Origin of the sequence: Streptomyces chumphonensis (genome assembly GCF_014779715.1) — a bacterium.
GTDB classification, from domain to species: Bacteria; Actinomycetota; Actinomycetes; order Streptomycetales; family Streptomycetaceae; genus Streptomyces; species Streptomyces chumphonensis.
Genome location: NZ_JACXYU010000015.1, coordinates 55800 through 110479, shown reverse-complemented (window position 1 = coordinate 110479; position 54680 = coordinate 55800). Strand labels below are relative to the sequence as shown.

Genomic DNA, 54680 nt, shown 5'->3' with positions numbered 1-54680 from the left:
GGGTGCCGGTGGACTGGGGGCAGCAGCTCTTCGCCCGGCTGGAGGTGCCGAACGCGGCGGTGGACGGGGACGGCGCGGCCGGGTTCGTGTCGGACGCCTTCTCGCTCCGGTTGTACAACCCGGCGCGCGCGGCCCTGTCCGACAGCGACTTCGAGACGTACTCGGGTGAGCAGGCCGCGATGAGCCTGGCCGGCGGCGCGGTCGACTACGGCAACCGCTTCGCCGACGAGGGCCGGGGCCGCAGCATCGCGGGCTGGCACTACCTCCAGGTGACCTTCCACCGGGACATGGCCGCCCACTTCCCCGACGGTGCCGACGTCACGCTGCGGGTGACCGTCGACGGTGCGGCGCGGGAGGCGCCCGCGTACGTGAGCGACGCGTTGCCGGCCGGTTTCGGGGTCACGGACGAGGACCGGGAGGCGGCCGAGCAGGGCCTGACGGCGGCCGAGGCGGTGGCCCGGCGGGACGGCGGGCTGCGGCTGCTGGCCTACGGGGCCTTCGGCACCGGCACCGCGCTGCTCCTCGGCCTCGGCGCGTGGTGGCTGGTCGGCCGACGGCGGCCGGTCGCGCCCGGCGCGCCGCCGGTGGGCGCCGGGCAGGGCTACGGCTACCCGCCGCAGGGTTACGGTCCGCCCGGCACGCGCTGAGCGGGACGTCCGGCACCGGGCCCGGGCCCTCAGGCCCTCAGGACTGCGTCAGCGCCCAGACGCCCACGGCGAAGCACAGCAGCGCGAGGGCCAGCACCGGGACCGCCACCACGACGGGGGGTCCCCCGCGCCGCGCGGGGGTCGCGCTCCCCCCGGCCGGACCGAAGGGCTCCGCCGGGTGGGCCCCGGGTGCCGGGAAGGCGGCGGCGGGGAGCAGCGGCGTCGGGCTGGGGGTGCCGGTGACGGGGGCGGACGGCCTCGGCTCCGGGTGCGGGGCCGGGGGCCGGACGGGTGTGGGCGGGGCCAGGTGGAAGCTGCCGGTCGTCGACGCTTCGGCCGACGGGAGGGGCGGTGCCGCGGGCTCGTGCGCGGCACCGGGCGAGGCGGGGGTGCGGGGGCCGTCGGGGCCGTAGCCCTGCGGCAGGGGGCCGATCTGGTCGAGGACCTCCACGGTGTCGATGGTCCTGCCCAGCGGCAGGGTGACCCCCGCGTCCAGCAGCTCCAGCGCTCCGGCGAGGGCCTTGCGGGCTCCGGTGGCGGTGCGGAAGCGGGCGTGCGGGTCGGGCTGGAGGAGCCCGCCGAGGACCTGCCACAGCGGCTCGGGCACTGGGTCGGGGGCGTCGGGCACCCCGTGCTCGTAGGCCGTGAGCAGGGCCTGGGAGTCCGGCTTGCGGCCGGTCAGCAGGTAGAGGCCGACGAGGCCGACGGCGTAGAGGTCGGCGGGGAAGTCCGGCTCGGCGCCCAGCATCTGCTCGGGGGCGAAGTAGCCGGGGGTGCCGACGACGTAGGCGGTGTCGGTGAGCCGGGGCTCGCCTTTGCGCATGGCGATGCCGAAGTCGGACAGCCGCAGGTGGGGGCGGCCGGTGCCGGTGGCGTCGAGGAGGATGTTGGCGGGTTTGATGTCGCGGTGGACGACGTCCTCGGCGTGCACGGCGGTGAGGCCGGCGAGCAGCTGGTCCAGCAGGCCGCACACCAGGCGGGGCGGCAACGCGCCGTAGTCGCCGATGAGATGGGCGAGGGAGCCGCCGCGCACGAGGTCCATGGCGAACATGACCTGGTCGTCGTCGGCGGCCCAGCTCGTGGGGGCGAGGACGTGCGGGTGGTCGATGCGCAGGGCCTGTTCCCGCACGAAGCGCAACAGGGCGTGGGCGTCGCTCTGCTGGAGGACCTTCGCCGCCACGTACCGCTTCCGGCGGTGGTCCCACGCCCGCCAGACGGCGCCGGCACCGCCCCGGCCGATCGGGTCCACCAGTTCGTACCGGCCAGCGAAGACCTCGCCCATCGTGCCGTGCCGCCCTCTCGACTCCCGCGCTCAGCCCTGGTGGGCCTCGTAGTGCCTGACCGCGTCCGAGGTCTTGCCCGCCCCGTACACCTTGAGGAACTCTGCCAGCTCGGGGTGGGTTCCTGCGAGGGTCTGGGAGGCCTCCAGGATCTCCTGGGCGTCGGAGATGGCCCGCAGCAGGGACTGGATCTCGCGGACGGCGCGTTTGACGGTGTTCTGCTGACCCGACGTGGTGGTGCCGGCCGCGCCGCCCAGCACGCTCTGCCCGGCGGAGCGGCGGACCTCCTCCATGCGGCGGGTGGCGTCGGCGGCGCTGACCTGCCCGCTCGCCACCTCCCCCGCCAGTTCCTGCAGCGCCTGGACGCGCTGGACGACGGCCGGGTTGCCGATCTTGGCCCGCTGTCCGCTCATGAGCTGCGAGAGCATCGGGGCCGACAGGCCGAGCACGGTGGCCAGCCGCGCCTGGTTGAGGCCCAGGTCGTCGATCAGCCGTCGGAACAGCGTGCCCAGCGGCTCGCCGTACCAAGCGCTCTGCAGCTCCCGGGCCTTGGCCGTGGGGTCCTGCTGTGCTGCTTCCATGAGTCTCCCCTGTGTCTCCCCTGTCCGCTTCGCGCCAGCGAACTTGCGGTGCATCCTACGGAGCCGTGCCCTCCGGGGCGATACCCGGTCGGAATCGGACGGCCGGAGCGGGTACTCTGGTGGCCGACGGGGCCTTAGCTCAGTTGGTAGAGCGCTGTCTTTGCATGGCAGATGTCAGGGGTTCGACTCCCCTAGGCTCCACTCGGTCGAAGCCCTCCGAGCTGCGGGAACGCGGTGCCGGGGGGCTTTGTCGTGGGCGCCGGGCCGTCGCTGCCGAACTCATCTCCCCCTGTCCGCGCGGGAGTTCCGAGATCGGCCCGGTGCGATGTCCACCGGGGCGCGCAGCGCGCCCTGTGCGACGCGCGCACGGGCTGCGGCTGGTCGTCGTCCGTCCGGCAGACCCGGCGGCGGACGGCCGGGGGCGGCTGCGCCGCGACGAGGCGGCCGACCTGGCGGCGCTGGAGGCGATCCCGGCCCCCGGCCGGGACGGTGAGCGGACGGCACCGCCCACGTCTGACCACCGGGGCCCTGGGGGGCGAGGGCCCGGGGTCACCCGGGTGGGCGGTCCGGGAGGCGGGGCTCCGGGGCCCGTGGGAGCCTCGAACGGAAGCGATGGCCGCCGTCCGTGCCCGTGGACCCTCGGGGGCGGAGGCGCCTGGACCCGCCTCGCCGGAGCGCAGTGGTATGGATGGTGACAGCTCGTTCCTCTCCTCACCGGAGTCGGCGGAGCCGCGCGAGAACGCGTACCTGGTGTTCGACGAGGAGGGGGTCGTCACCGGGTGGAGCCCGCCGGTGGGCCCGCTGCTCGGGTACCCGGCGGCGCGGCTGCGGACGCTGCGGGCCCGGGACCTGGTCGACGACGCCGTGGCGGCGCGGCTGCTCGCGCGCGGGGACGGTGAGACGGACCCGGCGCCCGTCCCCGTCCGGTGCGCGGACGGGGCCCGCGTGGAGCTGGTGCTGCGACCGCACCGCATCCGGGTCGGGGCGGACGCCTGGCAGTCGCTGGTGGAGCTGGAGGATCCGGAGCTGGTGCGCCGTCGCTACTTCCGCGACGCCGTGCTCCGCGGCCTGTTCGCCAGGTCGCCGTTCATCATCGACGTGTTCGACGACCGGCTCCGCTTCCTCGCCCAGAACCACTCGCAGATCCGTCCGCACGGTTCGGCGTCCCGGGTGGTCGGGCTCACCATGCGGGAGGCGGCTCCGGGGGGCCACCTGGACTACGACGCCTTCGAGGAGCGTCAGCGGCGCGTGCTGGAGACCGGGGAGCCGCAGATCGCGGGGGAGATCCGGGGACGGCTGCCGGGCGAGCACGACCGGGAGGTCGTCTACTCGGAGACGATCGCACCGCTGCGCGACGTCTCGGGCGCGGTGATCGCGCTGCTCCACCTGGTGCTGGACACCACGGACCGCGTCCATGCCCGCGAGCGCCTCGCGCTGGTGAACGAGGCCAGCGGGAAGATGGGCACGACCCTGGACGTCACGCGGACCGCGCGGGAGATCGCCGAGGCCGTCGTGCCGGGCTTCGCCGACCTGGCGTGCGTCGATCTGCTGGACCCCGGGGACGGGACGGAGGAGGCCCGGCTCACCCGTCGGGCTGCCGCCGGAAGCGCCGGGGCGCCCGGCACGTCGCTGCCGCTCCCGCCGCTCCCGCTGGCGCTGGGGGTCCTGCGTGACGGTGGGCCGCTGCTCCTGACGGGTGAGCGACTGGCCGCCGAGCTGGCCTCGACGGGCCGTGCCGCGGGGGAGGGCGGGCCGCACTCGTGGCTGCTGGTGCCGATGCGGGCCCGGGGCGAGTCGCTGGGCGTCGTGGGCTTCGCCCGGTCGCGCTGGTCGCCGCTCTTCGAGCCGGACGACGTCCTGCTGGCGGAGGAGCTGGCGGCGCGGGCGGGGGCCAGTGTGGACAACGCGGTGCGGTACTCGCAGGAGCGGGCCACGGCGCTGGCGTTGCAGCGGAGCCTGCTCCCCCAGCGCTTCCCGGACGTGATGACGCTGGAGTCGGCCTCGCGCTACCTGCCGTCGTCGGGGCAGCCGATGCCGGGCGGCGCGTGGTTCGACGTGCTGCGGCTCTCCAGCGCCCGCATCGGCCTGGTGGTGGGCAGCGCGCCCGGCACGGGGCTGGCCTCGGCCGTCACCATGGGCCGGGTCCGTACGGCCGTGCGGACCCTCGCGGACCTCGACCTGCCGCCGGACGAGCTGCTCTCGCAGCTGGACGACCAGGTGCGGCGGCAGCAGGAGGAGCTGGCCGAGGGGGCCAGCAGCGCGACGGGGACGACCTGCGTGTACGCGGTGATCGACCCGGTGGCCAGGAGCTGCACGCTGGCCACCGCCGGGCACCCGGCGCCCGTGCTGGTGCCGCACGGCGGGGCGCCCGGACGGGTCGACGTGCCGTCGGCGCCGGCTCTCGGAACCGGGGCGCCGCTGTTCGAGAGCCGGACGCTGCCCCTGGACGAGGGCGACGTCCTGCTGCTGCACACCGGCCCGGCCCCGGAGCGGACGGCTCCGGACGTGTGGGTCGACGCGGTCGGTGCCTGCCTCGACGGGCACGGGCACGGGCACGGGCCGTCACCGGAGGTCGGCGGCGACGGCGGTGACGGCCCGGAGCTCCCACTCGACGCCCTGTGCGACGGCGTGCTGGCCCGCCTCGGGCCGTCGGAGCTCGGCACGGACCTGGCGCTGCTCTCGGTGCGTGCGCACCCGCTGCCCGAGGACCGGCACGCCGCCTGGGAGCTGCCCGTCGATCCGCGTTCGGTGGGTCGTGCCCGCGAGCTGACGGCCGCGCAGCTGACCGCGTGGTCGATGGAGGAGCTCGTTCCGACCACGGAACTGCTGGTCAGCGAGCTGGTGACCAACGCCGTCCGCTACGGCTCCCCGCCGCTGCGCCTGCAGCTGATCTGGGGGCGGACCCTCGTCTGCGAGGTGTGGGACGGCAGCAGCACCGCCCCCCACGTGCGGCGGGCCCTCGACACGGACGAGGGCGGGCGCGGGCTCTTCATGGTCGCCCAGCTCGCCGAGTTGTGGGGGACGCGGTACGGGCCGCGCGGGAAGGTCATCTGGGCGGAGGAGGCCCTGTGACGGTCCCCGGCGGCCCCCGCCCGCGGTGTCAGGGCGTGCCGACGGGGGGTGCCGGTGCGGGACACGCGACGTCGCCGGGGCGCACGCTGAGGTCGAGGCGCGGTGTGGTGAGGAGGCCGGGGATCTGGATGTCCTGGACGGTGCCGGTGATGCCGTCGAACTTCGCGTAGCCGGCCTGGATGCCGAACCGGTGCTCGGGTGCGCCCAGCGGGTTGTCGACGGGGTTCCCCGCCTCGTCGTCGACGGTGGTGACGTCGGTGCCGTCGACGTTGAGGTCGACGACGCCGTCCATGTCCAGGACGCCGGTGGCCTCGCGGACGTCCAGCACCGTGTTCTGCGTGGTGATCTCCCACGAGGCGGGGTCGTCGTCGCCGAGGGTGAACAGGAGTGTGTAGGTCGTCCCCATGATCTCCTGCTGCTGGCTCAGGCACAGGCCGTTGATGACGCCGTCGGCGAAGCCCATGCGCAGGACGCGGACGGTGCCGGTCGTGCCGTCCGGCCGGGTGTGGGGCACGTCGACGACGGCGGCGCCGTACTGCGTGCCGTAGACGCTGCTGGTCGCCAGGCGCAGGGGACGGTCCTGGATCCTCAGGTCGAGCGCCAGCGCGCCGGACGTCATGGCGCCGGCCAGGCCCCCGGCGCTCAGGAGGGCCGGGAGGGCGACGAGTGCGCCGCGCCGCCAGTGGGTGCGCCCCTCGGGACGTGCGCGCGGGGTCATGAGGCCGTCACCGTGATCGTTCCGGGGAGGTGGATCGGGTTGTCGGTGTCGCTGATCCCGGCCTGTTCGTCGATGGTCCGGATGGCGTAGATCCGGCCCTCGAAGTCCTCGGCGCCGGCGGTCAGCGGGATGAGGGAGCCGAAGAAGTTCAGCAGCCCCTGGACGCCGCAGATCCTGACCAGGACGCGGACGCAGATGTTGGTGATGTCGCCCCACATGACGGTGGTCTGCGGGTTGCCCTGGTCGTCGGTGCCGCCGAGCGAGCCCTCCTCGGGCACGTCGATGACGACGGTGTGGCCGTCGGCGCGCTGGGTGACGTTCATGTGGCGGCGGATGGTCAGCTTCTTGAAGGTGTACTGCGTGGTGGTGACCTCCGTCCCGTCGGACAGCCGGATGCGGACGCCGGTCCGCACGCTCAGGGATCGGGCGAGCAGCCGGTCGATGCTGACCTCCAGCGGGTCGGGCGAGGGGAGGAACGGGACGCCCAGCGGCGGGTGTTCGGCCGCGACGGGGCCGGCCGCCGCGCCCTCCCGGCCGGGCAGGACGGCCGTGGCCACGGCGACGACCAGGGCGAGCGCGACGGCCAGGGCGCGGGGCGCGCGCCGGCCGGGCCGGTTCGGACGCGCGCCCGTCACGGACGGTCCGTCGGGTCCGGGGCGGGCCGACGGTGCCGCCGACGCGGCCGCTTGGGGCCCCAGCCGACCATCATCGAGCCGCCCAGCACGCCGAGGGCCATGCCGACGACGAAGCCGCCGAGGTTGGACGTCACCAGGGAGACGACGGCGAGGACGGCCCCGATGAGGCCGAACGTCCAGCGCTGGGAGGGCAGGACGAGCGGGACGAGCCCGGAGAGGATCATGCCGCCCCCGACGAGGTAGCCCGCCACGCCGCCGAAGCCGGTGGCGACGATGAGCTGGAGGGAGCTGAGGGAGAACTTCAGGACCGTCCAGCCCCCGGCGACGAGCCAGACGCAGCCCCAGAACGGGCGGGTGCGGCGGAAGGCGCCGAACCAGCCCCACAGGGCGCGCAGGGCGTGACCGGTCGCGCGGGCGCGAGGCCGTGCGCCGGGGCCCACGCCGGGGCCGGTGTCAGGGTGCTCGGCCGGGTGCTCGGCGGTCGTGGCGGGGGTCAGCATGTCGTCGCCTTTCCGCCGACGACCTTCAGCGTCAGCTGCGGCAGGGCGAGCGAGCCCGCGATCTCGGCGTCGTAGGCGGTGGCGTCCAGGCCGTGGAGCTCGACGGAGCTGCCGCCGTTCTCCCCGGTGGAGCCGAGGCCGAACGCGCCGGGCCGGGCCCCGGTCAGTGGCCTGCCGTCCACGAGCACCTGGTCCGCCGACTGCCCGATGACCGCGTTCTCCAGGGTGGTGACGCCCGAGGAGCCGAGCTCGACGGCCTGCAGGTAGAGGTTCGAGGCGTCGATGTCGGGGGTGAACTCGGTCGGTGCGCCGTCCTGGACGTCCTGGCCGGCCGTCAGGAGCAGCGAGTACGGGACGCCCGCGATCTCCTGGTGGACGATCGCGCACAGCCCGGCGAGACCGGCGCTCGCGAAGCCGACGCGCGTCATGCCGGTGTCCGTGGACGTGCTGCCGTCGGGGTGGCCGATCGGCGGGGTGTTGACGATCGCCCCGAAGCCCAGCCCGGAGACGCCGTTGGAGGTCAGGGAGAAGGGCTGGTCGGTGACGTTGAACGTGGCGGCGAGGGCGCCCTGGCTCAGGGCGCCGGCCAGCGCGCCGACGGCGAGGGCCGCCGGGACGAAGGCGAACGCGCCGCGTCCCCACCGGGTGCCGCGCCGGGTGCCGTCGTCGGCCTCGGCCAGCATGCGCCGGTTCCAGGACGCCACGCCCTCGGTGCCGGTGGTGCGCAGCCGGCGGAGTGCGTCCAGGGGGCCGAGGGCGGTACGGCGGTGGGCTCGGCGTCGGCGCGGAGCGGTGGAGTCCGGGCCGGTGGGGTCCGGTGCGCGGGAGGTGTCCGGGGAGGGCGGGGGAGGGGTCATGGCCGTCTGCTCCGTGGGTGTGCGGTGGGCGGGGGCGGTCACGGCGTGCCCGGTGCCCGGGCGGGCTCCGCGGCCGGGAGGCGCCGGAAGCGGCGCCACCGGCGGGCGGGACGCTCGGGCAGCCAGCCGAAGGCCATCGACCCCCCGAGGACGGCGAGCACCATGCCGACGACGAAGCCGCCGAGGTTGGACAGCGGGAAGGACGCGACCCCGGCGATCACCGCGATGACGCCGGCGGTGTGCCGCTGGCCGGGCATCAGGAGGATGAGCAGGGCCATGGCCATGAGCAGCACGCCGCCGGCCATGCCGGCGATGCCGCCCACCCCGACCTGGAGGATCTTCCCGAGGGGCGCCATGGGCAGGAAGAGGATGACGAAGCCACCGAGCCCCGTCCACAGCGCGCCCCAGAAGGGCCGGGTGCGGCGCCACCGGCGGAAGGCCGTGCGGGCCCGCCGCAGCGGTGAGCGGGAGACGGGGGCTTCGGAGGAGGGGGTGGGAGCCGGGTCGGTCGTCATGGCGGCCTCGCAGGAGTGCGGGAGGGGCGACGGTGCGGCGCGTGGTGCGTGCGGTGCGGGGTGCGGGGGTGGGGCCCGGCCGGCCGGGCCCCACCCCCGTCACACCGGCCGGGTCAGTCCGCGCAGCCCCGGTCGCCGTGCTTGATGCCGATGGAGAGGTCCGGCAGGGTGATCGCGCCGGAGATGGTGGCGCCGTTCGCGTCGGCGGCCAGCCCGTTCAGGTCGGTCCGGCCGCCGGTGGCGTCCAGGCCGAACTGGCCGGGGGTGCCGCCGGTGAGGCCCGTGTCCTTGATGTTCTGGCTGTCGGCGGCGGCACCGATGGTGTTGGGCGTGACGGTGCTGGCGTTCAGTGTGGCGGTGGCGGCGTTCACGGCCTGGGCGTCCAGGACGAGCTTGTTGGCCTGGAGGCCGTCGCCGGAGGCCAGCTGTTCGGGCGTCAGCGGGGTGTCGGCCGCCGGGGAGTGGATGTTCAGCGACCAGGTGCCGAGGTCGCCGATGACCGGCAGGTTCACGGACTGCGTCGCGTGGACGCAGATGCCGTCCAGCCCGGCCCGGGGGAGGCCGACCTGGGCCACGGCCTTCTCGCCGCCCGCGTCGACGGAGTTCATGATCGCCCCGATGCCGTCGGGGGCGGCCACGGTCTTGGAACTGAGGGTGAACGGGACGCTGGTGAGTGACAGGTTCGCCGCGAGGGCGCCCTGCACCATGGCGGCCGTCATGGCGCCGACGGCGATGCCGGCCGGCAGGGCGAGCGCGGCGGATCTGCGCCAGCGGGTGACTCCTCTGACCGATTCCTTCATGGGTTCTCCAACCGTCGTCCCCGCGCTCGGTGCGCAGGGGGGAGTGGGTCCGGCCGTGGGGCTCCGGGTGGGGACCGCCCCGGTGGGGGCGGAGGTTCAGGGGCCGTCGCCCGGCACCTGCGTCAGGTGCGGGCGGTTGCCGAGGCCGTGCGGGGCCGACGGCGGCCAGACGCGCGCGCCGACCCGCCCGGCGACGTCCTCCAGACGCCCCCACCCGTAGTGGCGGGAGTCGTCGGAGACGTCGGGGTTGTCACCGAGGAAGAAGAACCGGCCCGGCGGGACGGTCCGCAGGCGGGGCGCGGCCGAGCGGGTCCCGTCCGCCCCGCAGCAGTTGCCGGTGCGCCGGACCCGGTCGCCCCAGGCGTCGGACGCCACCCGGTGGAGGCGGTCGTCGCCCGCCTTCCGCAGCAGCACCTCGAAGGGGTCCTGCGGCGTGGAGACGATGCCGACGCGGTCGCCCGGCAGCGCGATGACGCGCTTGACGATGAGCACCTCCGTGCGGGGCCGGTGCATCAGGACGAGGTCGAACCGGCGGATGTCGTCCGCCGAGCCGGGGGTGGCGAGCAGGCGCTCCCCGTCGCGCAGGGTCGGTGCCATGCTGGCGCCCTCGACGCGTACGCTCAGCGCGGTGACGCCGACCGCGGTGCCGCCGCTCAGGACCGCGAGCACGGCGAGCAGCGCGACGAGGATCCGGCGCGGTCTCATCCGGCCGTTCCGTCCGGTGCGGGCCGGGGTTCGGGCTTCGGTGCTGTGGTCATGACGGGACCGTAGGGAGCGATCCCCGCGGCTTCCGTGACCGTACCGCTCAGTTTCGTTGACCGGGCCCGAGCCGGTAGCTGCGGGGCGTGGCGCCCGTCCATCGGCGGAAGGCCCGGTGGAAGGCGCTGGGTTCGGAGAAGCCGAGCTGTCGGGAGAGCGCCTCGATGGAGACGCGTCCGGAGGCGAGGGCGGCGATCGCGTGGTCCCGCCGCAGCCGGTCCCGGACCTGCTGGAACGACGTCCCCTCGGCGGCCAGTTGGCGGCGCAGCGTCTGCGGGCTGACGGACAGCCGGGCGGCGATCTGCTCGGGGGTGGGCAGCGGACCGGGCAGGGCCTGCCCGAGGAGGCGGCGGACGCGTGCGGAGACGGTCGCGGCGTAGTCGAGACGGGCGAGGACGTCCACGGGCGCGCGGCGCAGGAACGTCCGCAGCCCCTCGGCGTCCTGGAGCACCGGCTCGTCCAGGAGGGCGCGGTCGAAGACGATCGCGGTGCGCGGCGCGTCGAACACGCACGGGGCGCCGAAGAGCAGGGCGTACTCCGCCGCGTGGGCGGGCGCGGGGTAGGCGAACTCGGCGCGGCGCAGCGCGATCCGGCGCCGGAGCAGCCAGCCGGCGAAGCGGTGCCCGATGACCGTCGTGGCCTCCGAGCCGAAGTGCGCCGGGCCGTCGCAGTCGGCCAGGTCGAACTCCACGGCCGCCTCGTCCTCCGCGCCCCCGGTTTCGACCGGCCGGAGCCGGGGGCCGGCGGGGAAGAGGTCGTAGAACTCCCGGCATCGGCGCAGCGCGGCCCGCAGGTCGTGGCCGCCGCGCACGCCGCCGTACACGACGACCCGGCACATCATGGCGAACGTCCCCACCTTGAAGGGGATCGGTCCGAAGCCCAGCAGTTCGTCGTCCAGGGCGGTCCACAGGGCCTGGACGAGCAGGGTGAACTGGGCGGGCGACACCCGCGCGCGGTCGTCGTCCAGCGTTTCCGGCGCGATGCCCGCCCGGCGCAGGAGGGGTTCCGTGGGCAGGCTCCGCCGCTCGGCGCCGTGCAGGACGGCGCGGACGTGGTGGACGCTCACCGAGCGGGTCACCACCGCGGCCTCCCCGGCGCGCCCGGGTCAGGCGCGGCGAGCGGTGGGGTCATGGCCGGGGCCGGGGCGCCCCGGTGATGCTGGGGGGCACCGGCGGACCCGCCCGCCGGCCGTCCGCACCCACGCCCGTCCCCCCCTCCGACAGGAAGAGCCCCACCATGGACAGCGAGCTCTACACCGCCGACCACGACAGCTTCCGCGAGACCGTCCGCGCCTTCATGGAGCGGCACGTCGTCCCGTTCCACGACGCGTGGGAGAAGGAGGGCATCGTTCCGCGCGAGCTGTGGCGGGAGGCCGGGAAGCTCGGGCTGCTGGGTACGGACGTGCCGGAGGCCCACGGCGGCGGCGGGGTCGCGGACTTCCGGTACAACGCGGTCGTCAGCGAGGAGATCGTGCGGGCGGGCGCCTCGGGCGTCGGCTTCACGCTGCACAACGACGTCGTCGCGCCGTACCTGCTGCGGCTGACGACACCGGAGCAGAAGCGGCGCTGGCTGCCGGGCTTCTGCTCCGGGGAGCTGATCACGGCCATCGCGATGACGGAGCCCGGCGCGGGCAGCGACCTGCAGAACATCCGCACCACGGCCGTGCGCGACGGGGACCACTACGTCGTGCGCGGGTCGAAGACGTTCATCACCAACGGGATCAACGCCGACCTGGTCCTCGTCGTCGTGAAGACGGACCCGGAGCAGGGCGCGCACGGCACCAGCCTCCTCGCCGTGGAGCGGGGCATGCCCGGCTTCGAGCGGGGCCGCAACCTGGACAAGATCGGCCTCAAGGCGCAGGACACCGCCGAGCTGTTCTTCGACGACGTCCGGGTGCCGGTGGAGAACCTGATCGGTGAGGAGAACCAGGGCTTCGTCCACCTCATGGAGGCGCTGCCGCAGGAGCGGCTGTCGATCGCCGTCGTCGCCGTGGCGGTGTGCGAGCAGGTCCTGGAGGCGACGCTCGCCTACTGCAAGGAGCGGACGGCCTTCAACCGGCCGATCGGCTCCTTCCAGGCGAACCGCTTCACGCTGGCCGAACTGGCCACCGAGATCACGATCGCGCGGACCTTCCTGGACCGCTGCGTCACGCTGCACAACGCGGGCGGGCTGAGCGTCCCGGACGCCGCGATGGCCAAGTGGTGGACGACGGAGCTGCAGAAGCGGACCGTGGACACCTGTCTCCAACTGCACGGCGGATACGGCTTCATGTCCGAGTACCCGGTCGCGAAGGCGTTCCTGGACAGCCGGGTGCAGACCATCTACGGGGGCACCACGGAGGTCATGAAGGAGATCATCGGGCGCTTCCTCGGCCTGTGAGTGACGCCCGCCCGCCCGGGGGGCCGCGTCCGCGGTGCTCACCACGTGCGGCGGGTCAGGGCAGGAGGTACGCCTTGCGCCACAGGTGTCCGGCCGGTCCTCCGACGAGTCCGGCGTCCTGGAGGAAGGGCATGATCTTCTCCCCGGCGAACCGCACCGACGCCCGGTAGTGCGGGTTGGCGTGGGCGGCCCGCGTCGCGGCCCTCGGGTCGAGCCCGACGGCGGCGTAGGCGCGGGGGTTGAGCAGGCTGCGGGAGATGGCGAACGACACGGTGGCGATGAGCGTCTGCTGGTAGCTCAGCTCGGCCCGCCCGATGCCGCGCCGGGTGCCGCGGACGACCTCCTCGCGGGCGAAGGTGACGTGCCGGGCCTCCTCGACGATGTGGATGTGGTTGACCATCCGCAGCAGGGGCTGGATCGAGTCGTCGCCGACCATCTCGCGCTGCAGCCGGTCGGTGATCTCCTCGGCGACGAGGATGGAGCCGTACAGCGCGGGCCCGTAGGAGAGGGCGGGGAGGATCTTGGCGATCTGGTGGAGGAAGCGGGGCGGGCCGTAGTTGGGGCAGCCGATGCGCTCGACGAGGCGGGCGAACATGGTGACGTGCCGGCACTCGTCGGCGACCTCGGTGAGGGCGTACTGGACGTGCGCGGTCGTGGCGTCGCCGTTGTAGGCGGCCTTGACGAGCATCTTCATGAGCAGCAGCTCGAACCAGAGGCCGACGCTCGCGATGGTGGCCATCTCGTGCTTGCCCAGCTCGCGCCGCTGCTCGTCGGACATGCGCTCCCACAGCGGCGTCCCGTAGAGGGAGACGCGGTGCGGCAGGATGTAGTGCTTGTCCGGGTCCAGGGGGGCGTCCCAGTCGATGTCGATGTCCGGGTCGTAGGACTTCTTCGCCGACGAGGCGAGCAGCCGCGCGGCGGTCTTCTCGCGGTCTCCCACCTTCGCGTCGGTCCGTAGGCGTGCCATGCCACTCAACTCCCTCGGGACGGGGCCGGACCGCTGCCCGGGCACAGGGGGCGGCGTCCGCCGCAGTATCTGTTACCTCAAGTAGCGGTTACTTGGGGTAGCATGAGCGGCGCACGCGTGGGAGTCAAGAGCGGAAGTGGGCGTGAGGCCCGTGGACGGACGCAGGGAGCGGTGGAGCTCGCACCGCGCCGCACGCCGCGAGGAGTTCGTCGAGGCGGCGCTGCGCGCCCTCGCCCGGCACGGCCCCGAGCTGCGCGTCGAGCAGGTCGCGGCGGAGGCCGGGGTCAGCAAGCCGGTGCTCTACCGCCACTTCACGGACAAGGCCCACCTGCTCGCCGCGCTCCACGACCGGGTGGCGGTCCTGTTGATGGAGCGGCTGGAGCCCGCCCTCGATCCGGACGACCCGCCGCACCTGCGGATCAGGACCGGCGTCGACGCGTTCCTCTCGCTCCTGGAGGAGCACCCCAACCTCTACCTGCTGGTCAGCCGCACCGTGCCCGCCGGTGCGACGAACGAGGGCGAGGGCGTGCGGGCCGGCAAGGAGCTGGCCGCCCGGGCGCTCACCCAGCTCTTCGACGACTACCTGCACGCCTACGGGCTCGACACACGCGGTGCCGCGCCGATGGCGCACTCCGTCGTCGGCATGGTCCACAGCACGGCCGAATGGTGGCTGGAGAAGCGGTCGATGAGCCGTCAGGAGGTCGTGGACCACCTGAGCGAGACCGTCTGGGACTGCCTCGACGGCTATCTGCGGCGCCGTGGCGCCCGGTTGGACCCCGACACCCCCACCAGCCCCGACGACGTGCTCGCCGCCCGCGCCGAGCACACCCGAACCCCCGACTGAGGAGCCGCCGTGTCCGATGCCCGCCAGCTGCCCGCTCCGGACGAGCAGCCCGCCCCGCACGCCCCGCACGACGACGGGTACAGCGGGGCGGCCACGCTCGTCACCGACGGCGCCGAGCTCTCCGTCACCGTCGAGCTGCGCGGCCACTTCCAGCCGATCGACGGCCACTACCGGTGGTACGGGAGGCTGGCCGCCGATCCGGAGGTCACGCGCCTGCTGGGCGGACGGCGCGCCTCCGTGACGCTGCGCACCCCGCAGGGCCGGGCCCTCGCCGAGGCCGCCGACCCCGACCCGTGGGGCCGCTACCGCGTCACGGGCACGGGGACGCCGCCGTTCCGCACCGCGGGCACCCGTCCGCCCGGGATGTGAGGGCGCCGCTCAGCCCGCGCGCAGTTCCTCGGGCGGCGTCCGCTCCTCGTCCACCGGCTCCGTGCGTTCCAGCTCCGCCCACACGATGTAGCGGTAGGCGGAGCTGAACATCGGGGTGCACGTCGTCAGGGTGAGGTAGCGGCCCTCCTCTGTCTTCCCGGATCCCTCGGGGACGTCGGCGAGTACGCCGACGTTGTACTTCGAGGTCTCCGGCAGCTTCGCGTAGACCGTGTACACGTACCAGGTGTCCTTGGTCTCGAAGACGACCGGATCACCCTCGTCGATCTTGTGGATGTTGTGGAACTTGGCGCCGTGCCCGTCCCGGTGCGCGGCGAGGGTGAAGTTCCCCGACTCGTCCCACGGCATCGCGGACTTCTTCGGCTTCTCGTAGTACCCGGCGATGCCGCCGTTCAGCTTCTCCGGGTCGGTGCCGGGGAGGACGAGCACGTCGTCGTCGCTCATCGCGGGCACGTGCAGGAAGCCGATGCCGTCCTTCGGGTCGAAGTCGGCCGGAGCCCGGTCCTCCCCCGCGCCGTCCCCCTCCTCCTGTTCGGCCCACTGGTCGCGCAGCTCGTTGCTCTCCCTGCCGGCCTGGCGGTCGGCGAGGACGTTCGTCCACCACAGGGAGTAGGCGACGAAGAGGGCCATGACGAGGCCCGCCGTGATGAGGAGTTCGCCCAGGACGCTGACCGTCGCGGCGACGCGTCCGCGGGTGGGCCGGGACGGCCGCGGGCGCTCTTCGGTCTCCGCGCGCTCGTCCCGTTCGGTCACTGCCACGTGGTTCCACCGTTTCGATCATTGCGCCGGCCCGGCCGGCTATCCGACGAGCGCGTCCGGCTTCCCGTCGCCGCGCGGGCGCTCCTCGACCATTTTGCCCCAGACGATGAGACGGTACTTCGAGGTGAACTCGGGGGTACAGGTGGTCAGGGTCACGTAGCGGCCCGGCTCGGTGAAGCCCGACTTGGGCGGCACGGGGGCGATGACCTCCACGTCCGACGGCGTGGTCTGCGGCAGGACGCTCGTCATCTCGTAGACGTAGTAGGTGTCCGCCGTCTCGACGACGATGGGGTCGCCCGCCCGGAGCCGGTTGATGTAACGGAACGGCTCGCCGTGGGTGTTGCGGTGCCCGGCGACCGCGAAGTTGCCCTCCTCGTCCCAGGGCATCGCCGTCTCCAGGCCGGACGCCTCGTCGTAGTGGCCGACGAGGCCCTTGTCGAGGACGCCGTCCTTGTCGATCCCCTCGGCCACCGGGACGGCGACGTCCAACGTCGGCAGGTACATGAGGGCGAAGCCCTCACCGGGCTCGAAGGCGTCCGGCCGTCGCTCGGCCGCCTCCCGCGCGTCCCACTTCTCCTCCAGCCGACTGGTGGCCTGCTGCCTCTCGAATCCGGCCTGCACGTTCGTCCACCACAGCTGGTAGGCGACGAAGAGGAGCAGCAGCACGCCGCAGGTGATGAACAGCTCGCCGACGCCACGGCTGGCGATGACGGCGGCGTTCTCCTTGCGGGCGCGGGCGGCCCGGGCGGCGGCCCGGCGCCGCGCGGCGCGTCCCCCGACGGCCTCCCCGCCGTCCCGCCGTGCCGGGGGGCGGGCCCGCCGCAGGGCGACGGTCTCCGGATCGGGCTCCTCGCCGGGCGCCGGGACGGTCGGGGTGGCCGAGGCGGTCGGGGTGTCCGGGGCCGTGGGAACGGCCGGGACGGCCCGGGCGGGTGCCGGTGCCGGGGCGGCGGTGGGCCGGGGGGCGGGGTCCTGCGGGGGGCCGCCCGGGGTGTGCGGGCGGAACCAGGGGGAACCCCCGGCGTCCGGTGCCGGGCGTCGCGGCGCCGGGCTCCGCCGGTCCACGGGCCCCGCCCGGTCGGCCGGCTCCGCCCGCGCGTCCGGCTCCACCGGCCCGCCCGGCTCGGTGGAGGGGGGCCGCCGGCGGGGCAGCGGGTCGTTCAGCGGGTCGTCGAGGCGCCCGATCGCCGCCAGCAGATCCTGCGGATCGGCGTACGGGTCCTCGGGGGTCGTCACCTGCCGACCACCGGGGCCAGGCCCCGGGAGCGCTCGACGGCTCCGGCGTCACCGCACTCGGTGAGCCAGTTCGCCAGCATCAGGTGGCCCCACTCGGTCAGCACGGACTCGGGGTGGAACTGCACGCCCTCCACCGGCAGCTCCCGGTGCCGCAGGCCCATGATGACGCCGGAGTCGGTGCGGGCCGTGACCCGCAGGGCTTCGGGGACGGTGGCGGGCTCGGCGGCCAGCGAGTGGTAGCGGGTCGCCGTGAACGGCGAGGGCAGCCCGGTGAAGACGCCCGCGCCCTCGTGCACCACGGCCGACGTCTTGCCGTGCAGCAGTTCCGGGGCGCGGCCCACCACGCCGCCGTAGGCGACGACCATGGACTGCATGCCGAGGCACACGCCGAACACCGGGACCCCGGTGTCCGCGCAGTGCCGGACCATGTCCACGCACACCCCGGCCTCCTCGGGGGTGCCGGGCCCCGGGGAGAGCAGGACGCCGTCGAAGCCGTCCTGGGCGTGCGCGGTGCGCACCTCGTCGTTGCGCAGGACCTCGCACTCGGCTCCGAGCTGGTAGAGGTACTGGACGAGGTTGAAGACGAAGCTGTCGTAGTTGTCCACCACGAGGATGCGTGCGCTCATCGGTCCGCTCAGCCCTTACTCGTCGCCCGTGTCAGTTGTCGTCCACCGTCACGTCGCCGAACGGCAGCAGCGGTTCGGCCCACGGGAACACGTACTGGAACAGCACGAACACCGCCGCGAGGACGAGGACGAGCGAGATCAGCGCCCGCACGAGTGCGTTGCCCGGCAGATGCCGCCAGATCCAGCCGTACATGCCGTGGTGCCGTCCCTTCGGTCCCCGCCCGTGTCACGCGTAGCGGTGCGCCGGGTGCGGCGCTCCGTGCGGTCACCAGAGTACGTCGCCGGGGCGCGCCCGGGGCGTCAGTCCAGCGGCTCGGCGTACTGGAGGTCGACGGGGCCGGAGTAGCCGGGGAGCGTGGTGTCGTCGTGCCCCTCGACCTCCCAGCCGAGACCGTACGCCTCCACGTACTGCTTGTAGGTGCTGATGGCGGGTGAGCGGTCCAGTGCCTCCCGCAGCCGCTCCGGGTCGCCGACGGCCGTGACCTCGTAGGGCGGCGAGTAGAGCCGGCCCTGGAGGATCAGGGTGTTGCCGACGCACCGCACGGCGCTGGTGGAGATCAGTCGCTGGTCCATGACCTGGATGCCCTGGGCGCCGCCGGCCCACAGCGCGTTGACGACGGCCTGCAGGTCCTGCTGGTGGATGACCAGGTAGTCGGGCTCCGGCTCCGGCCAGCCGGGGAGGCGGGCGGTCGCGTCGGAGGGGGCGTCGGTGAGCGTCACCGTCAGGCCGGCGCCGCTGACCTCCTCCGTCTGGGCGGTGTCCGCGAGCTGCTCGGCCCGGCGGCGCTCGGCGGCGCTGCGGCCCTCGTCCCGCTCCTCGGCCAGCGCCTCGACCTCCTGGCGCAGCTCGGCGGTGGAGGACTCCAGCGTGCCGTTCTCGCGGCTGCGCTCGGCGATCAGGTCGGGCAGGCGGAGCATGGGGTCGTCACTGCGCAGGTCGGTGCCCTGCGCCGTGTTGAAGCTCACCCAGAAGATGAGGCCGGCCAGGGCGAAGACGCCGGCGCTGGCGGTCCGCGCGAGACCGGAGCGCAGCACGCGCCGAGGCCGTTCCGCGCCCGGGGGAGACGTCGACGAAGAGGTCACCGTACCCTTGTCTCCTTCCACCGCCTGGAACCACTACGCTAACGGACCACAGCACATCCGTTCAGCGCGCGGTCAAGCGCACCGACAGGAGACCCTCTCGTGCCGAAGTCCCGGATTCGCAAGAAGAAGGACGGTTACACCCAGCCCGAGGCGAAGCGGTCCAACAAGATCGACCTCTCCTCCGGTCGCAGTTGGGTCGCGCCGCTGATGCTGGCCATGTTCGCGATCGGGTTGGCCTGGATCGTCGTCTTCTACCTGACCGAGGGTTCCCTGCCCGTCGACGCGCTGGGCAACTGGAACATCGTGGTCGGCTTCGGCTTCATCGCGGTGGGCTTCGTCGTCTCCACGCAGTGGAAGTAGCGCGTCCCTTCCGTTTCCCCGTGACCGCGTCAGCGCTGGAGGGCCCCGTCCGCACCCGGCGCTGACGCGGACGTCTGCCCTTTCCCCGCTTCTTCGGGCTGGTCGGGGGCGTGCCGGGACAGCGTCCCGCATCGGGCCGAACCGGTTGTCCACAGGTTGTCCACAGGGCTGGGAAAAGTTCAGACGATCTGTGGATAACGCACATCGGGTTGACGCCGCCCGTCACGTCCGGACAAGCGTTCTCCCTTGTTCCCCCAGGGAAACGGACCTGTGTGCGAACGCCCGCGCGTCATGCACAAGATCCGCTACCACCTGTGGATAACTGCTCGTCCGGTGCCCGTCCGTCTCAGCCGAGCAGCGCGGACGTCCGGATGACGGCGGCGAGGACGAGGGCCCCGAGGAGCACCCCGCACGTCCCCCACTGCACCAGCGCCCGCCCCTTGCGCGGCGCGTGGATGAGGGCGAAGGCGAACACCGCGCCGATGATCAGACCGCCGAGGTGGGCCTGCCACGCCACCCGCAGTCCCGGAATGAAGCCGATGACGAGGTTGATCGCGAGCAGGACGAAGATCGGCCGCAGATCGTAGTTGAGCCGCCTCATCAGGACGGCGGTCGCCCCGAACAGGCCGAAGATCGCACCGGACGCGCCCAGCGACGGCTGGTTCTGCACGACGAGCACGTAGGACACGACGCTGCCGCCCAGCGCGGACAGCAGGTACAGGGCGACGAAGCGCAGCCGGCCCAGCGCCGCCTCCAGGGGCGGACCGAGGAACCACAGCGCCATCATGTTGACGCCGATGTGCCAGAACTCCGAGTGCAGGAAGGCCGAGCTCAGCAACCGGTACCACTCGCCGTCGGCCACCCCGACGACCTCCAGCCCGCCGGTCTCGACCTGCCCCGACAGGGCGAGGCCGATGAGCTGGAAGTCGTTGATGAACTGCCGCCCGAGCGCCAGCCCGACGACGAACACCGCGACGTTCAGCCCCAGCAGGATCTTCGTCACCAGGCGGGTGTCCTGCACCACCGTGCCGCCCGCCAGGGTGCGCGGCCGCACGGCCCGGCCGGCCGCCCCCGACGCGCCGCGCACGCACTCGGGGCACTGGTAGCCCACCGCGGCGTCGATCATGCAGTCGGGGCAGATCGGCCGGTCGCACCGGGTACAGCTGATGCCCGTCTCCCGGCCGGGGTGCCGGTAACACCCCGGCAGGGTGTGGCCGGGCCCCAGCCCGCCCTGCTGGTGCTCCATCGTCTTCCCCTTCGCCCTCTCGGCCGTGGCCGCCCCCACGCGACGGTCGCGGCCCCACCTGTATCGACGGACAGGTGGGGCGGACCGTTCCCCGGCCGCCGCGCCGCGGCGGACCGGGAGCGCGCGCTCAGCGGCGCTCGACGACCACCGACTCGATCACCACGTCGTTGACGGGGCGGTCCGTGCGCGGGTTGGTGTCGGTGGCGGCGATCTCGTCGACGATCTTCTTCCCGGCCTCGCTCGTCACCTCACCGAAGATGGTGTGCTTGCCGGTCAGCCACGTCGTCGGCGAGACGGTGATGAAGAACTGCGAGCCGTTCGTCCCCGGACCCGCGTTCGCCATGGCGAGCAGGTAGGGCTTGGTGAAGCCCAGGTCCGGGTGGATCTCGTCGCGGAACTCGTACCCGGGGCCGCCGGTGCCGTTGCCCAGCGGGTCACCGCCCTGGATCATGAAGCCGCTGATGACGCGGTGGAAGACGGTGCCGTCGTAGAGCTTGTCGGTCGTCTTCGCCCCCGTCTTCGGGTGCGTCCACTCCCGGGAGCCCTCGGCGAGCTCGACGAAGTTCTTGACGGTCTCGGGCGCGTGGTTCGGGAAGAGCTGGACCTCGATGTCGCCGCGGTTCGTCTTCAGGGTGGCGTAGAGCTGCTCGGCCACGATCTACCTTCCATAGTCCTTACTGACGGTCCCCGATCCTCCCATGGACCGCACGCCGCCGGGTCCGAGGCTCGCATCGGAGTGACGAACGGGCGACGTCGGGCGGCGCCGGCGTCCGGAGCGACGGAGTCGGCACGGAGCGTGGCATCGTCGGATCACGGGCCGTCCGGCTGCACGAAGTGCCCGAACCGGGGTACACGCAGCCGAACGCGTGACCCGAACGCCCGTCGAAGCATGCCGAATCCGCCGACGGGGGGCATGATCTCGATTCGGGTGTAAAGGCGAAGAAGGACGAGGATCGCCGGGGTACGAGTCCCCGGACCACGTGCCACCGAGGAGGAGGACACCGTGACCCGCAAGGACAGCGTGCGCGCCGCGACCGGCACCGCGAAGGAGAACGTGCGGCATGCCGCCGAGGTGGTGGGGCCCAGGGTGGGCCTGGCCGCGCGCCAGGCCCAGCACACCGCACGCGAACAGTACGCGGGCATGGTGGCGCCACGCCTCGCGCACGCCCGCACCGCACTGCCCCCGGCCGTGGACGACGCCGCCAAGCGCGCGGCCAAGCACAGCCGCAAGGCCGCCAAGGAGGCCCGGGGCTACGCCAAGGAGGCCGCGGCCTACGCCGCGCCGCGCGTCGAGGCGGCACGGGCCGCGGCGGCCCCCGCCCGGGAGGAGGCCATGGCCCGCTCCGCCGCCGCCCTGGCGGCCCTGCGGGGTGAGGTCACGGCGAAGGAGGTGCGGAAGATCACCCGCAAGCGCGCCCGCCGGGCGGCCTGCGGGCGGGGCCTGAAGCGGCTGACGGTGCTGGGCCTGGTCGCCGGTGCCGGCTACGCGGCCTGGCGCTGGTGGGACCAGCAGGCCAACCCGGACTGGCTGGTCGAGCCGCCCGCCCCGACCGACGTCTCGGAGGGCGGCGTCCCGTCGGACGCGTCGTCCCTCGACCCGGAGGTGGAGGCCAAGCAGGCCGAGGAGGCCGGGGACGCCGCACCGTCCGAGGGCGGCAAGAAGAAGGGCTGACGCGCCCGGAGCACCACGTGGGAGGAGCCGGACCCGTCACGGGTCCGGCTCCTCCCACGTGCGTCAACCGCGGGCCGGTCAGTCCTCGTCGCCGCCCCACTGGCCCTCGAAGAAGCCACCGATGGGGTTGTCGTCGCCGTTCCCGCCGTCGTCGTTCCCGTCCGGGACGGTCTGGATCGTGACGACGGAGCCCTTGGGCGCCTCCTGCTCCTCCTGCGGGTTGACCGCCGCGACGAAGGCGTTCTTGTCCGGTCCCTGGATCTGGACCTGGAAGCCCGCGTCCTGGAGCTTCTTGACCGCGGGCTGCACGCGCTCGCCCACGACCTTCGGCACCTTCACGTTCTCCTGCTCGGGCGCCTTGGCGACCTCCAGCGTCACCGTGCTGCCCTTGGCCGCCTGCTCGTTCCCGGACGGGCTCTGGCTGATGACGGTGTTCGGGGACTTGGAGCCGTCCTCCTTCTCCGTGACCTCGACCACGAAGCCGGCGCCCTCCAGCTGCTGGCGGGCCTGCTCGACGTCCTTGTTCGTCACCGGCGGGACCGTACGGGTCTCGGTACGCACGACGGAGAGCGTGACCTGGGTGCCGGCCTGGACCTTCTCCCCCCGGGCCGGGTCCTGCGCGATGACCGTCCCCTCGGGCTCGCTGGAGGAGGACACGGCCTCCTCCGTCACCTCGAAGCCGGCCTCCTGGAGCTCGCCGCGGGCGTCCTCGTAGGAGTCGCCCACCACGTCCGGCACCTCGATCGGGGCCGGGCCGTCGGACATGACCAGCGTGATCGTGTCGTTCCGCTCGACCTCGGTGTCGGGCTCCGGGTCCGTGCGGCAGACGGTGTCCTTCTCCTCCTCGCAGTGCTCCCGGGGCCCCTCGGAGACCTCCAGGCCGGTGTTCTGCGCCCGCTGGGTCGCCTCCTTCAGCGTGAGCCCGGTGAGCTTGGGCACGGCGACCGTGTCCGAGCCGCCTCCGCCGGACAGGGCCTTGCCGATGAAGATGGCGCCGATCAGCACGAGGATGCCGGCGGCGACGAGGAGGATCGTGGAGAGCTGGCTGTTCTTCTGCTCGCGGCGGCGACCGCGCGGCTCGTCGTACCCGTACCCGCCGTCGTCGTCGCGCATCGGCGGCAGCATCGACGTCTGTCCGGCGCCCGCCGTGCGCAGGGCCTGGGTGGGACGGTCCTCGGCGTGCGCGTGGGCGGCGCCGTAGCCCGCGCCGTACCCGGCGGCGCCGAGCGCGGCGGCGGCGCCGACCGGCTGCCCGTCGAGGGACGCCTCCAGGTCGGCGCGCATCTCGTCCGCGCTCTGGTAGCGGTAGTCGGGGTCCTTGGCGAGGGCCTTGAGGACGATGGCGTCCTGCTCCGGGGTGATCTCCGGGTCGAAGACGCTCGGCGGCTGCGGCTCCTCGCGCACGTGCTGGTAGGCCACGGCGACCGGGGAGTCCCCGACGAAGGGGGGCCGGACCGTCAGCAGCTCGTAGAGCAGGCAGCCGGTCGAGTAGAGGTCGCTGCGCGCGTCGACGGTCTCGCCCTTGGCCTGCTCCGGGGAGAGGTACTGGGCGGTGCCGATGACGGCGGCGGTCTGCGTCATCGTCATCCCGGAGTCGCCCATGGCGCGGGCGATGCCGAAGTCCATGACCTTGACCTGGCCGCCGCGCGTGAGCATGACGTTGGCCGGCTTGATGTCGCGGTGCACGATGCCGTTGCGGTGGCTGTACTCCAGGGCCTGGAGGATGCCGGCGGTCATCTCCATGGCCCGCTCGGGCAGCAGCTTGCGCCCGGAGTGCAGGAGCTCGCGGAGCGTGGAGCCGTCGACGTACTCCATGACGATGTACGGGATCGAGATGCCGTCGACGTAGTCCTCGCCCGTGTCGTACACGGCGACGATCGCGGGGTGGTTCAGCGAGGCGGCCGACTGGGCCTCGCGCCGGAACCGGGCCTGGAACGTGGGGTCACGGGCGAGGTCGACGCGGAGCGTCTTGACGGCGACGGTGCGGCCCAGACGGGTGTCGTGGGCCAGGTAGACCTCGGCCATGCCGCCGCGGCCGAGCACCTGGCCCAGCTCGTACCGCCCGCCTAGGCGACGCGGCTCGTCCATATCTCCAGCCCTCTCCGTTCGTCCGGACCGCACCGGCGTGGGGTCCGGCGGCGTGCTGCTCGGCATACGGTACCCGGACGCGGGCGGGCCACCGGAACGCCGAGCGACGCCTCGACGTCTGTGCGCAAGGTCACTGACGGCCCTCCAGCACGGCCCGCATGACGTCCTTCGCGATGGGGGCGGCCAGGCCGCCACCGGACACTTCGTTCCGCTGGGCGTCGCTGTCCTCGACCACCACGGCGACGGCGACCGGTGAGCCGTTGTCCGTCATGGCGTAGGAGATGAACCACGCGTAGGGCGTCTCACTGTTGTCCACGCCACGCTGGGCGGTACCCGTCTTGCCGCCTACGGTGACGCCCTCGATCTGGCCGTTGGTTCCCGTGCCGTCCTCGACCACGGTCTCCATCATCTGCTGGATCTTCTTGGCGTTGGAGGCGGAGATCGGCTGCCCCATCTCCTGCGGCTCGTTCTGCTCGACGACGCTGCGGGGGCCCTCCAGCCGGTCGACCATGTAGGGCTGCATGAGCTTGCCGTCGTTGGCGATCGCCGCCGTGATCATGGCGATCTGGAGCGGCGTGGCCCGGTTGGACGCCTGCCCGATGCCGGCCATCGCGTTCTGCGGGGCGTTGTCCTCGGGGTAGACGCTCTCGGCCGTGCGGATCGGGACGAAGAGTTCCTCGTTGTAGCCGAACTTCTCCGCCATCCCCTTCATCTCCTCGTTGCCGAGGTCGGCGCTGATGCCGGCGAAGGTGGCGTTGCAGGAGTACTGGAGGGCGACGCGCAGGGTGGCGTCGTCGCACGGGGGGTTGCCGAAGTTGGTGAGCTCCTTGTCGGTCTGCGGCAGCTCGTACGGGTCCTCGATGCCCGACTTCTCGTCGATGTCGTACTTGCCGCTCTCCAGCGCCGCGGCCGCGGTGAGCACCTTGAAGGTGGAGCCGGGCGGGTACGTCTCGCGCAGCGCCCGGTTGAGCATCGGCTTGTCCGGGTCCTCGTTGAGGGCGACCCAGTTGTCGCTGGCCTTCTCGTCGTTGCCGACGATGGAGCCGGGGTCGTAGGAGGGGGTGCTGGCCAGGGCGAGGATGGCGCCGGTGCGCGGGTCGATGGCGGCGACGGCGCCCTTCTTGTCCCCGAGGCCCTCGAACGCCGCGCGCTGGGCGGCGGCGTTCAGGGTGGTGACGACGTTGCCGCCCTCCATCGGCTTGCCGGTGATCATGTCGATGGTGCGGTTGAAGAACAGCCGGTCGTCGTTGCCGGTGAGGATCTTGTCGTGGATGCCTTCCAGCATCGTGGCGTTGAACACCGACGCGTGGCCGGTCACCGGCGCCCACATGGCGCCGTCCTTGTACGTGCGCTGGTACTGGAAGTCGCGGCTGTCGGTCTCGGTGGAGCCGGTGACGGCCTTGCCCTCGACGATGATGTCGCCGCGCGGGTGGGCGTAGCGCTCGATCAGCACCCGGCGGTTCTTGTCGGAGGAGCTGAGCTCCTCGGCCTGGACGAACTGCACCCAGTTGACCCTGACCAGCAGGGCGATCACCAGGATTCCGCAGAAGACGGCGATCTTGCGGATGGGCTTGTTCACGACCGCACCACCTGGGTCATCTCGACGTCGGGATTCGGGGCGGGCGCCGGCGCCGGGCGGCGCGCGGTGTCGCTGATCCGCAGCAGGATGGCGAACAGGGCCCAGTTGGCGATGACGGACGAACCGCCCTGCGCGAGGAAGGGCATCGTCATACCGGTGAGCGGGATGAGCGCGGTGACGCCGCCCGCGACGACGAACACCTGGATCGCGAAGGCGCCGGACAGGCCCACGGCGAGCAGCTTCCCGAAGGGGTCGCGGGCGGCCAGCGCCGTCCGGATGCCGCGTTCGATGAGCAGGCCGTACAGGACGAGGATGGCCATCATGCCCGTCAGGCCCAGCTCCTCGCCGACGGTGGCGAGGATGTAGTCGCTCTTGACGGCGATGCCGCCGATGAGGCGGGTGAAGCCCTCACCGAGTCCGGAGCCGAAGAGGCCGCCGGAGCCGAAGGAGTACATCACCTGGGCGGTCTCCGTGACGCCGCCGTTGGCGCCGAGCTGGAGCGGGTTGAGCCAGTTGTCGACGCGGTCCTGCACGTGCGTGGTCGTGGACGCCACGACGACCGCGCCGGCGGCGGAGAGCAGCAGGCCGAAGAGGACCCAGCTCGTGCGCTCGGTGGCGACGTAGAGCATCACGACGAACATGCCGAAGAACAGCAGCGAGGTGCCGAGGTCGGTCTCGAAGACGAGGATCATGAGGCTGAGGGCCCAGATCGCCAGGATCGGCCCGAGGTCGCGGCCGCGCGGCAGGTAGAGCCCCATGAAGCGGCGGCTGGCCAGGGCGAGGGCGTCGCGCTTGACCATGAGGTACCCGGCGAAGAAGACCGTGATGACGATCTTCGCGAACTCGCCGGGCTGGAGGGAGCCGACGCCGGGGATCGTCACCCAGATCTTCGCGCCGTTGACGGGCGGGAAGAACATCGGCAGCGCCAGCAGCACGAGCGCGACGGCCATGGAGATGTAGGTGTAGCGCTGGAGGATGCGGTGGTCCTTGAGGAAGACCAGGACCGCGAGGAACAGCGCGACGCCCAGCGCCGACCACATCAGCTGGCCGGGTGCGGCGTTCTCCGGCCGCACGCCGGGCTCCTGGTCGAGCCGCCAGATCAGCACGAGGCCGAGCCCGTTGAGCAGGGTGCAGATCGGCAGGATCAGCGGGTCGGCGTACGGGGCGAACTTCCGCACCAGCAGGTGGGCGACGCCCGCGAGCAGGCCGAGGCCGAGGCCGTAGCCGATCATCCCGGCCGGGAGGGTGCCGTTCTTGGCCAGGCCCACGTTGGCGTAGGCGAAGACGGGGATCACGACGGCGAAGACGAGGAGACCGAGCTCGGTGTTGCGGCGGCTGGGCAGCCCGCCCGCAGAGACCGTGCTCGTACCACCCGTGGTGCTGTTGCTGCTCATATGAACTCGCTGCCCCTCACGGCGTCCGGCACTGCTTCGCGAGCCGCTGCTGTTCGTCGGTCAGCCGGGGGCCGGGAGCGGGGTCGTCCGCCACCGGTTCGCGACCGTCCTCACCGCCGGGCTGGGAGCTGTCGGCGTCCTCCTTGGCCTCCTCGGCGGACGCCTTCTGGTCGGCGACGATCTCGCAGACCTCGGCCTGGTCCCCCAGCTTCTGGATCTTGTCCTCGGCCTGGGCCAGGGTGCCCATGGAGATGGTCTCCTTGACCTGGTTGCGCTGGTAGACGGGCAGGTACTTGAGTTCGATGCCGGTGTCCTCCCGGACCTCGCCGAGGTCCAGCGGGCCGAGCTTCTGGTTCAGCCCCTGGTAGAGGGCGACCCGGTCGCCCTCCGCGCCGATGTAGTACTGCCCTCTCGACCACTTCCAGGCCGCGTACAGGCCGCCGCCGAGCAGGGCGAGGGCGAGCACGATGAGCAGGCTCCGCTTGACCCAGCCGCCCTTGCGGGCCTTGCGCCGCCGGGCGGGCTCCTCGGCCGGGCCGTCCTCGTCCGTCCACTCCCCGAACGCGCCGGTGGCCGCGCCGCTGCCGGGCGGGCCGAAGCCCTCCTGCCCGTCCGCGGGGCCGGGCTGCTGCTGGGGCACGGAGCGGCTCAGCTCGGCGGCGCGGGAGGCCGGGGTGGCCTGCGCGCCGGGGCCGCCGGGCGGGTTCTGCGTCTCCGCGACGGCGCCGACGACGACCGGTGTGTCGTTGAGCTGGGCGGCGGGGGTGTCGTTGCCGTCGACGTCGAGGACGTCGGCGATGATCACCGTGATGTTGTCGGGGCCGCCGCCGCGCAGGGCGAGCTGGATCAGCTCCTCGACCGTCTCCTGCGGCCCCTGGTAGCTGCCGAGGGTCTCCTCCATCGTCTGGTGGCTGACCACGCCGGAGAGGCCGTCGGAGCAGATGAGGTAGCGGTCGCCGGCGCGGACCTCGCGGATCGAGAGGTCCGGTTCCACCCGGTCGCCGCTGCCCAGCGCGCGCATGAGCAGGGAGCGCTGCGGGTGGGTGGTGGCCTCCTCCTCGGTGATGCGGCCCTCGTCGACGAGTCGCTGCACCCAGGTGTGGTCCTGTGTGATCTGGGTGAGGACGCCGTCGCGCAGCAGGTAGGCGCGGGAGTCGCCGACGTGGACGAGGCCGAGGCGCTGCCCCGTCCACAGCAGGGCGGTGAGGGTGGTGCCCATGCCCTCCAGCTGCGGGTCGTCCTCGACCATCACGCGCAGCTGCTCGTTGGCGCGCTGCACGGCGTCGCCGAGCGAGGTGAGGACGTCCGAGCCGGGGACGTCCTCGTCCAGCTCGACGATGGTGGAGATCACCTCGGAGCTGGCGACCTCGCCGGCGGCCTGGCCGCCCATGCCGTCGGCGACCGCCAGCAGCCGGGGCCCGGCGTAACCGGAGTCCTCGTTGTGGTCGCGGATCATGCCGTCGTGTGATCCGGCGGCGAAACGCAGTGACAGACTCATGCGCACCTCGCCCGTCGGCTCCGGGTACATCCGCACGCTGCCCACCCTCCGGTCGTCATGTTCGTCTACTTCCGCAGCTCGATGACCGTCTTGCCGATGCGCAGCGGCGCACCGGGCGGGATCGGCGTCGGGGTGGTGAGTCGGCTCCGGTCCAGGTACGTGCCGTTGGTGGAGCCGAGATCCTCGACGATCCACTGGCCGTCGCGGTCCGGGTAGATCCTGGCATGCCGGCTCGACGCGTAGTCGTCGTCCAGCACGATCGTCGAGTCGTGGGCGCGGCCGAGGCTGATCGTCTGGCCCTGGAGGGCGACCGTCGTGCCGGTCAGGGAGCCCTCGGTCACGACGAGCTTCGTGGGCGCGCCCCGGCGGCCCCGGCCGCCGCGTCCGCCGCCGGTGGACTGCTGCTGCGGACGGGCCTGCGGGCGGTCCGGGGCGCGGCGGGCCTGCGCTCCGGTCCGCTGGGTGACCCGGGTGCCGAACAGGTCGCTGCGGATGACCTGTACGGCCACGATGACGAACAGCCACAGTACGGCGAGAAAACCCAGCCGCATGACCGTCAGGGTCAGCTCTGACATTGCCCCCGCTTCACCCTTCGGCTTGCCGGTAAATGATCGTGGTGCTGCCCACGACGATGCGTGAGCCGTCGCGGAGCGTAGCGTGCGTCGTCCGCTGTCCGTCCACCACGATGCCGTTGGTCGAACCGAGGTCCTGCACGACGACCGTGGGGCCGGTGCGGATCTCGCAGTGCTTGCGGGAGACGCCGGGATCGTCGATCCGGACGTCGGCCTCGGTGGAACGCCCGAGGACGAGGGTGGTGCGGGAGATCTGGTGCCGACTGCCGTTGATCTCCACCCACCGCCGGACGGGGCCGGGCGCTCCGGGCGGGCCGGGCGGCGGGGCGGACGGCATGCGCGGCGCGCCCTGGGGCATCGGGGGCAGGCCGCCGCCGTGGTCGCCCGGGGCTCCGGACTGCGAGGTGCTGGCGGCCATCGTGCGGCTGCGCACGCGGTAGAGGCCGGTGTCGAGGTCGTCGGCCTTCTCCAGGTGCACCTTGACCGAGCCCATGAAGGTGTAGCGCTGCTGCTTGGCGTAGTCGCGCACCATGCCGGCCAGCTCGTCACTGAGCTGCCCCGCGTAGGGGGCGAGCCGCTCGTAGTCGGGGGCGCTCAGCTCCACGATGAAGTCGTTCGGGACGACCGTGCGGTCCCGGTTCCAGATCGTGGCGTTGTTGTCGCACTCGCGCTGGAGCGCGCCGGCGATCTCCACCGGCTGGACTTCGGACTTGAACACCTTGGCGAAGGTGCCGTTGACGAGGCCTTCGAGTCGCTGCTCGAAGCGCTTGAGAACTCCCACGGTGCACCTCCTTCCCAACTTCCGGTGTCCTAGTACGCCTGCGCCGGGCGGGCAGGGCGCAGCGGCCGGTACTGCTTACTGATCGTATCCACGCGCCGGGAAAACGACTGGTTCCGCTTCGTTCCCCGACGTCGGGGGTGTCACCTCTCACACGGGATCGTAGAGGCGTCCGGCTCCCAGTGTCCCCCACCCGGCGGTGGTCGCGGGGCGGCCGTTACGGATGTGAGAGCACTCCCGGCACCGTGCTAGTCTTTTGGACGTCGCCAGGGAGCGGCCCGAAGCGGAACGGAGTCATCCGAACGGCGGAGGAAGGTTCCTCACGACACACCCATGCGCGGGTGGCGGAATAGGCAGACGCGCTGGATTCAGGTTCCAGTGCCCGAAAGGGCGTGGGGGTTCAACTCCCCCCTCGCGCACATCGACGTCACGGTCGGCATCGTTCACGGTGTCGGCCGTGACGCGTTTCCCGGGGCCGGCCGGCTCGTCGTCGGGCCGGTTCGGCCCGGTGGGACGTCGTGTCCCTCACGCCCCGCATGCCCGCGCCCCACGGCCGGTGAGAGTTCAAGGTCACAGGTGTGCGCCGGTGCGCTCGTCAGTGCGAAGCCCTAGCCTGCCGCTATGACGGTCCTGCCTGATGACGGGCTCTCTCTGGCCGCCGAGTTCCCGGAAGTCACACGCGCGCAGTGGCAGCACCTCGTCGAGGGTGTGCTGCGGAAGTCCGGCGCGAGTGAGGCCACCGGGGCAGGAGCCGAGGAGGCGCTCTCCACGCCACTCGAGGACGGGCTCACCACCCGCCCGCTGTACACCGCCGACGACGCCCCCGGGGGCGGCGCCGGGTATCCGGGCTTCGCGCCCTTCGTGCGCGGCGGCACGCCCCGCGGCGGTTCGCCCGCCGGGTGGGACGTGCGCCAGCAGCACCGCAGCGCCGACGTCGCCCGCACCAACGAGGCGGTGCTGGCCGACCTGGAGAACGGCGTCGGCTCCCTGTGGCTGGTGCTGGGCCGGGCCGGGCTGCCGGTGAGCGCGCTGCCCGCCGCGTTGGAGGGCGTCTACCTCGACCTCGCGCCCGTGGTGCTGGAGGCCGGGGAGGAGTTCGACGAGGCCGCCCGCGTCCTCCTCGACGTGTACGCGCAGCGCGATGTGCCCGCCGCGCAGGTGCGGGCCCACCTGGGCGCCGACCCGCTGGGGCTGCTGGCCCGCACCGGGGACGCCGGGCCGACGGCCGCCCTGCTGGACGCCGCCGCCGCGTGGGCGGGGCGCGTCGGTGGCGACCACCCGGGCGTGCGCACCCTGACGGTCGACGCGCTGCCCTACCACGAGGCGGGTGCCTCCCCCGCGCAGGAGCTCGGCTGTTCGTTGGCGACGGCGGTGGCGTACCTGCGCACGCTGACGGAGTCCGGGCTGAGCGCCGAGGACGCCTGCCGCCAGCTGGAGTTCCGCTACGCGGCGAGCGCCGACCAGTTCACGACGATCGCCAAGCTGCGCGCCGCGCGCCGGCTGTGGGCGCGGGTGGCCGAGGCGTGCGGCGTCACCACCGACGCGGCGGCGCAGCGGCAGCACGCGGTGACGTCCTCGGTGATGGTCACGCGCCGGGACCCGTGGGTGAACATGCTCCGCACCACCGTGGCGACGCTCGCGGCGGGCGTGGGCGGCGCCGACTCCGTCACGGTGCTGCCCTTCGACCACGCGGCCGGGCTGCCGGACGTGTTCGCGCGCCGGATCGCCCGGAACACCTCCACCATCCTCATCGAGGAGTCGCACTGCGCCCGGGTCATCGACCCGGCGGGCGGCTCCTGGTACGTCGAGCGGCTCACCGAGGAGCTGGCGCGGGCCGCCTGGGCGTGGTTCCAGGAGATCGAGGGCGCGGGCGGCCAGGAGGCGGCGCTGCGCGACGGCGTCGTCGGCGAGCGCATCGCGGCCACCTGGGAGCGCCGCCGCGAGGCGCTGGCGCACCGCCGGGAGCCGGTGACGGGCGTGAGCGAGTTCCCGCTGCCGGACGAGGAGCCGGTGCGCCGCGACCCGGCGCCGGAGCCGCTGTCCGGCGGGCTGCCGCGGGTGCGCAGGGACGAGGCGTTCGAGGCGCTGCGGTCCCGGTCGGACGCGCACCTCGCCGCGACCGGTGAACGGCCGAAGGTGCTGCTGGCGGCGCTGGGCAGGGCCGCCGCGTACACCGGCCGGACGACGTTCGCGGCCAACCTGTTCCAGGCGGGCGGCATCGAGCCGGTGCTCGTCCCGGTGGACGCGAGCGGGGCCGCCGAGGCGGTGCGGGAGGCCGGGGCCGCCGTGGTGTGCCTGTGCTCCAGCGACGCGGTCTACGCCGAGGAGGCCGTTCCCGTCGCGCGGGCGGTGCGGTCGGCGGGCGCGCGCTCGGTGTTCCTCGCCGGGCGCCCCGGTGCGCTGCGCGAGAGCCTGGAGGCAGCCGGGGTGGGCGGGTACGTCGCCGTCGGCGGGGACGCGGTGGGCCTGCTGGCCGGCGTCCTGGACGAGCTGGGAGTGAAGTGATGAGCAGCATCCCCGACTTCACCGGGATCGAGCTGGGCACCCCGGCCCCCGAGGGGGACGTGGACGCCTGGCGCGCCGCGTACGCCGAGGCGCGGGCCGGGCGGGACGGCGAGGCGGGCCCGGACGACGCCGTGTGGGAGACGCCGGAGGGCATCGGCGTCAAGCCGCTGTACACGGCCGAGGACCTCGCGGGGCTGGACTTCCTGTCCACCTATCCGGGTGCGGCGCCGTACCTGCGTGGCCCGTACCCGACGATGTACGTCAACCAGCCGTGGACGATCCGCCAGTACGCGGGCTTCTCCACGGCCGAGGAGTCGAACGCCTTCTACCGGCGCAACCTGGCGGCCGGCCAGAAGGGCCTGTCCGTCGCCTTCGACCTGCCCACGCACCGGGGGTACGACTCGGACCACCCGCGCGTCACGGGCGACGTCGGCATGGCGGGCGTGGCGATCGACTCGATCTACGACATGCGGCAGCTGTTCGACGGCATCCCGCTGGACCGCATGAGCGTGTCGATGACGATGAACGGCGCCGTCCTGCCCGTGCTGGCGCTGTACATCGTCGCCGCCGAGGAGCAGGGCGTCCCGCCCGAGAAGCTGGCCGGAACCATTCAGAACGACATTCTGAAGGAGTTCATGGTCCGCAACACCTACATCTACCCGCCGCAGCCGTCGATGCGGATCATCTCGGACATCTTCGCGTACACCTCGCAGAAGATGCCGCGCTACAACTCGATCTCCATCTCCGGCTACCACATCCAGGAGGCCGGGGCCACGGCCGACCTGGAGCTGGCGTACACGCTGGCGGACGGCGTGGAGTACCTGCGCTCGGGGCTCGGCGCGGGCCTGGACGTGGACGCCTTCGCGCCCCGGCTGTCGTTCTTCTGGGCGATCGGCATGAACTTCTTCATGGAGGTCGCCAAGCTGCGGGCGGCGCGGCTGCTGTGGGCGAAGCTCGTCCGGGGCTTCGACCCGAAGAACCCCAAGTCCCTGTCGTTGCGCACGCACTCGCAGACCTCGGGCTGGTCGCTGACGGCGCAGGACGTCTTCAACAACGTCACCCGCACGTGTGTGGAGGCGATGGCCGCCACCCAGGGGCACACCCAGTCGCTGCACACCAACGCGCTCGACGAGGCACTGGCACTGCCCACGGACTTCTCCGCCCGCATCGCCCGCAACACCCAGCTGATGCTCCAGCAGGAGTCGGGGACGGGCCGGGTCATCGACCCGTGGGGCGGCAGCGCCTACGTGGAGCGGCTGACGTACGACCTGGCGCGGCGGGCCTGGCAGCACATCCAGGAGGTCGAGGAGGCCGGCGGCATGGCGAAGGCCATTGACGCGGGCATCCCCAAGCTCCGGGTGGAGGAGGCCGCGGCCCGCACGCAGGCCCGCATCGACTCCGGCCGCCAGCCGGTCATCGGGGTCAACAAGTACCGGGTGGCGAGCGACGAGCAGATCGAGGTGCTCAAGGTCGACAACTCCTCGGTGCGCGCCCAGCAGGTCGACAAGCTGCGCCGGCTGCGCGAGGAGCGCGACGAGGACGTCACGCAGGACGCCCTGCGGGCGCTGACGCACGCCGCCGAGAAGGGGCACCAGGACGGTGGTTCGCTGGACGGCAACCTGCTGCACCTGGCCGTGAACGCGGCCCGCGCGAAGGCGACCGTCGGGGAGATCTCGGACGCGTTGGAGAAGGTGTACGGACGGCACGCGGGCCAGATCCGTACCATCTCCGGTGTGTACCGGGAAGAGGCCGGGCGCTCCTCCGCGCTGGAGGGCACCCGCAAGCTGGTGAGCGACTTCGAGGAGGCCGAGGGGCGTCGGCCGCGCATCCTCGTCGCCAAGATGGGGCAGGACGGGCACGACCGGGGGCAGAAGGTCATCGCGACGGCCTTCGCCGACCTGGGCTTCGACGTCGACGTCGGCCCGCTGTTCCAGACGCCGGAGGAGGTGGCGCGGCAGGCCGTGGAGGCCGACGTCCACATCATCGGCGTCTCCTCGCTGGCCGCCGGGCACCTCACGCTCGTGCCCGCGCTGCGGGACGAGCTGGCGGCGCAGGACCGCGAGGACATCATGATCGTCGTGGGCGGCGTCATTCCGCCCGCCGACGTGGAGCCGCTGCGGGAGATGGGGGCCGCCGCGGTGTTCCTGCCGGGCACGGTCATCCCGGAGGCCGCGCACGAGCTGGTGCGCGCCCTGGCGTCCGGTCTCGGCCACGAACTCTGAGAACCGGTGAGGGAGCTGTAGACGGGTGGGCATGGCTGCCAGGAAGGGCAAACCCGACCTCGACGCGTACGTGCAGGGCGTCCTGGACGGCTCACGGGCGTGGATCGCGCGGGCGATCACGCTCGTGGAATCCACCCGCCCCGACCACCGGCGGCTCGCGCAGCGGCTCCTCACCGAGCTGCTGCCGCACGCCGGCAAGGCGCGGCGGGTGGGCGTCAGCGGGGTGCCGGGGGTCGGCAAGTCGACGTTCATCGACGCGCTGGGCACGCTGCTGACGGGGCTCGGCCACCGGGTGGCGGTGCTGGCCGTCGACCCGTCGTCGGGTCGGACCGGGGGCTCGATCCTCGGGGACAAGACGCGGATGGCCCGGCTCGCCGTGGATCCGAACGCGTTCGTGCGGCCCTCGCCGACGTCGGGGACGCTCGGCGGGGTGGCGCGCGCGACGCGGGAGTCGATGGCCGTCATGGAGGCCGCCGGGTACGACGTGGTGCTGGTGGAGACGGTCGGCGTGGGGCAGTCGGAGACGGCGGTGGCCGCGATGACGGACACCTTCCTGCTGCTCTCGCTGGCCCGGACCGGGGACCAGTTGCAGGGCATCAAGAAGGGCGTCCTGGAGTTGGCGGACGTCGTCGCCATCAACAAGGCCGACGGGCCGCACGCCCGGGACGCCAAGGCGGCGGCCCGCGAACTGGCGGGCGCGCTGCGGCTGTTGCAGCCGCCGAACGCGGAGTGGAACCCTCCGGTGCTCACCTGCAGCGCACGGGAGGGCACCGGCCTGGAGGAGCTGTGGGAGCGGGTCGAGCAGCACCGCTCGCTCCTCGTCGGCACCGGGGCGCTGGCGGCGAAGCGCAGCGAGCAGCAGGTGGAGTGGGTGTGGTCCATGGTCCGGGACCAGTTGCTGGACCGGCTGACCCACGATCCGGCGGTGCGGGAGCTGGCCCCCGGGCTGGAGGCCGACGTGCGGGCGGGGAAGCTGACCGCCTCGCTGGCGGCCGACCGTCTGCTGGCCGCCTTCACCGCGCTCGGCCCGGCCGCCGGCGGCGACGCCTGACGGCCGCCGCTGACCGCCTCCCGCGGACGGGCCGGGGTGCGGCCCGTCCTGCCGGGGGTGACGGCGCTCAGGCGTGGGCGGCGGCCAGCAGCTTCGCCCGGCTCCGCGCCGCCGTGTGCGCGGCCTCGCGGGACTTCTCGAAGAGCGGGATCAGCTCCTCCATGGCCGGGACGCTCGGGGCCAGCGTCAGCTCGGGCACGATGAACTCCACGTCCAGCCCCATCTGCGTCGCGAAGACGTACCGCAGGTAGTCCTGCACGTAGTCGTTGCCCTCCTGCGGGGTGCCGGGCGCGTAGGAGCCGCCCCGGCTGGCGACGACCGTCGTCGGGGTGCCGGCGGCGCTGGGCTCGGGGGCGGCGGCCGTACGGCCCATCACCAGCACGTGGTCGATCCACGCCTTGAGGGTGGAGGGGATCGTGTAGTTGTACATCGGCGCGCCGATGAGCACGGCGTCCGCCGTCTCCAGCTCGCGGATGAGGGTCTCGCGCAGCTCGGAGGCGAAGCCGGAGCCGTCGAGGTGTGGCACGGGGTCCAGGGAGAGGTCGCGGTAGACGACCGTGCCCTCGGGGTGTGCGTTCTCCCAGGTGGCGCGGAAGGCCGCGGTGACGGCGCGGGACGCGCTGTTGTCGCCGTTCAGGGAGGTGTCGATGTGCAGCAGCGTGGCCATGGTGGTGCTCCTCGGAGGGGGGCGGGGCTATCGGTAAGTGGGTGCACTTCCGTCTGCGCCTATTGGTAACACAGTTACTTACTAATAGGAAGTCCCTTGCGCTCGTGCAGTACCCTGGACGCATGGCCGAGCCACGCGAACAGACCGAAACGGCAGGGGCGCCCACGGCGTCACCGGGCTGCAGCTCGCCCACGCACGGCATCACCCGCGTCTTCGAACTGCTGGGCAAGCGCTGGACGGGCGTCATCATCGCCGCCCTGATGAGCGGCCCCGGACACTTCACCGAGCTGCGCCGCGCCGTCCCCGGCATCAGCGAACGCATGCTCTCCGACCGGCTGGGAGAGCTGGCCGCGCTGCACCTCGTCCTGCGCACCGTGGACGAGGGCCCGCCGCTGCGCGTCTCCTACGCGCTGACGGAGGCCGGCCTCGCCCTGCGGCCCGCCATGGTCGAGCTCACCCGCTGGGCGGACGCCCACCTCCCCGAGGGCGGCGCCTCCTGCCCCCAGCAGTTCCAGCCCTGAGCGGCGCGCACGTAGGGTGGCCCGGGTGAGTACGCCACAGCAGCCCCCGCACGCCCACAGCGAGCAGCCGGAGTCCGGGACGGACCGGCTGGAACGGGCGGTCCGCGCGGCGGAGACGGCGCTGATCGAGTACGAGATCGCGGTCGAGACCTTCCGCATCGAGGTCGAGAACTTCTCCCGGCTGCACCAGCAGCGCCTCGGCCCCGTCTACCTGCGCCTGGACGAGCTGGACGCCCGGATCGCCGAGGCGGTGGCCGCCCGCACCCAGGACCCGGAGGACGTCCGCCGCGCGCAGCAGGCGCGGGCCGCCGTCGCGCCGATCCCGGGGATCGACGAGCTGCTGGGCGGCTGGATCCAGTCCGAGGGCATGTCGCCGGAGGCCCAGGCCATGCTGGGCGAGCGCTCGGTGCGCCCGCCGGAGCGGGTCCGGCCCGGTGAGGAGGCCCGCCGCCGCTACCGCGAGCTGGTCCGCAGGGCCCACCCGGACCTGGTCACCGACGAGGACGAGCGGCTGCGCCGCGAGGAGTTCATCGTCCGGGTGAACCGCGCCTACGCCGACGGCGACGAGGAGGCCCTCGCCGCCCTCGCCGAGGAGTGGGCCGCCGGGCCGCCCCGGGAGCCCGACCCCGTCAGCCGGGGCGAGGAGCTGTACGCGCGGCTGGAGTGGCTGGCCTCCCGCAAGGACTGGCTCGGCCAGGTCGTGCGGGAGCTGGAGGACAGCGCCATCGGCTCCATGCTGAAGCTGGCCCACGACGACCCCGACGGGCTGCTCGACGACATCGCCCGGCAGCTCGACGCCCAGGTCGCCGAACGGGAGCAGCGGCTCGCCGAGCTGCTGGAGACCTGAGCACCCCACCGCCCGCCGCACCCCGAGAGGAAGCGCGAGACCGATGAACCACGCCCCCATCCCCTCCGTGGACGTCAGGGACGTCCCCGCCGACGCCTTCCTGCTGGACGTCCGCGAGCCCGACGAGTGGGCCGCCGGACGGGCCGAGGGCGCCCTGCACGTCCCGATCGGCGAGGTCGTCGGCCGGGCCGCGGAGGTCACCGAGCGCGCCGGGGACGACCGGGTCTACGTGGTCTGCCGCGTCGGCGGGCGCTCGGCGCAGGTGACGCAGTTCCTCGTCGCCCAGGGCGTGGACGCCGTCAACGTGGACGGCGGCATGCTGAGCTGGGCCGCCGCCGGCCGGCCGATGACCGGCGACACGGACCCCGCCCACGTCCTGTGACGGGCACCGACGCCGACGCCGACGCCGACGCCGACGCTGTCAGCCGTCGAAGTCGACGGTGACGGACGCCGTCGCCGGGCGCGACTGGCAGGCCAGGACGTAGCCGTCGGCCAGCTCGTCGTCCTCCAGGGCGAAGTTGCGGTCCATGCGCACCTCGCCGTCGAGCAGCCGGACCCGGCAGGTGCCGCACACCCCGCCCTTGCAGGCGTACGGGGCGTCCGCCCGGTGCCGCAGCACCGTCTCCAGGACCGTCTCCCCCGCACGGGCGGGCCAGCTTCCGCCGCGCCCGTCCAGGGTGGCGCTCACGGTCGCCTCCGGGCCCGCCTCCGCCACGGCCGCCGGTGCGGCCGGGCCGGGCGTCCCGGCGGCGTGGAAGATCTCCTGGTGCACCCGGTCCCGGGGGACGCCGAGGGTGCGCAGCGCCTCCTCGGCGCCCTCCACCAGGCCGTGGGGCCCGCACAGGAACCAGCCCGCGACGTCCGGCACGGGCAGCAGGGCGGGCAGGAGCGCCGTCAGCCGTGCGGCGTCCAGCCGCCCGGTGGGCAGGCCCGTCTGCCGCTCCTCGCGGGAGAGGGTGTGCACCAGGTGCAGCCGCTCGGGGAAGCGGTCCTTCAGCTCGGCCGTCTCCTCCAGGAACATCGCCGAGGCGGTCGTGCGGTCGGCCCGCAGGAGGCAGAACCGCGCGTCCGGCTCCTGTTCGAGCAGGGTCGCGGCGATGGACAGGACGGGCGTGATGCCGCTGCCGCCGACGACGGCGGCGTAGTGCCCCGCGCGCGGCTCCAGCACGAAGCGGCCGGTGGGCGGCAGGACGTCGACCTCGTCGCCCACGGCCAGCTCCTTGAGCGCCCAGGACGAGAACGCGCCCGCCTCGACGTGCCGGATGCCCACCTTCAGCAGCGGCTCGGGCCCGGCCGGGGTGCAGATCGAGTACGTGCGCCGCACCTCCGCGCCGTCGATGACGCGGCGCAGGGTGAGGTGCTGCCCCGGCCGGTGCCGGAAGGTCTCCCGCAGCTCGGGCGGGACCGCGAACGTCACGGCCACGGCGTCGTCGGTGAGCCGCTCGACCGCCGAGACGCGGAGCGCATGGAAGATCATCACAGCTCCTTGAAGTGGTCGAACGGCTCCAGGCAGGAGGTGCAGCGGCGCAGCGCCTTGCAGGCGGTGGAGGAGAAGCGGCTCAGCAGCGCGGTGTCCGCGGAGCCGCAGTGCGGGCAGCGGATCGCGAGGGTGAGGGGGACGGCCCCACCGGCCGCGCCGTCCCGCAGTGGCCGGGGCGGCGCGATGCCCGCCTCGGCGAGCTTGCGGCGCCCCTCGGCGGTGATGTCGTCCGTGCTCCAGGCCGGGGCCAGGACCGTGCGCACGGCGACCTCCGGCATGCCGCGCGCGTGCAGCACCCGTTCCACGTCGGCGGCCATGGTCTCCACGGCCGGGCAGCCGGTGTAGGTCGGCGTCAGCTCCACCTCGACCCGCCCCGGGCCGGTGACGTGCACCGCCCGCAGGACGCCCAGCTCGGCGAGGCCGACCTGCGGCAGCTCCGGGTCCGGCACGGAGCCGGCCAGTTCCCACAGCTCGGCCTCCAGCGCCGTCATGTCGGCGCGGGTCCCGGTCACCACGACGCCCCCGGGTGGCTGCGGTGCAGGTGCTGCATCTCGGCGAGCAGCCGACCGAAGGGCTCGGTGTGGACGCCCTGCCGCCCGGCCCCGGCGGCCCACGGCGCGGCCTGCGGGCCCTCGGGCGGGGTCAGCGTGGCCTGCGTGACGATGCCGGTGACGCTGGCCCGCCAGGTGTCCTCCAGGGTGTCCCAGGCGACGTCCAGGCCCTCGACCGGCCGGAACAGCTCACCCGTGTACCGCCACAGGGCGTCCAGCGCGGTCTGCATGCGCCGGTGGCTCTCCTCGGTGCCGTCACCCAGGCGCAGCGTCCACTGCTCGGCGTGGTCCCGGTGGTAGGCGCACTCCTTGACGGCCTTCGCGGCCAGCGCGGAGAGGGGTTCCGTGCCGCCCGCGAGCTGCCCGTACAGCAGCTCCTGGTAGGTGGAGAAGTAGAGCTGGCGGGCGATGGTGTGGGCGAAGTCCCCGTTCGGCTGCTCCACCAGCTGCACGTTGCGGAAGTCGCGCTCCTCGCGGCGGAACGCCAGCTCGTCCTCGTCGCCGCTGAGCGTCAGCAGGGTGCGGGCCTGGCCGAGGAGGTCCAGCGCGATGTTGGCGAGCGCGACCTCCTCCTCCAGCTCCGGGGCGTGACCGGCCCACTCGCCGAGCCGCTGGGCGAGGATCAGGGCGTCGTCCCCGAGGGCCAGCGCGGCCATGGTGCCGGGGCCGTCCGGGCGGGCTGCGGTGCTCACAGGTTCTCCACCCCCTCGGGGACCTCGTAGAACGTCGGGTGGCGGTAGGGCTTGTCGGCCGAGGGCGCGAAGAAGGGGTCCTTCTCGTCCGGTGAGGAGGCGGTGATCTGTGCGGAGGGCACGACCCACAGGGAGACGCCCTCGTTGCGCCGGGTGTAGAGGTCCCGCGCGTTGCGCAGGGCCATCTGCGCGTCCGGCGCGTGCAGGCTTCCGGCGTGCGTGTGGGACAGCCCGCGCCGTCCGCGCACGAAGACCTCCCACAGCGGCCATTCCGACCGTGCCCCGCTCATGCCGCCTCCCCGTTCCGCGCCCCGGTGTGCTCGGTGGCGTGTTTGCCGGCGTACACCGCCGCGGCCTCGCGCACCCAGGCGCCGTTCTCGTGCGCCGCCCGGCGCTGGCTGATCCGCTGCTCGTTGCACGGGCCGTTGCCCTTGAGCACCTGCTGGAACTCCGACCAGTCGATCGGGCCGAAGTCGTGGTGCCCGCGCTCCTCGTTCCACCGCAGCTCCGGATCGGGCAGGGTGAGGCCGAGCGACTCGGCCTGCGGCACGCAGATGTCGACGAAGCGCTGGCGCAGCTCGTCGTTGGAGTGCCGCTTGATCTTCCACGCCATGGACTGGGCGGAGTGCGCCGACTCGTCGTCCGGCGGGCCGAACATCATGAGCGACGGCCACCACCAGCGGTCCACCGCGTCCTGCGCCATGGCCTTCTGCGCCTCGGTGCCCCGGCTGAGGGCGAGCAGCAGCTCGTAGCCCTGGCGCTGGTGGAAGGACTCCTCCTTGCAGATGCGGATCATGGCCCGCGCGTAGGGCCCGTAGGAGCACCGGCACAGCGGCACCTGGTTGGTGATGGCCGCGCCGTCCACGAGCCAGCCGATCGCGCCGACGTCGGCCCAGGTCAGCGTCGGGTAGTTGAAGATCGAGGAGTACTTCTGGCGGCCGGTGTGCAGCTTGTCGAGCAGCTCGTCCCGGCCGGTGCCGAGCGTCTCGGCGGCGCTGTAGAGGTACAGGCCGTGGCCCGCCTCGTCCTGCACCTTGGCCAGCAGGATGGCCTTGCGGCGCAGCGACGGGGCCCGGCTGATCCAGTTCGCCTCGGGCTGCATGCCGATGATCTCGGAGTGCGCGTGCTGGGCGATCTGCCGGACGAGCGTGGCCCGGTAGGCGTCGGGCATCCAGTCACGTGGCTCGATGCGCTCGTCGGCCGCGACGGCGGCGTCGAAGACGGCCTGGAACGCCTCGGTCTCCGCCTCCCCCGGTGCCTCTGGGCCGTGTCCCGGCAGCACTGTCGTCATGCTGAGCCCCTCCGTCGTCCCGTCGCCTCGCACCAACCGACCGATCGTTCGGTTCAATGATTGGCGCGACCGACCCCCGCTGTCAAGGAGTGGCTAACCTCTGGGGGGACCGCACCGAGGGAGACGGGGAGCGCATGGAGTCCAAGGACAGGCCGCCGGCACCGCGAACACCCGCCGAACCGTGGCCGCGCGTGGCGGCCCCCTCCGAGGAGCCGCCCACCGACGCCCCCCGCACGGCCGACGCCCCGGACGTCGAGGGCGCCCCGCTCGCCGGGCGGGCCGGGCAGGCCGGGCAGGCAGACGGCGCGGCCAGCGTCCTGGCGCTGCCGCTGCTCCCGAAGCTGCTGCTCGTCGTCGCCGCCGCGGCCGTCGCCGTCGCCGTCACCGCGCACCTGGGCGCCGTCTTCCTGCACGTCGCGCCGTCGAACACGCTCAGCCGCCAGCACGACGAGACGCTCGACGACTACATCTACCCCGAGTTCGAGCAGAACTGGAAGCTGTTCGCCCCGAACCCCCTCCAGCAGAACGTCGCCGTGCACGCCCGCGCCGAGATACGCGACGAGGACGGCTCCCTGCGGCGCACCGGCTGGGTCGACCTCACCGCCATGGACGCCGAGAGCATCCGCGGCAACCCCTTCCCCAGCCACACCAACCAGAACGAGCTCCGGCGCGCCTGGGACTTCTTCACCGGCTCGCACGACGACGACAACCTCCCCAACGGCTCGCGCGGCGAGATGTCCGAGAGCTACCTCAAGCGGATCGTCATGCTCCGCCTCGGCCCCCGGCTCGGCGCCGACCGCGTGACGAAGGTCCAGCTCCGTTCCGCCCGCAGCACGGTCGAACCGCCGCCGTGGAGCAAGGAGTCCGTGAACACCGAGACCCGCTACCGCGTGCTGCCGTGGTGGCCCGTCGTCAGCGCCGACATCCCGGAGGCCGCCCGATGACGCACCCGGTGCCCCCCGCCGCCCCGCCGCCCACGGGCGCGCCCCGCGAACCGTCCTTCGCGATGCGCTTCGACCGCGCCCTCCTGACCGGCTTCCTCCGCGTCACCGGGACGGCCCTCGGCCCGTACCAGACGGCGATCGTCCGCATCGGCTTCGCCGCGACCTGGCTGTTCTTCCTGCTGCGCGAGATCCCGCACCGCCACGAGCTCTACGGCCCCGACTCGCCGTGGAGCTTCACCCTCGCCGAGCGCCTGATCGGCGACAACGACGCCTTCACCGTCCTGCTGTGGTCCGACGGCACGCTCTGGTTCGAGGCCGTGTACCTGTTCGCCGTCGCCGCGAGCGCCGGTCTGCTCCTCGGCTGGCGCACCCGCACCATGTCCGTCTTCTTCATGATCGGCGTGCTGTCGCTGCAGAACCGCAGCGTCTTCATGGGGGACGGCGGCGACAACGTCATCCACCTCATGGCCATGTACCTCGTCCTCACGCGCTGCGGGCAGGTGTGGTCCCTGGACGCGCGCCGGGCCCGGCGGCGTCCGCAGCCGGACCGGGGCGCGGACCCCACCGGCGTCGTCCTCGCCGCCCTCACCGGCGTCGCGCTCGTGACCTGCCTCGGCCTCGGGCTGCTCGCGCCCGGCTGGGCGGTCGTCTTCCTCCTCCTGTGGGCCGCCCAGACCGCCTGGTGGGTCGTGCGCCGCTACGCCCCCGGGGCGCCGCGCACCACGCTCGACGCGCTGGCCAACCTCGTGCACAACGGCGCCCTGCTGGTGATCATCGCCGAGGTGTGCCTCATCTACGCCACCGCCGGCTGGTACAAGGTGCAGGGCTCGCGCTGGCAGGACGGCACCGCCGTCTACTACCCGATGCACCTGGACTACTTCTCGCCCTGGCCCGCCCTCTCCGAGGCCCTCGGCTCCCACGGCACCATGATCATGCTCATCACCTACGGCACGGTCATCGTCCAGGTCGCCTTCCCCTTCACCCTGTTCAACCGCCGCGTGAAGAACGTCCTGCTCGCCGTCATGATCGTCGAGCACCTCTCCATCGCGGTCCTCCTCGGGCTGCCGTTCTTCTCGATGGCGATGATCGCGGCCGACGCCGTCTTCCTCCCCACCGTCTTCCTGGTCTGGCTCGGCGCCCGCGCCTCCCGCCTCGCGTCCCGCTTCCGCCGCCGTCCGGCGGTGGCCGTGCCCGGCCCGCGCGCCCCGGCCGACGCCGCCGGGCCCGCCGCCGAGGACGCCTCCCCCGGCGGGAAGCCGGACGTCGAGCCGGGGCCCGGGAAGCCGGACGCCCGCCCGTCCACCGCGCCCTCGTCCACCGACCGCTGACATCCGTCACACGGCGGCACCCCCGCCGGGCCCTACGGTGGGTCGCGGCGGCCGGTCGGGCCGGAGCGGGCGAGCGAAGGAGTGTGCGGGCATGCGCAGGTGGCGCAACGTGCTGCTGGCGGTGGGCGCGCTGTGCGTCTTCCTGGTCACCTGGTCGAGGGCCGTGTGGCTGCTGGGGCTGGTGCTGCTGGCCCTGTCCGGCGTCGGCCACCTGCTGCACCACCGCGCCCGGCGGCGGGCGCAGGCCGGTGCGGAGCCGGTGGCCGTGGCCGTCCCCGTCACGGGACGGTGGCGGGCGCTCAACAGCCCGGCCGGGCGGACCCCGAGCCACGGCACGCACACGTGCGCGCAGACCTTCGCCGTCGACGTCGTCCACGAGCCCGAGGACCCCGAGGACCCCGAGAAAGCGGACCGGCCCGGCTTCGCCTGGTGGCCCCTCACCCGCCGCCCCGAGGAGTTCCCGGCCTTCGGCGCGCCCGTCCTCGCCCCCGGCGACGGTGTGGTCGTGCGCGTCAGCGACGGAGCGCGCGACCACCTCAGCCGCACGTCCTGGCCCGCGCTGGGCTACCTGCTGGCCGAGGGCTTCGTGCGGCAGCTGTTCGGCGCCCGGCACCTGCTGGGCAACCACGTCGTGCTCGACCTCGGCGGCGGGACGTTCGCCCTCCTCGCCCACCTGCGGCGCGGCTCGCTCACCGTCACGCCGGGGGACCGCGTCTCCGTCGGCGAGCCGATCGCCCGCTGCGGCAACTCGGGCAACTCCTCCGAGCCCCACGTCCACTTCCAGCTCATGACGGGCCCGGACCACCGCCACGCGCACGGCCTCCCGTTCAGCTGGCGCTACCGCGCCGACGACGCCGACCACACCGGCGTACCCCCCGACAACACCCTCTTCACGGCCGTGGACAGGGCCTGAGCCGATGCGCCGGGCCCATCCCGTCTCGCCGCAAGGCGCACGACTTCGTCCCCCGGCGGTCGTGCCCGGGGCATAGGCTGCGACATTTCTGGACCAACTTTCCGGGGTTTCGCCCCCAACAGCCCCGGGTTGCCCCAAACTCCCCCGCAGAACCGACGTGGCGTCAGGTCCTGGCGGTGCGTCACCCCAGGGCCGTGTGCGGGCACCGGCCGCCGGCGGACGAGGAGGCAGCTTTGACGTGGCGCACCGATCTGGCGAGCGGCAAGGTCCGGGCATGAACGGCGGACCGGAACCCGGACAGGACCGGCCCACCCCCACCCCCACCCCCGGACCCGGGCACCCCACCGCGCCCGAGCATCCCGCCGCCGTACCGCCGAAGCCGACGACGGCACCCTCGGCCTCCCCGCCTCCTTCCCGGGGCCGCTGGGCCGACCGCCGTACGCTGCTCCTCCTCGGTGGCGTCGGCACCCTCGTCCTCGCCCTCGTCGCCGGATTCCTCCTCCTGGCGTCCTCCTCGGACACGGACTCCCCGACCGCCGATGGCAAGGGGGCTGAAGCCGAGGTACCCGCCCACCGGGGGCCGTTCGAGGAGGCGGTCGAAGAGCTGGCCGTCACACCGGGGCTCCAGTACCGGGACACCGCCGTCGCGGGGATCACCGAACGGGACGTGACGGTGACGGCGTCGGGCATCCAGTACGGCAGCACGGACGGCTCCAAGAGCTACGGCCGCGATGTCCTGCGCATCGACGACAAGACGTTCACCCGCTTCCGTGACGACCCGGCGCCGGACCCCGAGAGCGCGGATGGCGAGGAGGGCGACGTTCCCGGCCGGTGGCAGGTCGGCTCCCTCGGCGAGTCCGACCTGCTGGACGACGTCCTCGACCAGTACCGGTCCCCTCCGCAGCTCGCAGCCGAACTCTTCGAAGCTCTCCAGGAGACCGACACCTTCCCGGACCCGAAGGACCCCGGCCCGCACGCCGCCGAGATCGGCGGGGTGCCGGCGCTCCAGGCCGACACCCCGGCGGGTCGCCTCAGCGTGACGAGGACCCCTCCGCACCGCGTCCTGGCCCTGGAGCCCTACGACCTCCGCGAGGCGGCCGAGCGGCTGCGCGAGAGGGCCGAGCAGCCCGAGAAGGGTGCCCCGGCCGAGCTGCCGCGCGTCACGATCGGCCCGCTCGCGGACGGTGACTCCGACGGCTTGGAGTTCTCTCCCGTCACCGGCGACGACGTCTCCGATCTGTACGAGACGCTGGAGCGGCAGGCCGAGCGACTCGGCGATGCCTCCGACGGAGGCATCGTCTTCACGCTCGACGGTTCCGGCGACCTGTCCTGCGGGCCGTCCGGCTGCTCGGTGGCCCAGGAGTTCGACGGTGAGCTGACCGCACGGGCGAAGGAACGCGTCACTCGGGGCGAGGTCACCGCGGTGATGAGCGCGAGCATCACCATCGACGGACGGAGCGCAGGCCGCTGTACCAGCGCGCCCTCGACCTTCCCCGTCAAGGGCAGCGCCGTGTCCGGCACCCTCAAGTGCTCCGCGCCCGAGGCCGGTCCGGTCTTCGCCTCGGTCGAGGCCCGCTACAAGGCCAAGGCGGAGGCGGACTCCCGACGCTCCGGCGGTCGCCCGGTCACCTACCGCTTCCCCTACCGTGCCAACACCCTCGTCGACGCCCGCGCCCTGGCCGTCACCGAGGCGAAGGCCCTGGTGGACCGCGTCCGCCAGGAGGCCAAGGACGCCAAGACCTGCGCGACGAAGCAGCCCGCCCCGCAGGGCGGGGGCCCCGCCCCCGCGTCGGCCGCGCACCTCTCTCCGGCCGAGCGGACCACCGCGCTGACGGTCGTCGGCCACTGGGACAGCAGTCCTGTCGCCGGCTCACCGATTCTTGTCCCGAGCAAGGGAGGGTGCCTTCCCGCCTTGCGCGAGTGGAGCAGCCAACGGTTCCAGTTCGGGCACCACACCTTCCTGCTCGACAAGAAGGGCATGGAGCACATCCTCAAGCGGCACCATCCGAAATACTGGGATGGCTCGGTCAAGAGCCGGCAGACGTTCCTGGACAGCCGCATGAGCGTAGACGACGTCCGCAAGGCCATCGAGCAGGTCATGCGTCAGAATCGTGAGGAGTTGATCAAAAAGGGTGCCAAGGGCGTGTATCCACTGAACGGCACGGTGGACGGCGTGGAGTACACGCTCGGAATCAACAGGGGCAGAGTTGGCCAGTTCTATCCCAAGTGAGCCGGCACGGGGTGCTGGCGCGGTGGTCGAGGTCGAGACGTTTCTGCGGGACGAGGACGGCCGGTTCGTGACCGCAGCCGCGTGTCGCATGCCTCCGCCCGACACGGACTACGTCGAGGGCGCCGTCCGGCTGTCCGTGGGAGGAACCGAGATCCTCGGAACCGAGGAGTGGGATTACGTCGATCAGCTGTGGTGCTACATGGCCGACATGCTGACGTGCCTGCACTCCTCGGGGTATGCGGAGACGTACTTCCCCGATCAGCCGATCAAGCTGTCCTTCCGACGTGTCGGGTCTCGTGTCGTGGTGAGCGCCGAAGTCGGCCGGGACACCAGAACCTCCGATGCTCCCTCGGCAGCCCTGGACGCTGCCCTCCGGTCCGGAGGCAGGGCCTTCTTCGACCGGATGGCCGATCTCGTTCCCGGCAACTCCTACACCGAAGCCCGCCGCGCGCTCGAATCCTGACCGGACCGTCGTCCCGAAGAAGCGGCACGGCGTCGTCCGACCGGCCTATGCGGTCAGCCCGCTCCGGCGTCGGGGTGACGTCGGAGCGGGCCGAGGGCTGCGTCCGGCTCGGTCAGCGGACGACGTTGCGGACGGCGTCGATGACGCCGCCGTTGGAGATCATCCCGATGTGCCCGAGGCAGGCGGTCTTCCGGTTGTCGGCGCCGGACAGGATCGTGCTGCTGACGGGGTTGATGACCAGGTCGCAGGGCGAACGGAACGTCGTGTAGCTGACGTTGCCGGGGGTCGGGTCACCGGAGTTGAGCTGGTTCAGGAAGCCCGACCCGGCGCGCATCTCCTTGCAGGAGGTGATGAGGAAGCTGCAGAACCCGGCGATCGCGGTGCCGTTGTTCGGCCCGCCGAGCGAGACCCAGTCGTCGACGCGTGCCGTACCGCCGAGGTTCTTGAGGTAGTAGCGCGAGGAGAGGCCGCCCATCGAGTGGGTGACGATGTCGACCTTGCCGGCGCCGGTCCTCGCCAGGACGCCGTCGATGTAGTCGGACAGCTGACCGGCGATGGTGGCGTTGGAGCGGAACGAGTTGTACCCGAAGACGTGCAGCTGGTCGTCGCTGTAGCCGTTCGCCTTGAAGTCCGAAGTCATCGTGGAGAACTGACCGCTCTTCCCGGCGAAGCCGTGGATGAACACGACGGGTTCGGAGGTGTCGGCCTGGGCGGGGGCGGAGGTGAGGGGGACGACCAGGGCGGCGGCCACCAGGGCGCTGAGGGACGCGAGGGCACGACGCAGGCGCATGGGAACTCCTGTCGGTCACGCAGCGGGGAGCTGCGAGGTGGGGAGAGATCAGGGAGCGCGCGCCCCGGAGCGGAAGCAGGCCAGTGCTTCTGCGGGCCTTAGATTACTCACACGTAGCTTGTGGTTTACATCACGGAGACATCACGGTCCGTGATCATGGAAGCGGATGCTCCGCTACGCCGACTCCAGCAGTGCCCTGAGTCGGGCCAGGTCGGCGGCGACCATGTCGGCGTCCCGCTCGAAGTCGACGTCGCTCGTTCCCGGTTGCCGCCGCAGGGTGAACACCACCTCGCTCGCCGCGCCGTCCGCGAGCACACGGAGCGGGTTGTATACGGTCTCGCCCGTGGGCAGTGTGACGTGGTGGTCCAGGACGCCCAGCTCGTTGCGCGGTACGAAGGCGACCTCGACGCGTCCCATGGGGGCGTCCTCCGCGACCCACCGACCGTCGATCTCCGCGATGGAGCCGCCCAACCCCTCGGCCCACGCCGGCAGGTGGGCCGGGTCCGACGCGTAGGCGTAGACCTCCCCCGCCGGGCGGTCGATGCGGACGCTGATGTGGCGGGACTCCCCGGCGACGTGATCCATGCGCCGACGGTAGCGGCGCCTCGTCGGCGGCGCGTGCAGACGTCGGAGTGTCGGCCGCCTTCGGTGAGCGCGGTCACCGAAGGCGGCCGGAGGTCGTGCCTACCGTCGCGTGTGCGGCACGGACGAAGGGCAGGTGGGTGCTCGTGACGCGCGCGGTATGGAACGGCACGGTCGTCGCGGAGGTGGCGCGCACCGTCGCGGTGGAGGGGAACCCCTACGTCCCGCCGGACGCGCTGCGCCGCGAGTACGTCGCGACGAGCCGGACGAGGACGTGGTGTTTCTGGAAGGGCGTCGCCCGGTACTACACGGTGCGGGTGGGCGGGGCGAGCCTGCCGCACGGTGCCGGGTACCACCCCCGGCCGAGCCCGCCGGCCCGGAGGATCCCGGGCCATGCGGCGTTCGGGCCCGGTGTGGTCGTGGAGGACCACCGGGAGCCGGAGTGACGGAGCGGACGACCGGACACGCGGGTGACCGGGCGAGTGAGGGAAGAGGGACGGACATGGCGTGGGCCGGACGGCTGGGGCTGGCGGTGGGTGCCGGGGGCGCCGCCGTGGCCGGGTACCTGGGACTGGTGACGGCGGCGGCACCGCTGGACGTCGGCGTGGGACGGCGGACCCGTCCGCTGGGGCCGCAGGCCGTGGACACGCCCGCACCGAGGGACGTCGTGTTCGACGTGATCGCCCAGCCCTACCTGGGCCGGGCCACCCGGGCGATGCGCGAGAAGCTGCGGGTGCTGGAGCGTGGGGAGGACATGGTGCTGGCCGAGCACTACACCCCCGTGGCCGGTGGCCGCCTCACGGCGAAGACGGTCGAGACGGTGCGCTTCACGCGTCCCGAGCGGGTGGACTTCCGGCTGGTGCGCGGCCCGGTGCCGTTCGTCGTCGAGACCTTCCTGCTCGGTGAGGCCGAGGACGGCGGCACCCGGCTGGAGTACCGGGGCGAGCTGGGCACGGACGGCTGGGCGCCGGGGGAGCGCTGGGGCCGGCTGGTCGCCGAGCGGTGGGAGGCGACGGTGGCGGAGACGCTGGCGTCCGTATGCCGGGAGGCCGAGCGCCGCGCGAGCGCGCGGGGCGCCCGGGACCGGAGATGACGTCGGCGGTGCCGAACCGGGGCAGCGCGCCCCCACGCGGCGCCCGGGACGACTACGGTCCGGTGTGTGGCGCGCGGGCGCTCGCCCGGTCGGCGGCGGAGGCCGCGCCGCCGCCGTGGGCGCCGGAACGACGCGAGGAGACGTACCGCATGACGCAGGCCGCTGACGAGGGGGCGGAGAGGACGTGGTGCATCTCCGAGGTGGACATCTTCCGTGACCTGGACGCGCGGGAGATGGACGCCATCGCCGCCGCCGCGCCGATGAAGACGTACGGCACGGGGGAACTCCTCTACTCCTCGTCCCAGCCTTCCGAGGTGCTGTTCATCCTGAAGAAGGGCCGGGTCCGGATCTTCCGGGTCTCGCCCGAGGGACGGGCGCTGACCTGCGCCCTCATCGAGCCGGGCACGATCTTCGGCGAGATGGTGCTGCTCGGGCAGCGCATGTACGACAACTTCGCGGAGGCGCTGGACGACGTCACGGTGTGCGTCATGAGCCGCGCCGACGTCGGCCGCCTCCTGCTGTCGGACGCGCGTATCGCGGCCCGTATCACCGAGATCCTCGGACGCCGTCTCACCGACCTCGAACAACGCCTGTCCGACAGCGTGTTCAAGTCAGTCCCGCAGCGTGTGGCCACGACCCTGCTGACGCTCGCCGCGCAGTCCCGACCCCGGATCTTCGGGGGCCGCTCGCCGGAGATCGCGCTCACCCACCAGCAGGTCGCCGCGCTGGCCGGTACCTCGCGGGAGACGACGACGAAGGTGCTGCGCGAGTTCGCCGACGGCGGCCTCATCCGCCTCGCCAGGAGCCGGATCACCGTGCTCGACCCGGGCGGCCTCACGGACGAGGCCGGCTGAGCACGCGGGGTGTGGACACCGGCGCTGTGTAAGGGCGCTTACAGAGTCGACGGCCTTCGGCTGGCTAGCGTGCCCCGCATGGTGCTTCGGCTGGTGCTCGGAACGGTGTTCACGGCGATGGCGGTGGGCCAGCTGGCCTCCTTCGGCGCGATGCCGGAGATCCTCGCCGCCTACGAGGTCGTGGAGGGCGGCGCCGCCACGGCGCTGGCCGTCACCCTGATCGCCGGTGAGCTGCTGTGCGGCCTGTGGTTCCTCCTGCGCCCCCGGTCGTCCGCACGGACCCCGGTGTGGGTCTACACCGGGGTGTCGCTGCTGTGGGCGGGGTTGGCGGTGCAGGGCTTCCTGCGCGGGCTGACCGTCGAGAACTGCGGCTGCTTCGGCACCTACCTGACGCAGAGCCTCGGCTGGCCCGTCCTCGTGCAGGACGGGCTGCTGCTGGTGTACGCCGGGGTGCTGCTGCGCGGGGTGCGACGGCAGGGCTCCGCACCACGTACCCACTCCTCCGATACGAAGGTGGACTCACCGTGACCGCTCCCCGCAAGCAGGACCGCGACGAGGTGTTCGTGGAGTTCACCAAGTCGATCTGCCCGGTCTGCAAGACCCCGGTCGACGCCCAGGTCAACATCCGCGAGGACAAGGTCTACCTGCGCAAACGATGCCGGGAGCACGGCGGGTTCGAGGCGCTGGTCTACGGGGACGCCGAGGAGTACCTGGCCTCCGCCCGCTTCAACAAGCCCGGCACCATCCCGCTCACCTTCCAGACCGAGGTCAGGGACGGCTGCCCGTCCGACTGCGGCCTCTGTCCGGAGCACAAGCAGCACGCCTGCCTCGGCATCATCGAGGTCAACACCGGCTGCAACCTCGACTGCCCCATCTGCTTCGCGGACTCCGGCCACCAGGCGGGGGACGGCTACTCCATCACCCACGACCAGTGCGCGCGCATGCTCGACGCCTTCGTGGAGAGCGAGGGCGAGCCCGAGGTGGTGATGTTCTCCGGCGGCGAGCCCACCATCCACAAGCACATCCTGGACTTCATCGACCTCGCCCAGGAACGCCCGATCCGCAACGTCAACCTCAACACCAACGGCATCCGCCTCGCCACGGACCGGAACTTCGTCGCCGAGCTCGGCAAGCGCAACCAGGTCCCGGGCAGGTCCGTGAACGTCTACCTCCAGTTCGACGGCTTCGACGAGCGCACCCACCGCGAGATCCGGGGCCGCGACCTGCGGAGGTTCAAGGAGAAGGCGCTCGCCAACTGTGCGGACGCCGGGCTGACGGTGACGCTCGTCGCCGCCGTCGAACGCGGCCTCAACGAGCACGAGCTCGGCGCGATCATCGAGTACGGCGTCGACCACCCGGCCGTCCGCTCGGTGGCCTTCCAGCCGGTCACGCACTCCGGCCGCCACGTGCCGTTCGACCCGCTGAACCGCCTCACCAACCCGGACGTCATCAGACTCGTGGGCGAGCAGCTGCCGGGCTGGTTCCAGAAGGGCGACTTCTTCCCCGTCCCCTGCTGCTTCCCCACCTGCCGCTCCATCACCTACCTGCTCGTGGACGGCGAACCGGGTGCCCGCACCGTCGTCCCCATCCCGCGCCTGCTCCAGGTCGAGGACTACCTGGACTACGTCTCCAACCGGGTCATGCCCGACGACGGCATCCGCGAGGCGCTGGAGAAGCTCTGGTCGGCCTCGGCCTTCATGGGGACGGACACCACCGAAGAACAGCTCCGCGCCACGGCGGAGGCGCTGGACTGCGCCGACGCCTGCGGCATCGACCTCCCCGAGGCGGTCAAGTCCCTCGGTGAGAAGGCGTTCATGATCGTCGTCCAGGACTTCCAGGACCCCTACACCCTCAACGTCAAGCAGCTCATGAAGTGCTGCGTGGAGGAGATCACCCCCGACGGCCGCCTCATCCCGTTCTGCGCCTACAACTCCGTCGGCTACCGCGAGCAGGTCCGGGAACAGATGTCCGGTGTGCCCGTCGCGGACGTCGTCCCCAACGCGCTTCCGCTCGCCGACCGGCTCGCCCCGACCCCGTACGGCTCCCGGATGCTGCGGCCCGCGACCGACGAGGAGACCACGGCATGAGCCAGCCCCCGCCCCGGGACGACGTCAAGGCGTGCTGCGCCGCCGCCTACTCCTCCGACGTCGTCACCCTCCTGCTCGGCGACTCCTACCACCCCGGCGGCACCGCGCTCACCCGTCGCCTGGCCGACGCCCTCGCCCTCCGGCCGGACGACGGCGTGCTCGACGTCGCCTCCGGGCGCGGCACGACGGCGCTGCTGCTCGCCGAGACGTACGGCGTGCGCGTCGACGGCGTGGACTACTCCCCGGCCAACACCGCCCTCGCCCGTGGCACGGCCGAGGCCGCCGGGCACGCCGACCGCGTGTCCTTCACCACCGGCGACGCCGAGCGGCTGCCTTACCCGGACGGCGACTTCACGGCCCTGGTCTGCGAGTGCGCGCTGTGCACCTTCCCCGACAAGTGCCGGGCCGCCGCCGAGTTCGCCCGCGTCCTGCGCCCCGGCGGCCGGGTCGGCATCACCGACGTCACCGCCGACACCGACCGCCTCCCGGCCGAGCTGACGGGCCTGGCCGCCCGCATCGCCTGCGTCGCGGACGCGCTCCCCCTGGCCGGGTACGTCGACCTGCTCTCCGCCGCCGGGCTCCGCACCCTCCGCACCGAACCCCACGACGCCGCCCTCCTGCGCATGATCGACCAGATCGAGGCGCGCCTGAACCTGGCGCGCATGACGGCCCCCGACAGACTGGCCGCCGCGGACATCGACCTCGCCGCCGCCCCCACCGTCCTGGCCGCCGCCCGCTCGGCCGTCGCGGACGGCGTCCTCGGCTACGCCCTCCTGATCGCCGAGAAGCCCCCGGCCGGGCGGCCTTGACGCCCTCCGGTCCCGCCTCGCCGCACTCCGGAGGTCCACGAACCCGACCGCACCGGCCGGGCTTCGAGTCCGCAGGGCGGTCTCAGCCGTAGCGCGCGACGAGCGCGTGGCCGATCGAGGCCAGGTGGTCCAGCACGTCCGGGGGGCCGCTCACCTCCAGCCATTCGACCAGCCCGGCGAGTTCACCGGCGAGTGCGTACGCGTGGTCGCCGCCGATGACGACCTCGATGCGGCCGTCCGGCGTGGAACCGCCCACCTGGAGCCTGCCGCCCAGCATCATCCGCAGCAGGTACATCCCGTCGGGTGCGCAGAGCGCGTGGACCTTCAGGGGCGTCCGTCTGCGGTCGATCTCGTCGGCGATCTCGCGCCAGCTCTCGGCCAGGTCGAAGTCCTCGGGCCGGTGCACGGGATCGCCGGTCGGGGCGGCGGACGTGACGCGGTCGATGCGGAAGACCCGCCGACCGGCCTCGGTGTGGGCGACGAGGTACCACGACGAGCCCTTGGCGACGATGCCCAGCGGGTGGACGGTCCGCTCGGTTCCGGCGCCCTCACGGTCGACGTAGCCGAGCCGTACCCGGACGCCGCGGATCACCGCGTCCTGGAGCGCGTCGAGGAAGCGGGGCGGTCGGGGCTCGCTCCGGCTCGCCCCCCACCGCCGCGGGTCCGTGACCAACGAGGACGCCGCCGCCTCGGCCTGCCCCCGGAAGGGCTCCGGCAGGGCGTGGACGAGCTTGCGCAGCGCCGCCTTGACGGCCGGCGTGGCAGCCGTCGCCTGACCGGCGACCAGGAACAGGGCACGGGCCTCGGGCGCGGTCAGCCCGGACAGGTCGGTGCGGGCCCCGCCCACGAGGCGCCAGCCGCCGCCCCGGCCCGGCACGGAGTACACGGGCACCCCCGCCATGGCCAGCGCGTCGAGGTCGCGACGGGC

The 54680-nt window shown here is 73.0% G+C and carries 57 protein-coding genes and 2 tRNA genes (2 of these 59 cut by a window edge); 26 read left to right on the top strand and 33 right to left on the bottom strand.

Annotated features, from left to right (window positions below; genetic code table 11):
- Positions 1-647: the final stretch of a hypothetical protein gene (locus IF129_RS22535; protein WP_191211615.1), read on the top strand. Its footprint begins 745 nt before the window's first position; 647 of the gene's 1392 nt are visible here — the last part of the coding sequence; the start codon falls outside the window, past its left edge; it ends in the stop codon at positions 645-647.
- Positions 648-684: 37 nt separating this feature from the next.
- On the opposite strand, the gene IF129_RS22530 is transcribed toward IF129_RS22535, so the two are convergent.
- Together IF129_RS22530 and IF129_RS22525 are read right to left on the bottom strand one after the other, a co-directional pair.
- Positions 685-1929 carry a serine/threonine-protein kinase gene (locus IF129_RS22530; RefSeq protein ID WP_191211614.1) on the bottom strand — a complete coding sequence of 415 codons (1245 nt, stop codon included), beginning with the start codon at positions 1927-1929 and terminating at the stop codon, positions 685-687.
- Between the two features lie 30 nt (positions 1930-1959).
- Positions 1960-2508 (bottom strand): helix-turn-helix domain-containing protein, encoded by a 549-nt coding sequence (locus IF129_RS22525; RefSeq protein ID WP_191211613.1) that lies wholly within the window; start codon positions 2506-2508, stop codon positions 1960-1962.
- Positions 2509-2636: 128 nt separating this feature from the next.
- Between IF129_RS22525 and IF129_RS22520 the strand changes: the two genes are divergently transcribed.
- Both IF129_RS22520 and IF129_RS22515 read left to right on the top strand, forming a co-directional pair.
- Positions 2637-2709: transfer RNA gene (locus IF129_RS22520), tRNA-Ala, on the top strand.
- Between the two features lie 483 nt (positions 2710-3192).
- The gene (locus IF129_RS22515) at positions 3193-5580 is read left to right on the top strand and encodes a SpoIIE family protein phosphatase (protein WP_191211612.1); all 2388 of its coding nucleotides are present in this window, start codon (positions 3193-3195) and stop codon (positions 5578-5580) included.
- A 28-nt stretch (positions 5581-5608) separates the two neighbouring features.
- On the opposite strand, the gene IF129_RS22510 is transcribed toward IF129_RS22515, so the two are convergent.
- From IF129_RS22510 to IF129_RS22475, 8 genes are all read right to left on the bottom strand, one after another.
- Complete coding sequence (locus IF129_RS22510; protein ID WP_191211611.1) at positions 5609-6298, bottom strand: DUF6230 family protein; 690 nt, start codon at positions 6296-6298, stop codon at positions 5609-5611.
- Positions 6295-6933, bottom strand: coding sequence for a hypothetical protein (locus IF129_RS22505; RefSeq protein WP_191211610.1), 639 nt, complete (start codon positions 6931-6933; stop codon positions 6295-6297). The genes IF129_RS22510 and IF129_RS22505 overlap by 4 nt, the downstream gene beginning before the upstream one ends.
- Entirely contained in the window at positions 6930-7433 is a 504-nt protein-coding gene (locus IF129_RS22500) for a DUF6114 domain-containing protein (protein ID WP_224755404.1), read from the bottom strand. Before IF129_RS22500 ends, IF129_RS22505 begins: the two co-directional genes overlap by 4 nt.
- Complete coding sequence (locus tag IF129_RS22495) at positions 7427-8290, bottom strand: DUF6230 family protein (protein ID WP_224755403.1); 864 nt, start codon at positions 8288-8290, stop codon at positions 7427-7429. Before IF129_RS22495 ends, IF129_RS22500 begins: the two co-directional genes overlap by 7 nt.
- Positions 8291-8328: 38 nt before the next feature.
- On the bottom strand, positions 8329-8805 hold the full coding sequence (locus IF129_RS22490; RefSeq protein WP_224755402.1) for a DUF6114 domain-containing protein: 477 nt from the start codon (positions 8803-8805) through the stop codon (positions 8329-8331).
- A gap of 113 nt (positions 8806-8918) precedes the next feature.
- Complete coding sequence (locus IF129_RS22485) at positions 8919-9605, bottom strand: DUF6230 family protein (protein WP_191211609.1); 687 nt, start codon at positions 9603-9605, stop codon at positions 8919-8921.
- 96 nt (positions 9606-9701) lie between these two features.
- Complete coding sequence (gene lepB / locus IF129_RS22480; RefSeq protein ID WP_191211608.1) at positions 9702-10310, bottom strand: signal peptidase I; 609 nt, start codon at positions 10308-10310, stop codon at positions 9702-9704.
- Positions 10311-10410: 100 nt separating this feature from the next.
- Entirely contained in the window at positions 10411-11442 is a 1032-nt protein-coding gene (locus IF129_RS22475) for an AraC family transcriptional regulator (protein ID WP_318153890.1), read from the bottom strand.
- A 158-nt stretch (positions 11443-11600) separates the two neighbouring features.
- Here IF129_RS22475 and IF129_RS22470 point away from each other — a divergent pair, with 158 nt between their 5' ends.
- Positions 11601-12743 (top strand): acyl-CoA dehydrogenase family protein, encoded by a 1143-nt coding sequence (locus IF129_RS22470; RefSeq protein WP_191211606.1) that lies wholly within the window; start codon positions 11601-11603, stop codon positions 12741-12743.
- Positions 12744-12798: 55 nt separating this feature from the next.
- On the opposite strand, the gene IF129_RS22465 is transcribed toward IF129_RS22470, so the two are convergent.
- Positions 12799-13710: an AurF N-oxygenase family protein gene (locus IF129_RS22465; RefSeq protein WP_191211605.1), complete on the bottom strand. Its 912-nt coding sequence runs from the start codon at positions 13708-13710 to the stop codon at positions 12799-12801.
- Positions 13711-13852: 142 nt separating this feature from the next.
- Here IF129_RS22465 and IF129_RS22460 point away from each other — a divergent pair, with 142 nt between their 5' ends.
- On the top strand, positions 13853-14554 hold the full coding sequence (locus IF129_RS22460) for a TetR/AcrR family transcriptional regulator (RefSeq protein ID WP_191211604.1): 702 nt from the start codon (positions 13853-13855) through the stop codon (positions 14552-14554).
- A 9-nt stretch (positions 14555-14563) separates the two neighbouring features.
- Positions 14564-14923, top strand: coding sequence for a DUF4873 domain-containing protein (locus tag IF129_RS22455; protein ID WP_318153889.1), 360 nt, complete (start codon positions 14564-14566; stop codon positions 14921-14923).
- A gap of 9 nt (positions 14924-14932) precedes the next feature.
- On the opposite strand, the gene IF129_RS22450 is transcribed toward IF129_RS22455, so the two are convergent.
- The 5 genes from IF129_RS22450 to IF129_RS22430 form a co-directional block, all read right to left on the bottom strand.
- Positions 14933-15700: a class E sortase gene (locus IF129_RS22450; protein WP_191211603.1), complete on the bottom strand. Its 768-nt coding sequence runs from the start codon at positions 15698-15700 to the stop codon at positions 14933-14935.
- A gap of 39 nt (positions 15701-15739) precedes the next feature.
- A complete protein-coding gene (locus IF129_RS26815; RefSeq protein WP_318153888.1) occupies positions 15740-16936 on the bottom strand; it encodes a class E sortase in 1197 nt (398 codons plus the stop codon).
- Positions 16933-17562 (bottom strand): aminodeoxychorismate/anthranilate synthase component II, encoded by a 630-nt coding sequence (locus IF129_RS22440; RefSeq protein ID WP_191211602.1) that lies wholly within the window; start codon positions 17560-17562, stop codon positions 16933-16935. Before IF129_RS22440 ends, IF129_RS26815 begins: the two co-directional genes overlap by 4 nt.
- 31 nt (positions 17563-17593) lie before the next feature.
- Positions 17594-17755: a hypothetical protein gene (locus IF129_RS22435; protein ID WP_191211601.1), complete on the bottom strand. Its 162-nt coding sequence runs from the start codon at positions 17753-17755 to the stop codon at positions 17594-17596.
- 107 nt (positions 17756-17862) lie between these two features.
- A complete protein-coding gene (locus IF129_RS22430) occupies positions 17863-18645 on the bottom strand; it encodes a DUF881 domain-containing protein (protein ID WP_381479913.1) in 783 nt (260 codons plus the stop codon).
- Positions 18646-18744: 99 nt separating this feature from the next.
- Here IF129_RS22430 and crgA point away from each other — a divergent pair, with 99 nt between their 5' ends.
- On the top strand, positions 18745-19005 hold the full coding sequence (gene crgA / locus IF129_RS22425) for a cell division protein CrgA (protein WP_191211600.1): 261 nt from the start codon (positions 18745-18747) through the stop codon (positions 19003-19005).
- Positions 19006-19351: 346 nt separating this feature from the next.
- Here crgA and IF129_RS22420 read toward each other — a convergent pair whose 3' ends face one another.
- Together IF129_RS22420 and IF129_RS22415 are read right to left on the bottom strand one after the other, a co-directional pair.
- On the bottom strand, positions 19352-20251 hold the full coding sequence (locus tag IF129_RS22420) for a rhomboid family intramembrane serine protease (protein WP_191211599.1): 900 nt from the start codon (positions 20249-20251) through the stop codon (positions 19352-19354).
- A gap of 127 nt (positions 20252-20378) precedes the next feature.
- The gene (locus tag IF129_RS22415; RefSeq protein ID WP_191211598.1) at positions 20379-20906 is read right to left on the bottom strand and encodes a peptidylprolyl isomerase; all 528 of its coding nucleotides are present in this window, start codon (positions 20904-20906) and stop codon (positions 20379-20381) included.
- A 348-nt stretch (positions 20907-21254) separates the two neighbouring features.
- Between IF129_RS22415 and IF129_RS22410 the strand changes: the two genes are divergently transcribed.
- Complete coding sequence (locus IF129_RS22410; RefSeq protein WP_191211597.1) at positions 21255-21923, top strand: DUF5324 family protein; 669 nt, start codon at positions 21255-21257, stop codon at positions 21921-21923.
- Positions 21924-22001: 78 nt separating this feature from the next.
- On the opposite strand, the gene pknB is transcribed toward IF129_RS22410, so the two are convergent.
- From pknB to IF129_RS22380, 6 genes are all read right to left on the bottom strand, one after another.
- Positions 22002-24011, bottom strand: a complete 2010-nt coding sequence (pknB, locus tag IF129_RS22405) for a Stk1 family PASTA domain-containing Ser/Thr kinase (RefSeq protein ID WP_191211596.1) — start codon at positions 24009-24011, stop codon at positions 22002-22004.
- 130 nt (positions 24012-24141) lie between these two features.
- The gene (locus IF129_RS22400; RefSeq protein WP_191211595.1) at positions 24142-25590 is read right to left on the bottom strand and encodes a peptidoglycan D,D-transpeptidase FtsI family protein; all 1449 of its coding nucleotides are present in this window, start codon (positions 25588-25590) and stop codon (positions 24142-24144) included.
- Positions 25587-26984: an FtsW/RodA/SpoVE family cell cycle protein gene (locus IF129_RS22395; RefSeq protein WP_191211594.1), complete on the bottom strand. Its 1398-nt coding sequence runs from the start codon at positions 26982-26984 to the stop codon at positions 25587-25589. The genes IF129_RS22400 and IF129_RS22395 overlap by 4 nt, the downstream gene beginning before the upstream one ends.
- Positions 26985-27000: 16 nt before the next feature.
- Positions 27001-28482: a Stp1/IreP family PP2C-type Ser/Thr phosphatase gene (locus IF129_RS22390; RefSeq protein WP_224755401.1), complete on the bottom strand. Its 1482-nt coding sequence runs from the start codon at positions 28480-28482 to the stop codon at positions 27001-27003.
- 65 nt (positions 28483-28547) lie between these two features.
- Positions 28548-29057: an FHA domain-containing protein FhaB/FipA gene (locus IF129_RS22385; protein WP_191211592.1), complete on the bottom strand. Its 510-nt coding sequence runs from the start codon at positions 29055-29057 to the stop codon at positions 28548-28550.
- A gap of 10 nt (positions 29058-29067) precedes the next feature.
- Entirely contained in the window at positions 29068-29835 is a 768-nt protein-coding gene (locus tag IF129_RS22380) for an FhaA domain-containing protein (RefSeq protein WP_191211591.1), read from the bottom strand.
- Positions 29836-30167: 332 nt separating this feature from the next.
- Between IF129_RS22380 and IF129_RS22375 the strand changes: the two genes are divergently transcribed.
- The 4 genes from IF129_RS22375 to meaB all read left to right on the top strand — a co-directional run bounded on the left by IF129_RS22375 (position 30168) and on the right by meaB (position 35610).
- Positions 30168-30251, top strand: a tRNA-Leu gene (locus IF129_RS22375).
- 202 nt (positions 30252-30453) lie between these two features.
- A complete protein-coding gene (locus tag IF129_RS22370) occupies positions 30454-32337 on the top strand; it encodes a methylmalonyl-CoA mutase subunit beta (RefSeq protein WP_191211590.1) in 1884 nt (627 codons plus the stop codon).
- A complete protein-coding gene (scpA, locus tag IF129_RS22365; RefSeq protein WP_191211589.1) occupies positions 32337-34559 on the top strand; it encodes a methylmalonyl-CoA mutase in 2223 nt (740 codons plus the stop codon). Before IF129_RS22370 ends, scpA begins: the two co-directional genes overlap by 1 nt.
- Positions 34560-34590: 31 nt before the next feature.
- Complete coding sequence (gene meaB, locus IF129_RS22360; protein WP_191211588.1) at positions 34591-35610, top strand: methylmalonyl Co-A mutase-associated GTPase MeaB; 1020 nt, start codon at positions 34591-34593, stop codon at positions 35608-35610.
- Positions 35611-35677: 67 nt separating this feature from the next.
- Here meaB and IF129_RS22355 read toward each other — a convergent pair whose 3' ends face one another.
- Positions 35678-36277, bottom strand: coding sequence for an FMN-dependent NADH-azoreductase (locus IF129_RS22355; protein WP_191211587.1), 600 nt, complete (start codon positions 36275-36277; stop codon positions 35678-35680).
- A gap of 122 nt (positions 36278-36399) precedes the next feature.
- Here IF129_RS22355 and IF129_RS22350 point away from each other — a divergent pair, with 122 nt between their 5' ends.
- From IF129_RS22350 to IF129_RS22340, 3 genes are read left to right on the top strand one after another with little or no spacing between them, the layout of a single operon-like run.
- Positions 36400-36798, top strand: a complete 399-nt coding sequence (locus IF129_RS22350) for a winged helix-turn-helix transcriptional regulator (protein ID WP_191211586.1) — start codon at positions 36400-36402, stop codon at positions 36796-36798.
- 25 nt (positions 36799-36823) lie between these two features.
- Positions 36824-37645, top strand: coding sequence for a hypothetical protein (locus tag IF129_RS22345; RefSeq protein ID WP_318153886.1), 822 nt, complete (start codon positions 36824-36826; stop codon positions 37643-37645).
- Positions 37646-37688: 43 nt separating this feature from the next.
- Positions 37689-38027 carry a rhodanese-like domain-containing protein gene (locus IF129_RS22340; RefSeq protein WP_191211584.1) on the top strand — a complete coding sequence of 113 codons (339 nt, stop codon included), beginning with the start codon at positions 37689-37691 and terminating at the stop codon, positions 38025-38027.
- A 39-nt stretch (positions 38028-38066) separates the two neighbouring features.
- Here IF129_RS22340 and IF129_RS22335 read toward each other — a convergent pair whose 3' ends face one another.
- Genes IF129_RS22335 through paaA form a run of 5 tightly spaced genes read right to left on the bottom strand, consistent with a single transcriptional unit; the run spans position 38067 to position 41659 of the window.
- Positions 38067-39119, bottom strand: a complete 1053-nt coding sequence (locus IF129_RS22335; protein WP_191211641.1) for a 2Fe-2S iron-sulfur cluster-binding protein — start codon at positions 39117-39119, stop codon at positions 38067-38069.
- Positions 39120-39121: 2 nt separating this feature from the next.
- Positions 39122-39616, bottom strand: coding sequence for a 1,2-phenylacetyl-CoA epoxidase subunit PaaD (gene paaD, locus IF129_RS22330; protein ID WP_191211639.1), 495 nt, complete (start codon positions 39614-39616; stop codon positions 39122-39124).
- A gap of 17 nt (positions 39617-39633) precedes the next feature.
- Entirely contained in the window at positions 39634-40332 is a 699-nt protein-coding gene (gene paaC / locus IF129_RS22325; protein ID WP_191211640.1) for a 1,2-phenylacetyl-CoA epoxidase subunit PaaC, read from the bottom strand.
- A 32-nt stretch (positions 40333-40364) separates the two neighbouring features.
- Positions 40365-40658: a 1,2-phenylacetyl-CoA epoxidase subunit PaaB gene (gene paaB, locus IF129_RS22320; RefSeq protein WP_191211583.1), complete on the bottom strand. Its 294-nt coding sequence runs from the start codon at positions 40656-40658 to the stop codon at positions 40365-40367.
- Positions 40655-41659 carry a 1,2-phenylacetyl-CoA epoxidase subunit PaaA gene (gene paaA, locus IF129_RS22315; protein ID WP_191211582.1) on the bottom strand — a complete coding sequence of 335 codons (1005 nt, stop codon included), beginning with the start codon at positions 41657-41659 and terminating at the stop codon, positions 40655-40657. Before paaA ends, paaB begins: the two co-directional genes overlap by 4 nt.
- A gap of 191 nt (positions 41660-41850) precedes the next feature.
- On the opposite strand from paaA, the gene IF129_RS22310 reads away from it, so the two are divergent.
- The 5 genes from IF129_RS22310 (at position 41851) to IF129_RS22290 (ending at position 47537) form a co-directional block, all read left to right on the top strand.
- Positions 41851-42603, top strand: a complete 753-nt coding sequence (locus IF129_RS22310) for a DUF5819 family protein (protein WP_318153885.1) — start codon at positions 41851-41853, stop codon at positions 42601-42603.
- Positions 42600-43931, top strand: a complete 1332-nt coding sequence (locus tag IF129_RS22305) for an HTTM domain-containing protein (protein WP_381479916.1) — start codon at positions 42600-42602, stop codon at positions 43929-43931. The genes IF129_RS22310 and IF129_RS22305 overlap by 4 nt, the downstream gene beginning before the upstream one ends.
- A gap of 91 nt (positions 43932-44022) precedes the next feature.
- Positions 44023-44844 (top strand): M23 family metallopeptidase, encoded by an 822-nt coding sequence (locus IF129_RS22300; RefSeq protein WP_191211581.1) that lies wholly within the window; start codon positions 44023-44025, stop codon positions 44842-44844.
- Between the two features lie 274 nt (positions 44845-45118).
- Positions 45119-47074 carry a hypothetical protein gene (locus IF129_RS22295; RefSeq protein WP_191211580.1) on the top strand — a complete coding sequence of 652 codons (1956 nt, stop codon included), beginning with the start codon at positions 45119-45121 and terminating at the stop codon, positions 47072-47074.
- A gap of 22 nt (positions 47075-47096) precedes the next feature.
- On the top strand, positions 47097-47537 hold the full coding sequence (locus tag IF129_RS22290; RefSeq protein ID WP_191211579.1) for a hypothetical protein: 441 nt from the start codon (positions 47097-47099) through the stop codon (positions 47535-47537).
- 112 nt (positions 47538-47649) lie between these two features.
- Here IF129_RS22290 and IF129_RS22285 read toward each other — a convergent pair whose 3' ends face one another.
- Together IF129_RS22285 and IF129_RS22280 are read right to left on the bottom strand one after the other, a co-directional pair.
- On the bottom strand, positions 47650-48327 hold the full coding sequence (locus IF129_RS22285) for an esterase/lipase family protein (RefSeq protein ID WP_191211578.1): 678 nt from the start codon (positions 48325-48327) through the stop codon (positions 47650-47652).
- A gap of 174 nt (positions 48328-48501) precedes the next feature.
- A complete protein-coding gene (locus IF129_RS22280; RefSeq protein WP_191211577.1) occupies positions 48502-48912 on the bottom strand; it encodes an SRPBCC family protein in 411 nt (136 codons plus the stop codon).
- Between the two features lie 143 nt (positions 48913-49055).
- On the opposite strand from IF129_RS22280, the gene IF129_RS22275 reads away from it, so the two are divergent.
- From IF129_RS22275 to IF129_RS22250, 6 genes are all read left to right on the top strand, one after another.
- Complete coding sequence (locus IF129_RS22275; protein WP_191211576.1) at positions 49056-49355, top strand: DUF427 domain-containing protein; 300 nt, start codon at positions 49056-49058, stop codon at positions 49353-49355.
- 56 nt (positions 49356-49411) lie between these two features.
- Entirely contained in the window at positions 49412-50002 is a 591-nt protein-coding gene (locus tag IF129_RS22270; RefSeq protein WP_191211575.1) for an SRPBCC family protein, read from the top strand.
- Between the two features lie 149 nt (positions 50003-50151).
- Positions 50152-50856, top strand: coding sequence for a Crp/Fnr family transcriptional regulator (locus IF129_RS22265; protein WP_191211574.1), 705 nt, complete (start codon positions 50152-50154; stop codon positions 50854-50856).
- A gap of 78 nt (positions 50857-50934) precedes the next feature.
- A complete protein-coding gene (locus IF129_RS22260) occupies positions 50935-51384 on the top strand; it encodes a MauE/DoxX family redox-associated membrane protein (RefSeq protein WP_191211573.1) in 450 nt (149 codons plus the stop codon).
- Positions 51381-52943, top strand: a complete 1563-nt coding sequence (locus tag IF129_RS22255; protein WP_191211572.1) for a radical SAM protein — start codon at positions 51381-51383, stop codon at positions 52941-52943. Before IF129_RS22260 ends, IF129_RS22255 begins: the two co-directional genes overlap by 4 nt.
- Entirely contained in the window at positions 52940-53752 is an 813-nt protein-coding gene (locus tag IF129_RS22250; protein WP_191211571.1) for a class I SAM-dependent methyltransferase, read from the top strand. Before IF129_RS22255 ends, IF129_RS22250 begins: the two co-directional genes overlap by 4 nt.
- Positions 53753-53834: 82 nt before the next feature.
- On the opposite strand, the gene IF129_RS22245 is transcribed toward IF129_RS22250, so the two are convergent.
- Positions 53835-54680, bottom strand: the 3' portion of a protein-coding gene (locus IF129_RS22245; protein WP_191211570.1) for a helix-turn-helix transcriptional regulator. Its footprint extends 102 nt past the window's final position; the window shows 846 of its 948 coding nt (coding positions 103-948); the start codon falls outside the window, past its right edge; it ends in the stop codon at positions 53835-53837.

Excerpts from the sequence above, each read along its gene's own strand:
- IF129_RS22300 (WP_191211581.1), top strand. The coding sequence starts at position 44,023 with ATGCGCAGGTGGCGCAACGTGCTGCTGGCGGTGGGCGCGCTGTGCGTC.
- IF129_RS22260 (WP_191211573.1), top strand. The coding sequence starts at position 50,935 with ATGGTGCTTCGGCTGGTGCTCGGAACGGTGTTCACGGCGATGGCGGTG.
- IF129_RS22530 (WP_191211614.1), bottom strand. The coding sequence starts at position 1,929 with ATGGGCGAGGTCTTCGCTGGCCGGTACGAACTGGTGGACCCGATCGGC.
- IF129_RS22370 (WP_191211590.1), top strand. The coding sequence starts at position 30,454 with ATGACGGTCCTGCCTGATGACGGGCTCTCTCTGGCCGCCGAGTTCCCG.
- IF129_RS22265 (WP_191211574.1), top strand. The coding sequence starts at position 50,152 with ATGACGCAGGCCGCTGACGAGGGGGCGGAGAGGACGTGGTGCATCTCC.
- paaC (WP_191211640.1), bottom strand. The coding sequence starts at position 40,332 with ATGGCCGCGCTGGCCCTCGGGGACGACGCCCTGATCCTCGCCCAGCGG.
- IF129_RS22420 (WP_191211599.1), bottom strand. The coding sequence starts at position 20,251 with ATGGAGCACCAGCAGGGCGGGCTGGGGCCCGGCCACACCCTGCCGGGG.
- IF129_RS22285 (WP_191211578.1), bottom strand. The coding sequence starts at position 48,327 with ATGCGCCTGCGTCGTGCCCTCGCGTCCCTCAGCGCCCTGGTGGCCGCC.
- IF129_RS22500 (WP_224755404.1), bottom strand. The coding sequence starts at position 7,433 with ATGCTGACCCCCGCCACGACCGCCGAGCACCCGGCCGAGCACCCTGAC.
- IF129_RS22390 (WP_224755401.1), bottom strand. The coding sequence starts at position 28,482 with ATGAGTCTGTCACTGCGTTTCGCCGCCGGATCACACGACGGCATGATC.
- IF129_RS22470 (WP_191211606.1), top strand. The coding sequence starts at position 11,601 with ATGGACAGCGAGCTCTACACCGCCGACCACGACAGCTTCCGCGAGACC.
- IF129_RS22270 (WP_191211575.1), top strand. The coding sequence starts at position 49,412 with ATGGCGTGGGCCGGACGGCTGGGGCTGGCGGTGGGTGCCGGGGGCGCC.
- IF129_RS22250 (WP_191211571.1), top strand. The coding sequence starts at position 52,940 with ATGAGCCAGCCCCCGCCCCGGGACGACGTCAAGGCGTGCTGCGCCGCC.
- IF129_RS22350 (WP_191211586.1), top strand. The coding sequence starts at position 36,400 with ATGGCCGAGCCACGCGAACAGACCGAAACGGCAGGGGCGCCCACGGCG.
- scpA (WP_191211589.1), top strand. The coding sequence starts at position 32,337 with ATGAGCAGCATCCCCGACTTCACCGGGATCGAGCTGGGCACCCCGGCC.
- IF129_RS22395 (WP_191211594.1), bottom strand. The coding sequence starts at position 26,984 with ATGAGCAGCAACAGCACCACGGGTGGTACGAGCACGGTCTCTGCGGGC.
- IF129_RS22510 (WP_191211611.1), bottom strand. The coding sequence starts at position 6,298 with ATGACCCCGCGCGCACGTCCCGAGGGGCGCACCCACTGGCGGCGCGGC.
- IF129_RS22385 (WP_191211592.1), bottom strand. The coding sequence starts at position 29,057 with ATGTCAGAGCTGACCCTGACGGTCATGCGGCTGGGTTTTCTCGCCGTA.
- lepB (WP_191211608.1), bottom strand. The coding sequence starts at position 10,310 with ATGAGACCGCGCCGGATCCTCGTCGCGCTGCTCGCCGTGCTCGCGGTC.
- IF129_RS22465 (WP_191211605.1), bottom strand. The coding sequence starts at position 13,710 with ATGGCACGCCTACGGACCGACGCGAAGGTGGGAGACCGCGAGAAGACC.
- IF129_RS22485 (WP_191211609.1), bottom strand. The coding sequence starts at position 9,605 with ATGAAGGAATCGGTCAGAGGAGTCACCCGCTGGCGCAGATCCGCCGCG.
- IF129_RS22490 (WP_224755402.1), bottom strand. The coding sequence starts at position 8,805 with ATGACGACCGACCCGGCTCCCACCCCCTCCTCCGAAGCCCCCGTCTCC.
- IF129_RS22435 (WP_191211601.1), bottom strand. The coding sequence starts at position 17,755 with ATGTACGGCTGGATCTGGCGGCATCTGCCGGGCAACGCACTCGTGCGG.
- IF129_RS22295 (WP_191211580.1), top strand. The coding sequence starts at position 45,119 with ATGAACGGCGGACCGGAACCCGGACAGGACCGGCCCACCCCCACCCCC.
- IF129_RS22280 (WP_191211577.1), bottom strand. The coding sequence starts at position 48,912 with ATGGATCACGTCGCCGGGGAGTCCCGCCACATCAGCGTCCGCATCGAC.
- paaD (WP_191211639.1), bottom strand. The coding sequence starts at position 39,616 with ATGACGGCGCTGGAGGCCGAGCTGTGGGAACTGGCCGGCTCCGTGCCG.
- IF129_RS22355 (WP_191211587.1), bottom strand. The coding sequence starts at position 36,277 with ATGGCCACGCTGCTGCACATCGACACCTCCCTGAACGGCGACAACAGC.
- meaB (WP_191211588.1), top strand. The coding sequence starts at position 34,591 with ATGGCTGCCAGGAAGGGCAAACCCGACCTCGACGCGTACGTGCAGGGC.
- paaA (WP_191211582.1), bottom strand. The coding sequence starts at position 41,659 with ATGACGACAGTGCTGCCGGGACACGGCCCAGAGGCACCGGGGGAGGCG.
- pknB (WP_191211596.1), bottom strand. The coding sequence starts at position 24,011 with ATGGACGAGCCGCGTCGCCTAGGCGGGCGGTACGAGCTGGGCCAGGTG.
- IF129_RS22525 (WP_191211613.1), bottom strand. The coding sequence starts at position 2,508 with ATGGAAGCAGCACAGCAGGACCCCACGGCCAAGGCCCGGGAGCTGCAG.
- IF129_RS22340 (WP_191211584.1), top strand. The coding sequence starts at position 37,689 with ATGAACCACGCCCCCATCCCCTCCGTGGACGTCAGGGACGTCCCCGCC.
- IF129_RS22440 (WP_191211602.1), bottom strand. The coding sequence starts at position 17,562 with ATGAGCGCACGCATCCTCGTGGTGGACAACTACGACAGCTTCGTCTTC.
- IF129_RS22495 (WP_224755403.1), bottom strand. The coding sequence starts at position 8,290 with ATGACCCCTCCCCCGCCCTCCCCGGACACCTCCCGCGCACCGGACCCC.
- IF129_RS22305 (WP_381479916.1), top strand. The coding sequence starts at position 42,600 with ATGACGCACCCGGTGCCCCCCGCCGCCCCGCCGCCCACGGGCGCGCCC.
- paaB (WP_191211583.1), bottom strand. The coding sequence starts at position 40,658 with ATGAGCGGGGCACGGTCGGAATGGCCGCTGTGGGAGGTCTTCGTGCGC.
- IF129_RS22515 (WP_191211612.1), top strand. The coding sequence starts at position 3,193 with ATGGATGGTGACAGCTCGTTCCTCTCCTCACCGGAGTCGGCGGAGCCG.